The organism is Xenorhabdus sp. NBAII XenSa04, assembly GCF_963866145.1.
GTDB lineage: Bacteria > Pseudomonadota > Gammaproteobacteria > Enterobacterales > Enterobacteriaceae > Xenorhabdus > Xenorhabdus indica.
In genome coordinates this window covers 1-57,671 of record NZ_CAWMEB010000212.1, presented here as the reverse complement: position 1 = coordinate 57,671, position 57,671 = coordinate 1, and the positions used below count along the sequence as shown (strand labels likewise).

The window sequence follows — 57,671 nt, the reverse complement described above, 5'->3', positions numbered from 1 at the left end:
TCGTCAATTGGAGGAATAAGGTATTAAAGGCGGAAAAAGAATTCAACCGGCGCGCCCAAATCGCATTAATGAAGAGATTCGCGCCTCTGAAGTTCGTTTAACTGGGTTAGATGGCGAACAGATTGGTATTGTCAGTCTGAGAGAAGCTCTTGAAAAAGCTGAGGAAGCTGGTGTTGATTTGGTGGAAATCAGCCCCAATGCCGAACCGCCGGTTTGTCGTGTCATGGATTACGGCAAGTTCCTCTATGAGAAGAGTAAGTCAATCAAAGAACAGAAAAAGAAACAAAAGGTTATTCAGGTCAAGGAAATTAAATTCCGTCCTGGTACAGATGAAGGCGACTATCAGGTCAAACTACGCAACCTGGTTCGTTTTCTGGAAGATGGCGATAAAGCCAAAATCACTCTGCGTTTCCGTGGACGTGAAATGGCGCATCAGCAGATTGGTATCGAAATGCTTAACCGTATTCGTGACGATTTGAGTGAACTGGCTGTAGTCGAATCCTTCCCATCGAAGATCGAAGGCCGCCAGATGATCATGGTGCTCGCTCCTAAGAAGAAATAGTCAGGCAGACAAGTAATAGGCTCTAACCATTTGGATGGAGTCTGTTCGCCTTACTAGTTCGTTGTAATTAACAATGCGAAGTGGATATTAAAATGCCAAAGATTAAAACAGTACGCGGCGCAGCTAAACGCTTTAAGAAAACTGCAAGCGGCGGTTTCAAGCGTAAGCACGCTAACCTTCGTCACATTCTGACTAAAAAATCAACTAAACGTAAACGTCATTTACGTCCAAAAGGCATGGTCTCCAAGGGTGATCTGGGCCTGGTTGTTGCTTGTCTGCCATACGCATAAGCAATTTTTTAGATTAGAACTCAGAGACGATAGGAGAAGTATATGGCTCGCGTAAAACGTGGTGTTATTGCCCGTGCACGTCACAAGAAAATTTTGAAACAAGCGAAAGGTTACTACGGTGCTCGTTCGCGCGTTTATCGTGTTGCTTTCCAGGCTGTTATCAAAGCTGGTCAGTATGCTTACCGTGACCGCCGTCAGCGTAAACGTCAATTCCGTCAACTGTGGATTGCTCGTATCAACGCTGCTGCACGTCAGAACGGCATGTCTTACAGCCGTTTCATCAACGGCCTGAAAAAGGCTTCGATTGAAATTGACCGTAAGATTCTGGCTGATATCGCTGTATTCGACAAAGTAGCATTTGCTGCTCTGGTTGAAAAAGCGAAGGGCGCTCTGGCATAAGTCAGGTTAAAAGAGGGAGCAACGCTCCCTCTTTTACTTTTTCAAAAATATGCTTACTATTACAAGTTTGCTAGTCAGACAAAATAGCCAGCTTAAAAAGGGTATAGGAGAGAGAATAAAAATGATGAAATTAGCCTTTTTTCGTTTCTTTTTTTACTTTAACACCTGAAATCAGGGGGCTTTGCGCGTAAGAAAAGAAACGAAAAACAGCGCTTGAGCCTCCAGTGTGGAGGCTTTTTTATTTCTATGACCTCATTAAGAGATATACAAATATTGATGAGGGTATAGTCGATAACAACTAAAAGGCCATCTGGCCGAAGGAAGAGGAAAACGATGTCACATCTTACTGAGCTGGTTGCAAAAGCAAAAGCAGCCGTAGAAGAAGCCCAGGATGTTGCCGCGTTGGATTTGGTGCGAGTTGAATACCTGGGAAAAAAAGGCCATTTAACTCTCCAGATGTCATCGCTGCGTGACTTGCCTGCCGAGGAACGTCCAGCAGCAGGGGCTGTTATTAATCAGGCAAAGCAAGAAGTCCAGGAAGCTTTGAATGTACGTAAGGCCAAATTGGAAGCGAATGTTTTGAATGCCCGTTTGGCAGCAGAGAAAATCGATGTTTCATTGCCTGGCCGTCGTATGGAAAATGGCGGATTACATCCTGTCACTCGCACGATTGAACGAATCGAAACTTTCTTTGGTGAGTTGGGCTTTTCTGTTGAATCAGGCCCGGAAATTGAAGATAGCTATTATAACTTTGATGCCCTGAATATTCCTTCGCATCATCCGGCTCGTGCTGATCATGATACTTTTTGGTTTGATGCAACGCGTTTGCTGCGCACACAAACCTCAGGGGTTCAGATCCGTACAATGAAAGATCGTCAGCCGCCGATCCGTATTATTGCCCCTGGCCGTGTATACCGAAATGATTATGATCAGACACACTCGCCAATGTTTCATCAGATAGAAGGGTTGATTATTGATAAAAATATCAGCTTCACCAATCTGAAAGGTACGCTACATGATTTTTTGAACAATTTCTTTGAAGAAAATATGCAAGTTCGTTTCCGTCCGTCTTATTTTCCATTTACTGAGCCATCCGCAGAAGTTGATGTGATGGGGAAAAATGGCAAATGGTTGGAAATATTAGGTTGTGGCATGGTGCATCCGAACGTATTACGTAATGTAGGTATTGATCCTGAAGTTTATTCTGGCTTTGCCTTTGGTATGGGAATGGAACGTTTGACTATGCTGCGTTACGGCGTTACCGATCTGCGTGCTTTCTTCGAAAATGATTTGCGCTTCCTTAAACAGTTTAAATAAGGCGGGAATATCTCATGAAATTCAGTGAACTCTGGTTACGCGAATGGGCGAACCCTGCCATCAGCAGTGAAGAATTATCTGATCAGATCACCATGGCAGGTTTGGAAGTTGATGGTGTTGAAAAAGTAGCAGGTCAATTCCACGGTGTTTTTGTTGGTGAAGTCGTTGAGTGTGCTCAGCATCCGAATGCGGATAAACTGCGCGTTACAAAAGTCAATGTAGGTGGCGATCGCTTGTTGGATATTGTCTGTGGTGCGCCAAATTGTCGTCAGGGGCTTCGTGTAGCTGTTGCTACTGTTGGTGCTGTACTACCGGGTGATTTCAGAATAAAAGCTGCCAAATTACGTGGTGAGCCATCGGAAGGTATGCTTTGTTCGTTTTCTGAACTGGGAATTGCCAGTGATCAGGACGGTATCATCGAACTGCCTGCGGATGCGCCAATTGGCACCGACTTACGTGATTACATGAAACTGGATGATAATGCGATTGAAATCAGCATTACACCTAACCGTGCTGATTGCTTGAGCATTCAGGGTGTTGCACGTGATGTTGCGGTTATCAATAAACTGTCAATGATTCAGCCAGAGATCGACTCTGTTAAACCGTCTACAGATGCAACATTCCCTATTCGTGTTGATGCACCAGAAGCTTGCCCACGTTATCTGGGACGAGTTATCAAGAATGTTAATGTTAAAGCAGTGACACCGTTATGGATGCGTGAGAAGCTGCGTCGTGGTGGCATTCGTTCTATTGATCCTGCTGTTGATGTGACTAATTATGTATTACTTGAATTGGGTCAACCATTGCACGCATTCGATTTAGAACGTCTAAACGGTTCAATTGTCGTGCGTATGGCAGAGCAGGGTGAAAAATTAACTCTGCTAGATGGTAATCAAGCGGAACTTTCTGCTGATACTCTCGTCATTGCTGATGAAAAGCAGGCACTTGCAATCGCAGGCATTTTTGGCGGCGAATATTCTGGAGTTAATGCTGAAACCCAGAATATTCTGCTGGAAAGTGCTTTCTTTGCACCATTAGCAATTACAGGTCGTGCCCGTCGTTATGGTCTGCATACAGATGCTTCCCATCGTTTTGAACGGGGCGTTGATCCACAGCTTCAATACAAAGCGATGGAATATGCGACTCAGTTATTGATTGCTATATGTGGTGGGGAAGCTGGCGAGATCATCGATGTTACCAGTGAGTCTCATCTGCCGAAGCCAGCAACTATCACTCTGACTCGCAGCAAATTGAATCGTTTGGTTGGCCATTATATCGCTGATGAACAAGTCACCGATATTCTGACACGTTTAGGCTGTCAGGTAACAGAACATAATGATAGTTGGGAAACAGTTGCACCAAGCTGGCGTTTCGATATGCAGGTTGAAGAAGATCTGATTGAAGAAGTTGCTCGTATTTATGGTTATAACAATATCCCTGATGTACCTGTACGTGCTGATTTGGTAATGATTTCACATCGTGAAGCGAACTTATCCCTGAAACGTGTAAAAACCATGTTGGTGGACAAAGGTTATCAGGAAGCCATTACCTATAGTTTTGTTGATCCTAAGATCCAGCAATATTTGCATCCACAGCAAGAAGCATTGCTCCTGCCAAATCCAATTTCGGCTGATATGTCTGCAATGCGTCTATCTTTGTTGACAGGATTATTGACTACTGTTGCGTATAATCAGAACCGTCAACAGAATAGAGTTCGATTATTTGAAACAGGTCTACGTTTTGTGCCTGATGAAAGCGCAGAATATGGAATCCGGCAGGAATTGATGCTTGGCGGTGTAATCGCCGGAAATCGTTTCGATGAACACTGGTCGATTGAAAAACAAGCAGTTGACTTCTTTGATCTGAAAGGTGATTTAGAATCCGTTTTAGAACTGACGGGTAAACTATCCGAGATTTCCTTTAAAGCAGAAGAACATCCTGCTTTGCATCCCGGACAAAGTGCCGGGATTTATCTGGGAAATAATTACATTGGTTATATTGGGGTTGTTCATCCAGAGCTGGAACGTAAACTTGACTTGAATGGCCGCACCGTGGTATTCGAATTGTTGTGGGCCAATCTTGCGGACCGCATAATTCCTGAAATGAAGGAAGTTTCTCGCTTCCCATCCAATCGCCGTGATATCGCGATAGTTGTGCCTGAAAATGTAGCCGCAGAAGATATTCTGGTTGAATGTAAGAAAGTTGGCATAAATCATATAGTTGGCATAAACTTATTTGACGTGTATTGTGGTAAAGGTGTCGCGGAAGGCTGTAAAAGCCTTGCTATTAGCTTAATCTTGCAGGATACCTCGCGTACACTGGAAGAAGAAGAGATTGCTGCGACCGTTAACAAATGCGTTGCTGCATTAGAACAGCGATTCCAAGCATCCTTGAGGGACTGAACTTATGGCGCTTACTAAAGCTGAAATGTCAGAAAATCTGTTTGAAAAACTGGGTATTAGCAAACGTGACGCTAAAGATCTAGTGGAAATGTTCTTTGAAGAAGTGCGTCGTTCTTTGGAGAATGGGGAGCAGGTTAAGTTATCTGGATTTGGCAACTTTGATTTGAGAGATAAAAATCAACGTCCAGGTCGTAACCCGAAGACTGGCGAGGATATTCCAATTACTGCTCGCCGAGTTGTCACTTTTCGCCCGGGGCAGAAGTTGAAAAATCGGGTAGAAAAAGCCTTACCAAAAGAATAATGCATAAAAAGACCGCCTTTAAGCGGTCTTTTTTCTTATTTTCCATTCTGAATAATTTTACTCTTCATGTTACCTACATACTCCTTATCGACACTTTCTGTCTCTGAATTAATCACGCGCCAGAGAAAACGTGATTATCGGATGATGGCCCTTTTATTCGCGTTGTCAATTGGGCTGTTTATTTTATCACTGTGCGCAGGGGAAATATGGTTTTGGCCCAATCAATGGCTGTCTGATCCTGCACGGCTTTTTATTTGGCAATTAAGATTGCCCAGAGCACTGGCGGTGTTTGCCGTTGGTGCAAGTTTGGCAGCGTCTGGTGCAGTTATGCAGGCGTTATTTGAAAATCCATTGGCTGAACCCGGACTATTGGGAATTAGTAATGGTGCGGGAGTAGTGGTTGTTTTTTTGATCCTTGTCTTTCATGGTATTGCTCCATTATGGATATTAAGTACCGGTGCAGTTTTAGGGGCACTACTGATGACCGCGATTTTATTGACTTTCTCTAAAAGGCACCGGGTGACTAATGCACGCTTATTATTAATTGGCGTAGCTTTCGGTGTTGTATTCGGGGCCATGATGACATGGATGGTTTATTTCAGCACCAGTCTGGACTTGCGCCAATTGATGTACTGGATGATGGGGAGTTTTAGCGGTATTGATTGGCGACAAATATGGCTGGTGATCGCACTGCTCCCTATTATTTTCTGGTTAAGTGGAACCGGGAAGATACTTAATTATCTCTCCCTGGGGGAATTGCAGGCGCAACAATTGGGAATATCTCATAATAAATGGCGTAATTTATTTGTATCGGCTGTGGGATTATTGGTTGGTTTAAGTGTTGCTCTTGCTGGAACGATCAGTTTTATCGGTTTGGTGCTTCCCCATATTTTGAGGCTGATTGGCCTTACGGATCATAAAACTTTACTTCCAACCTGTACATTGGCGGGAGGGAGTTGCTTGCTGTTGGCAGATTTAATTTCTCGTTTGTCTTTATCCCATGCTGAAGTACCGATCGGTGTTGTTACAGTAACGTTAGGAGCTCCCGTTTTTATCTGGTTGTTATTAAAAACACCCCAAGCATAGCTACACCTAGTCATACACATTGAGCATTAATAAGTGGCCTAATAGTTTACGGAAAAGCACGAAGAGAATAACAAAGAAATAAAAGAGTAGGGAAGATAGCATGACTCATCAACCATTTTTAGTATTGGATAATATCACGGTTAGTAACAGGCTGGCATCACTATCTGTATCAGTAAAAGCTGGCGAGAAAGTTCACTTAGTTGGGTTGAACGGCTCAGGAAAAAGCACTTTGCTTGCAGCAATTGCCGGAGTTTTACCTTACGGTGGCAATATTTATATCAATGGCAAAGAATTGCGTGATTATCGACAAAGTGAATTAGCGCAATGTCGGGCATGGTTCTCTCAATCCGCTTCAGCCCCGGTTATGCCTGTTTTTCAATATTTGGATATGTACCGCCCTGAGTTAGCACAATTGTCTGAAGGAGAAGAGGTGTTATATGAACTTTGTCGGCAACTGAAATTGACTACATTACTGTCTTCAACAATTGGGCAATTATCGGGAGGAGAATGGCAACGAGTCAGGTTAGCAGGTGCTTTTTTGCAGGTATGGCCTGAATTGAATCCGGCTGGAAAATTATTACTTCTGGATGAACCAACTAATAACCTTGATATCACCCAACAAGCTATTTTAGATAAGTTAATTAACCAATTTTGTATATTAGGTGGTTCTGTTTTATTGAGTAGCCACGATATTAATCATACTTACGAACAAGCTAGTAATGTATGGTTACTTTTACATGGTAAATTATTTATGTCGGGTATCCCACAAGATATTATGAATGAAATAAATTTATCTGAAATTTTTGAAATAAACATTAGACATATCCAAAATAATAGCTATAAATTATGGAGGGTCAATCATGATTAATTTTCATAAATACAATCACTTCAATTGATTATTTTTCTTTAATTTATTGATTGCCCTGATTTTATTCGCTTGTTATTATTTTTTAATGGATATTTTTTATCATAAAATAAATCAGGCTACACAAGGCGATTATGGATAATTCTTTACCATTCTCTCGTCCATCAATTGGAAATGAAGAGATAGAAGCAGTAGAAAAAGTTTTACGTTCAGGTTGGATTACAACAGGGCCACAAAACCAACAGTTAGAACAGGATTTTGTTCGCATGTTTGGTTGCAGGCATGCGATAGCTTTGAATTCTGCTACGGCGGGGATGCATTTAGCCTTGTTGTCGTTAGGTATTGGATCTGGTGATGAAGTAATAACGCCTTCCCAAACCTGGGTTTCTACTATCAATATGATTTGCCTGTTAGGTGCAGAGCCAATTATGGTCGATGTGGATCGTGATACTCTGATGGTTGATGCCAAAACGATTAAACAGGCTATTACGCCGAAAACTAAAGCAATTATTCCTGTCCACTACGCAGGTGCGCCCTGTGATCTTGATGCCCTGCGTACGGTTGCAAAAGAAGCTAATATCCCTTTGATTGAAGATGCCGCTCATGCAGTGGGAACCCGCTATAAGAATGAATGGGTCGGTGAACGAGGAACGGCTATTTTTTCTTTCCACGCCATCAAAAATATGACATGTGCGGAAGGCGGCATGTTGGTTACAGATAGTGATGAACTTGCGCAGCGAGTTCGTTGTTTGAAATTTCATGGGTTGGCTGTTGATGCCTTTGATCGGCAAGTCCAGGGCAGGAAACCTCAGGCAGAAGTTATTGAACCGGGCTTCAAATATAACTTATCAGATATTCATGCGGCAGTGGCGGTTGTCCAGCTCAATAAATTGGCATCCATGAATGCCCGCCGCCGGGAGCTGGTAGTACGATATTCTTCTGCTCTTAAAGATACCCCTTTACAGATGTTGAGTGTGCCTGAATATGAACATCGACACTCTCATCATTTATTCATGGTACGTGTTGATCAAAGTACTTGCGGTATTGACCGCGATACTTTCATGACGCGCTTAAAAGAACGCAATATCGGCACAGGATTACATTTCAGAGCAGCGCATACACAAAAATATTATCGGGAACGTTATCCAGCACTGTCTCTGCCAGAATCTGAGTGGAATTCGGCAACACTTTGTTCGTTACCCCTTTTCCCGGATATGAACAATGATGATGTAGATCGTGTCGTGAATGCAGTGTTGGAAATTCTTGCGGAGTGCAGATAGTGGTGTTTGAAAAAATAAAAAAAGTTTCGGTTGTTATTCCGGTTTATAACGAAGAAGAAAGTTTGCCCCAATTATTGGAAAGAACGATATCTGCATGTCAACAACTTGAGCAAAAATACGAATTAATTTTAGTGGATGATGGTAGCCGCGACAGCTCCGCCGACATTTTAACTCAAGCGGCTAAAGATCCTAAAAATTATGTCATTGCAATTTTGCTGAACCGTAATTATGGGCAGCACTCTGCAATTATGGCAGGATTTCATCAGGCCGATGGTGATCTTATTATCACCCTTGATGCAGATTTACAAAATCCACCGGAAGAGATCCCCCGTTTAGTGAAAACAGCCGAAGAGGGATATGATGTTGTCGGTACACGCCGTGCCAATCGTCAGGATTCTTGGTTCCGTAAGACCGCTTCTAAGCTCATTAATGCAATGATCACAAAAGCAACGGGGCGTTCAATGGGGGATTATGGTTGTATGTTACGGGCATATCGCCGCCATATTGTGCGAGCGATGTTACAGTGTCATGAACGCAGCACATTCATTCCCATTCTGGCTAACACATTCGCCCGCAAAACAATCGAAATTGATGTAGCTCATGCAGAGCGTGAGTTCGGTGATTCTAAGTACAGCTTTATGAAGCTGATAAACCTGATGTACGACCTGTTAACTTGTCTGACAACAGCACCGTTACGGTTATTGAGTGTTGTGGGAAGCATTATTGCTGTGACGGGTTTCCTGTTGGCCGTATTGCTGATCGCTTTGCGCCTTATCTTTGGTTCTATCTGGGCTGCTGAGGGCGTGTTTACTTTATTTGCCATCCTCTTCATGTTTATTGGTGCACAGTTTGTTGCGATGGGGTTACTCGGAGAATATATCGGCCGGATATATAACGATGTTCGTGCACGTCCACGCTATTTTATTCAAAAAGTGGTTGGAGCTAAAAATCCAACAGTAATTAAGGAAGAAAAAAAATGAAAGCCGTTATTTTTGCCTATCATGATATTGGTTGTGTCGGGCTTAATGCATTAGTGAGAGCGGGTTTTGATATCCAGGCTGTTTTTACACATGTCGATGATCCGAATGAAAATAATTTTTTCTCTTCTGTGGCACATATTGGTGCTGATATAGGCTTACCTGTCTTTGCTCCAGAGAATGTGAATCATCCACTCTGGATTGAACGTATTAGTGAAATGCAGCCGGATGTTATTTTCTCATTTTATTATCGCGATCTGCTCAGTCAGGATATTTTATCACTGGCAACAAAAGGAGCATTTAACTTACATGGTTCATTATTACCTAAATATCGTGGTCGTGCTCCTGTTAATTGGGCGATATTAAATGGTGAGACAGAAACAGGTGTAACACTGCATAAAATGGTAGCTAAGGCAGATGCCGGAAATATTGTTGCTCAACAGGCAGTACAAATTGAGAAAACAGACACGTCATTGGATATTCATGGCAAAATTCGTGAAGCCGCAGTTGAGCTATTGAATAATATTCTGCCTCAGATAAAGGCGAATAATTACCCCTCTATTCCGCAGGATGAAAATCAGGCAACTTACTTTGGTCGCAGGACAGCAGAGGATGGGGAAATTTTCTGGCATAAGTCTGCCGAAGAGATTAATAACCTCGTCCGGGCGGTAACAGAACCCTATCCAGGCGCATTTACTTTCCTTGGTGAGCGTAAAATTACTATTTGGCGTTCACTCCCAATTAATAAAGCCCATGATAAACAGGCAGGAACTGTGCTTTCTGCGGATCCACTGATTATTGCGTGCGGAAAAGGGGCATTAGAGATTGTCAGTGGACAGAGTGAGTCCGGTATTTATGTACAGGGTAGCCGACTTGCTTTGGAAATGGGGATTGTGACAGGCATTCGGTTTGGGCCAAAAGACACAACACAAATCAGCCGCCGTAAACGTGTTTTGATCCTGGGGGTTAACGGATTTATCGGCAATCATCTGACAGAACGTCTGTTGAACGATGGTAATTATGATATCTATGGAATGGATATTGGCTCTTCTGCTATTGAGCGTTTTATTGGTAATCCGAATTTTCATTTTATTGAAGGGGATGTCAGCATTCACACCGAATGGATCGAATACCACATTAAAAAATGCGATGTTGTGCTGCCATTAGTGGCGATAGCTACACCTATCGAATATACCCGTAATCCGTTGCGTGTTTTTGAATTAGATTTTGAAGAAAACCTGAAAATTGTTCGCTATTGCGTGAAATACAATAAACGGATTATTTTCCCGTCCACTTCTGAAGTTTATGGCATGTGTGACGACAAGGAATTCGATGAGGATACTTCTCGTTTAATTGTGGGACCCATCAACAAACAGCGTTGGATCTATTCAGTTTCTAAGCAATTGCTTGATCGTGTTATTTGGGCATACGGCGAAAAAGAGGGTTTGAAATTTACTTTGTTCCGACCATTTAACTGGATGGGGCCAAGGTTAGACAATTTGAACTCAGCCCGTATTGGTAGTTCAAGAGCAATTACTCAATTAATTTTAAATCTGGTGGAAGGTTCCCCTATTAAGTTGGTTGACGGGGGAGAGCAAAAGCGCTGTTTCACTGATATTCATGATGGAATTGAAGCGTTATTCAGAATTATCGAGAACCAAAATGGTTTGTGTGACGGCCAGATTATCAATATTGGTAATCCGACGAATGAGGCCAGTATCCGTCAATTAGCTGAAATATTGCTGAATAGCTTTGAAAAACATGAACTACGAGAATATTTTCCTCCGTTTGCTGGATTCAAGAAAATCGAAAGCAGTAGTTATTATGGTCAGGGGTATCAGGATGTTGAACACCGTAAGCCTAGCATTAAAAACGCGGAACATCTGTTGGGATGGAAACCCACGATCAATATGGAACAAACCATTGATGAAACATTGGATTTCTTCTTGCGTGATGCGGTGAAAGAGCTAAAAAGGAAGAAAGAATATGCAGGGAATATATGATGAAAAAAGTTGGCTTAAGAATTGATGTAGATACTTACCAGGGCACCAGGGAAGGTGTGCCGCAATTACTTAAGATTTTACGGCGTCATCATATTCAGGCTAGTTTCTTTTTCAGCGTTGGTCCAGACAATATGGGACGCCATTTGTGGCGCCTGCTAAGGCCTAAATTTCTGTGGAAAATGTTGAGATCAAATGCAGTATCTCTTTATGGTCTGAATATTCTATTAGCTGGCACAGCCTGGCCGGGAAAGAAAATTGCAAAAGATTTAGGTTATTTGATGAAAAAAACCCTGGATGCAGGCCATGAAGTTGGTCTGCATGCGTGGGATCATCAGGGTTGGCAGGCAAAAGCAGGGCATTGGGCAGAATCAGAACTGGCAGAACAGATACAACTTGGCATTGATGCCCTGGAAAAAGCGACAGGACACTCTGTGACATGCTCTGCCGTGGCTGGCTGGCGGGCAGATGAACGTGTACTGGCAGTCAAGCAGCAATTTGGTTTTGACTACAACAGTGATTGTCGGGGAACACATCCATTCAGGCCATTGTTGCCGGACGGTAGCTTAGGTTCTGTTCAAATTCCTGTGACATTGCCGACCTATGATGAAGTTGTCGGAACGCAGGTCAGTGATGCGGATTTTAACCACTTTATTCTTGATGCAATCAAAAATGCTCAAGGTGTTCCTGTTTATACCATTCATACAGAAGTTGAAGGAATGTCCAAAGCACCGCAGTTTAACGCACTGCTGGATATGCTCCACCAGCAAGATATTCAGTTTTGCAAGTTATGTGATTTATTACCAGAAAATAGGGATACACTGCCTGTTGGGAGAATTATCCGTTCAGATTTTTCTGGTCGTGAAGGCTGGTTAGGTTGCCAACAAGAGGTATAAAACAAATATGTCAGATACTTGGATGAAGAGAGCCGGGGGCATTCTTATGGCTCTTTTTTTTATCTTTACTTACCTGATCCCTCTGAATAGCCGTCTTTTGTGGCAACCAGACGAAACACGATATGCTGAAATCAGCCGGGAAATGTTACAACGTGGAGATTGGATAGTTCCTTATTTTTTGGATATCCGTTATTTTGAAAAACCAGTGGCTGGATATTGGATAAATAACATTAGCCAGTGGATCTTTGGAAATAATAATTTTGCGGTGCGTTTTGGTGCTGTATTCAGCATCATAATGAGTGCATTTCTTCTTTATCGGTTAGCTATGATGATGTGGCAATCTCGCCAGACTGCATTTATTGCTAGCCTGATTTATATCTCCATGTTTATCGTTTTTTCTGTTGGTACATATAGTGTTCTTGATCCCATGTTTTCACTGTGGATCACGGCAGGAATAGTAAGCTGTTATTGGGCACTAAAGGCCAGTAGTCGCCGTGAACAGATTTGGGCCTGGTCTGTACTGGGTATAACCTGTGGCATGGCGTTTTTGACAAAAGGTTTTCTGGCATTGGCTCTGCCGGTAATATCCATGATACCGATCACGATATACCAGAAACGTTTTCTGGAAATGGTTCGTTTTGGCCCGCTTGCAATTATTTCTGCTGTTTTAGTCAGTTTGCCGTGGGTGCTCGCAATTGCTTTGCGAGAGCCTGATTATTGGCGTTATTTTTTCTGGGTAGAGCATATACAGCGTTTTGCTTCTGATCATGCGCAGCATTCCGCCCCATTTTGGTATTACCTGCCGATATTGATTTTAGGTGTTATTCCGTGGCTAGGATTATTTCCCGGCGCTTTGCTCAAAAGCTGGCAAGAGAAAAAAAATCATCCTGAGATGTTCTTCCTGTTTTGCTGGTTTTTTGTCCCATTGCTATTTTTTAGCATTTCTAAAGGAAAACTGCCAACTTACATTCTGCCATTTATTGGGCCTTTAGCATTAATGATGGCAAAGTATGCTGTTGATAACATGAAGAATGGCAATATGAAGGCATTAAAACTCAATGGATTGATTAATGTTTTCATTGGATTGATAGCAATACTGGCGCTTGTATTTCTGGAAATTGTTTCTAATCGTCCTCTTTACCAATCCAATGAATGGTTTAAGTGGATGGCAGGGATTTTCACTTTTGGGTTTTGGGGGATAGTGGGTTATTTCTGTTTTATACGCAATGGTAAACATTGGCAGTGGGCTGCCGCTTGTTCAATTGTCCTGAGTTTATCAATAGGTAACGCATTACCAGATAAGACAATTAATTCTAAGTTGCCGCAGAATTTTATCAGGCAAAATGAAAAAGAGCTGACTGAAAGTAAATATATTTTATCTGAATCAGTTGGATTAGGAGCCGCAGTTGCGTGGGAATTGAAACGCAGTGATATTTACTTATTTCAAAACAAGGGTGAATTGGAATATGGATTGGATTATCCAGATAGCCGCAATCGGTATATAACACAAGAACAATTTCCCTCATGGTTGGCCAGTGCGCGGAAAGAGGGACAGGTTGCAGTGGTTTTCTTACTACCTACAGGAGGGATGCTGCCTGAGTTGCCTGAACCTGATTTGATACAGCGTAACTATCGTTTTGTCCTTGTGATTTATAAGAAGCAGCCATGATATGAACAGTAGTATAGGGTTATTGATACTGGTTAGTTTATTAACTTGTGCAGGACAAATTTGCCAGAAACAAGCTGTTACCCATTGGGGAAAAAAAGATGATCCCTATAAACCAGCAATTGTAGTGGCATGGTTGGTTGGTGCCATTCTTCTGTTAGGTATAGGGATGATCTTCTGGCTACGTTTGCTGCAATTTCTACCGCTGAGTATTGCTTATCCTATGCTGAGTATCAATTTTGTACTGGTCACGCTGATAGGACAATTTCTGTATCATGAAAGAGCCGGAATAAAACACTGGATAGGTGTATTTTTGATTATGTTGGGAATTTTATTGATGAGCTTAAATCAATGAAAGGGTATTTTTGGGGAGTGGTAAGTGTCCTGCTGATTACTGCTGCTCAGCTATTATTGAAGTGGGGAATGGCACAATTACCTGAACTTTCTTTGTCTAGACATTGGTTGGATGTCGGTTGGCTTTGGATGCATCATAGACCTTTATTGATGGTGATGATGGGACTAGTGAGTTACGCATTATCCATGTTCAGTTGGATTTTTGTTTTGAAATATCTGCCGTTAAATAAAGCCTATCCGCTTATCAGTCTGAGCTATATTTTTGTTTATCTATTGGCGGTATTATTACCCTGGTTTAATGAAGATATTTCATTACTGAAAACAATAGGGATCTTGTTAATTTCATTGGGAGTTTGGTTTATTAGCAGACCAGAAGGCAGAGAGGCTGATTGATGATTATAAGAATAAGACATTTATGTTTGTTACTGAGCTTATTTCTGATTGGGTGTTCCAATCCTGTTTCGAAATCAAATTTACCTCCATTACGAGCAGCACTTTCTGATCCGATTATTGTTATTGCACAGTTAAAAGAGCAGCTTACCCAATGGCAAGGAACGCCTTATCGTTATGGTGGCATGGATCGGCGAGGTGTTGATTGTTCTGGATTTGTTTATCGTACTTTTCATGATCGTTTTAATATCCTGCTTCCACGGACAACGAGTGAACAGACCCAATTGGGTACACGGATTAATAAAAAAGATTTAATGCCGGGTGATCTGGTATTTTTCAAAACCGGTAGTGGTGATAATGGGTTACACGTTGGTATTTATGATATCAATAATAAATTTATTCACGCATCGACTAGCAAAGGTGTAATACGTTCCTCTCTTGATAATATCTATTGGCGTCGTGTTTTTTGGCAGGCCCGCAGAATATGATCTCAGTCTGAGTCACCAATTGAATCAGCACATTATGATATCCTAAGACACTGTTTTGCTTTGTTCGGAGACAAATAATGTCCAGATTACGCTTACTGCTACCTGATTCCCACGATCCCTGGTTTAATCTCGCTGTTGAAGAGAGTATTTTCCGTCAAATGTCACCAGAGCAACGTGTTTTGTTCTTATGGCGTAATGCAAATTCTGTTGTCATAGGGCGGGCTCAAAATCCGTGGAAAGAGTGTAATACACGGCGTATGGAACAAGATGGTATAAAACTGGCACGACGTAGTAGTGGCGGCGGGGGCCGTTTTTCATGATCTGGGAAATACTTGTTTTACCTTTATGGCGGGTAAACCAGAATATAACAAAACGGTTTCTACTCAAATCATTCTGGATAGATTAAAAAAATTTGGTATTCATGCAATGACTTCTGGCTGTAATGACTTGGTTTTGTCTTTATCGGCTGGGGAACGCAAATAAAAGACCGGTATATTTTGGTGGGTTTAATATTCCTGCATGTGAATATGGACTGCGAACTCCATGGAATCCACTGACCTCAGATATATTTTCATCGGAAATACAAATTAATGGATGGCGTGCTTATAGAGAAGCGATGGCGTTAAAATCTTATTTTAAAGGTTTCTCCATATGGTTTATTGGATCTTATGATAAAAAACATCCATATCAGATCCAGAGTAAAGAAGCGGAAATAATTATTAATGAGTGGTATAAGGAATAGTTTTAGTTATTCGATATTCAAATATAGTGGTTTAAGAAAATATCTTAATTTATAAATATAAGTATAGTTTAATAAATATAAGTAGTTCAAGCTTGCTATTTTCTTCTGTCAATTGACAGAAAGAGTTTGAACTACATTATCGGCTTGAAGGTTATGGAATTATTGCAAACGAACGTACCGGAAATCCCGCAGCCTTTTCTGGTTTAGCGACAATATTAAAAATAACCGCCCCACGAGTTGGCACTTGATCTAAATTGGTCATCACTTCTATTTGGTAAGTATCTTGTGCCAATACATAATTCTCGCTGAGTAACGCACCATTCTTTCTGGAATCTTTGGCCGAATCAGTATCAAAAGTCTCGTGCCCGATGGCTTTTATTTTTCTTTCTTCAAAGAGAAACTTAAGGGCATCTAATCCCCAGCCGGGTGTCTGGTTATTTCCGTTGATATCTTTATTACTCATTTTTTCCTGAGATGGCCAGCGTTTACTCCAGTCTGTTCTTAGTGCGACAAAAGTACCTGTTTCAATAATGCCATGTGTAGCTTCAAACTGGAGAATATCATCTTTAGACAGTGAGAAATTCGGCTCTTGTTTTGCCCGTTCTGACTGATCAATGACAATTAATGGTAACACGAGCTCTTTTAATTCCAATTCGTTAAGGAAACGAGCATCAGGTATAAAATGGCAAGGGGCATCAATGTGAGTGCCATATTGACCAACAAAAGTAAATTGTTGGGCGAAGAATCCATCTGGATAACTAAACAGTGTCTTAATTTGAGCAGGGTCAAACATAAAAAAATGGGGTGAGTCTTGATCAAAACTATGTGTCAAATCGATCCATTTTTTAGATTTTAATAAAGTGAGTGCCTGTAAGATATCATTTGTCATAACAGCCTCATCTTGTTTAATTGTAGGGGGATTTTTGAGAAAGACAGGATACATTTTCAATCGCAGGTGACTACTTAAGCAGTCACCAAGACCTGTCTGTTTGTGAATATTAATAACTTCCAAGAGTGATATCAATATACCCGTCGTCTTTCAGGTTGCATCTTGAAATCCATAGGGTATATAGGTGGGATTGATAAATGAACACTCCTTATTTGAGATAATTTATGAGGTAATAATAACCATTGGAGATTTTTTATTATCGATAAAAGGGATAATGACTGCTATTGTTTGGGGATAAAGTGGTTCCCATTTTGAATAGATTATTGGTAACTTATTTTTTACTAGTGGATGCCTGTCAATTAATGTTGTGAAATTAAAAAAAATTCTCATATCATTCCATTGAATATCTAATTTTTAATTAATAATAAATTTTGATTATTCTTCCGACTGCTTATTGCCTGAAAAATCTATTATCATCATCCATGAGTTAGTTTTTTGTTTTAAAAATGTATATGTTTTATATTGATCGTTTGCAAGTTATGCATAAAATATAATGCCGAATTAGACTACCCGAAAAAGGGATGGTGACTAAATGACACCACCTGAAATGAATATCAATAAACGATACGACTAATTAATATTATATTAATAAAACCTCATGGTGTCGTTGTTATATTTATGTCTTCTCTGTTGTAGATGTTAGCTCTATTTCATAATCACTGATCGGGAATTGCCCATAAGTATCATGTAATAATTGCTTACAGCTTTCCTGTTTAATCAGGTCGCTAAGTTCATCTAATCGTTTTTGCAATAACCTCCTGGTTTCTTTTTCATTATCTAAGACAGTTTGCAAAATTTTGGTTAATTTCTGCTGCAATGAAATAGGGGCATCTGAATCTTCTGATAATAGAGTAACCACTTCTACTGCTTTCAGGTAGGTGATTTCCATATCAACAAGTACATCCCACTTTTCATTTCTGGCTAAATTAAGCATCTGCTCACTTAAATTAAGGATCTGCTGGTAAGCTGACAAAAGATCCAGATCATTTTTCATCAAACAATATCCTGACTGGCGTTGTAATGAGGACCTATTTGCCGCCAAGAATCTGAAATCTCGGTAAGTAAATCAATCACTTCGGTAATAGCCTTCTCATCATTGCGTAAATTGGCATGGAGTAAACGGCGACCCATATAATCATATAAAGCAAAAAGATTCTGGGCAATTTCGCCGCCTTTCTCGAAATCTAATGCATCTTTGAGACCATTATCAATGATATTTATCGCCTTTGAAATAGCTAAACCTTTTTCCGGAATATTCCCCTGCTGCATCAGAATAATTGCACGACGCAGGGCGCTGAGCGCCCCATTGAACAATATCTGAATCAACTGGTAAGGAGAGGCATTCATAATTTCGCTCTCAAGATCTACCTGAGCGTATAACTGGCTTGCCGAACGTTGATACATAATATCCTTTATTATTTTAAAAGCTGGGCCAGGGATAAGCTTGATTGGCTCATTGAACTGACAAGTTTATCCAGTGCTGTAAATTGTTTTTTATAGCGTGCCATCGTAGCATCAATGTTTCTGTTGGTCTGTTCTACTTTCCTTTCCAGTGTTTTCAGACTCTTATTGATACCTTCGGTTACTGTTGCGATAGTTCCTTCATGGCTATCCAACGTTTTTTTCAATAAATTATAGGTCTGGGTTGCAAAACCAGTTTTTTCTCCATCCCCCATAAAGAACGCTTTAACGTTGGCAGGTTTTTCTTTCAGGTTTTTTTCCAGTTTTTCGTTGCTGATTTCCAACGTACCATCCAATTTCTGTTTGATGCCCAATTTATTTAGGGTAGCAATATCAACGACTTTTTGTGCTGCAAATAATTGTTGCCTTAGTTGGCTTTGAATACCTTTTAAAGTACCGTCACCCAGTAAGGGACCATTGTCTTTCGAAGCCGCTTCACCTTTCCCAACTTTTTTAAATTTGGTCAGTGAATCAAAAGTGGTTTGTACTTCATTATAAGCATCAACCCACTTTTTGATTGCCTCTTTCATTGGTTCGATATCACGGGATATAACCAAAGTTTCTGATTTTAGCGTTTTTCCATCAGCTTCTTTTTCTGAGACTTTTTTCAGGTCTAGGGTAATACCTTTCGGAGCATCTTTTATCTCATTAGTTTGGCGTTCAATTTCAATGCCACTAACTGTTAATTTTGCATTGGCCGCTTCTTCTGTTTGTGTCATTGTACCAGTGCCACCACCTTTACCGTCAGATGTATAGTTCAGCAACTTACCCAACTGATCATCACCTTCAACTTTGATAGTCATGACGGATTTTGTGCCAGCCTTTTTTGAAGTCAGGAACAGATAGTTTTCATTATCTTTTGCTTTCATGATGCCGGCACTAACGTTACCCTCTTTTTTATTGATAGCATCACAGATTTCAATCAGAGAAGTTTCATTATCTTTCAGGGAAATGCGCATTGGCTCTTTTTCACCTGGCTGATTGATAATAATGGTACGGGTGCCTTTACCTTGTTCTCCTTGCAGGGCTTCTTCATCAGCAACTTTTGTAGTGCGTAGAGACTGAGCCTTTGCGAGTTGTTTGACTTCAATAACATAGTTACCCGGACTGGCTTTGGAATCCGTACTGGGTGTAAATGATTTATGATCTTCGCTGGTTTTGGTCGTATTGAGCTTATCGAATTTTTTGAGTTCTTCGGATGCACTCTTTAACTTTTCCAGGCTGCCTTTTAAAGTGCCAAAACCGGTTAGCTTAGCTTTATAGCTGCTTTGTTGCTGTGTTAATGGTTGTAAACGTTTTCTTTCATGTGCTTCAAGTTTATCCAGTAAGTTTTGATCCACCATCCCAGATAATCCTACTGAGGAAATGCCAGCCATATTGACTCCTTTTAATAAAAAGCATCGCTGGACTTGTTATCGGATTAATTTGTGAAAAGTTTACTGATAAAATGATTTTTTTGATTGACAGAATAGTTGATGAGAACAGGCGCTGTTTGGGTTATCGGGGGAAAAGGGAGAAAAAAATAAAAAAGTTTTTTCAAGAAATATTAAAGGTTCTTTTTAAGGGGCCGATAAAACTGTTGGCGGTGATGAACACCGTGAGCAAACAAGCTCAAACTAATTATATCGACTTGATTTTAAAAGGAACTCTACTATGGCATCAGGCATTTATACTAACTCCTTATCTCTGCTGGCGCAAAATAACCTGACGAGATCTAAAGGTACTCTGGGTACAGCTATTGAACGTCTGTCTTCTGGTTTACGTATTAACAGCGCGAAGGATGACGCTGCTGGTCAAGCGATTGCTAACCGTTTTACTGCTAACGTTAAAGGTCTGACTCAGGCTGCTCGTAACGCAAACGACGGTATTTCCATTGCCCAAACTACTGAAGGTGCGCTGAACGAAATCAATAATAACCTGCAACGTATCCGTGAGCTGGCTGTTCAAGCGCAAAATGGCAGCAACTCTAAGAGCGATATCACTTCTATCAACCAAGAAATTACTGAGCGTTTTGACGAAATTAACCGTATTTCTGAACAAACTCAATTCAATGGTGTCCGTGTTCTGCGTGAAAACAATTCCATGTCTGTTCAGGTTGGAGCTAATGATGGTGAAGTCATCAAAATCAATTTGAAAAAAATTGACCGTGAGACTCTGAAGCTGGATAAATTTGAGTTGGTTGGTAACAAATATGGTGCAGAAGTGGAGAAAGTTGTTGACAATGTCACTGATCCTAAAAAATCTAAAGATGTCAATATAGATAAAGCTAGTTTAGCTGCTATAGCTGATGTCAAAAATGCGAAAGTTCACTACGCTGAGGGTTCAACTGATAAATTTATTATTCGTGGTGAAGATAAAGATGGTAAGACAGTAATGTTCAATGCGGATGTTGATGTTAAGACAGGTAAAGTTACTAAGAAAGATGCTATTGACATCAAAAAACCTTTAGAAGATTTGGATAATGCTTTATCAACAGTTGACAGTCTGCGTAGCTCTCTGGGTGCAGTTCAAAACCGTCTGGAATCCACTGTTAACAACCTGAACAACACCGTTAACAACCTGGAAGCAGCAAGAAGCCGTATCCAAGACGCTGACTACGCAACTGAAGTTTCTAATATGAGCCGTGGCAACATCCTGCAACAGGCGGGTACTTCTGTTCTGGCTCAGGCGAACCAGATTCCACAAACTGTTATGTCTTTGCTGCGTTAATTTTTATTTTCCAGCTAAGGATTTATGCAGGGCAACCTGCATAGCTCCCGCTTATAAAATAAGGATCGGCTTGCCGATCCTTATTTTTTAGCCTCTGCTTTACAGAAACTGTTTGCTAAAAACGGTTTTAATGTTCGTCAGGGACAGCCTGAAACTTGCGATGCATTCGGGCGGACAACAAAAATTTCGCATAGGTGAAAAAGAAGCGCTTTTACTTCATTGTTCAAACGATTGTACCGATTAGGTGATTGGATAATGGTATCCAGTCTCTTATCCAAAGGTGTCTGTTGTTGTGAGCGATTTGTATACCGCCGAAGGCGTGATGGACAAAAATAGCCTCTGGAAGCGCTATGTACCACTGGTTCGCCATGAAGCACTGAGGCTACAGGTAAGATTGCCTGCCAGTGTAGAGCTTGATGACCTGCTTCAGGCCGGTGGCATAGGGTTGCTGAATGCGGTGGAACGTTATGATTCCTTACAAGGAACGGCGTTTACCACCTATGCGGTGCAGCGCATCAGAGGTGCAATGCTGGATGAGTTGAGGAGCCGTGATTGGGCGCCGCGTAGTGTGCGACGCAATGCACGGGAAGTCACGCAAACCATCCGTAAACTTGAGCAAGAGTTAGGCCGTCCAGCCAGTGAGCAGGAAGTTGCTAAAGAATTAAAGATTAATCTGATAGAATATCGGCAAATACTGTTAGAAACCAATAACAGTCAACTATTTTCTTATGACGAATGGCACGAAATTCATGGTGAAAGCTGTGAACCAGTGATTGAGGAAGAGCATGAGACAAACCCTCTGCAACAATTACTGGAAGGTGACCTCCGTCAACGGGTTATCGATGTCATTGAATCGTTGCCTGAAAGGGAAAAAATGGTTCTGACGCTGTATTATCAGGAAGAACTTAATCTTAAAGAGATTGGCGCGGTGCTTAATGTGGGGGAATCTCGCGTGAGTCAGCTCCACAGCCAGGCAATAAAAAGGCTGCGGGCGCGTTTGAATCCAGAGAAGTAACTTTTTGCTTATTTGTTTTTTGTTAAGACTACACACAGGGCTTTATCTCTTATGTCTGTTACAACACAAAAGAAACGGCCTCTCAGCCGTTATATTAAGGACTATAAACATAGTCAGACTCATTGTTTACATTGTCATAAGACGCTTGACCGTATTTCCCTTGTTTTTAACGGTCAGGTCATCAATAAAGAAGCAATTTCTGAGATGACTGAACTGGTGGATGACAAAACATGGAGTGAGTTACAGGGCAAATTTGTAGCGCTGTGCCGCTTCTGTAGTGAAATTTATTGCAACAGCCAGACTGATTATTTCGACATAATGTCATTTAAACAGTATCTGTTTGAACAAACAGAGATGAGCCATAGCACAGTACGTGAATATGTGGTTCGTTTGCGGAGACTGGATGAATTACTGACATCAAGTAATTATCCTGAAGAAGAGTTTACACCAGAAAAAATTCAGGAAAAATTGAGTGAGAAATTGTCTCAGTCCGCTTTCAGTAACTACAATATCGCGTTGCGTAAATATGAGCAATATCTGAGCTGGCAACAGAACGGGCATTGTTAATTAGACAAAGACACAGCGTTTGTCGGGCTGAACAATTTTAGAAGGGGATGCGATAATAACGCATCCCCCTCTCTTCTTTTTTTAATCCGTTTTTTAACCCGTTCTTTTAACCAATAGTCATTAAGCTGGCGTTACCACCTGCCGCCGCAGTATTAATGCTTAAAGAACGTTCGTGCAATAAACGCTCCAGTAGCAGATTAGTTTCACCACGGGCAAAACCCTGTACAGAAATAATCGGCCCCTTGCGTTGTGCGACAGTTTCACAAATATAGCGAAGTTGATCACAATCACCATGATAAATGACCGCTTCTATTACTGTATCTTCTGTCGTGTCTTCATTCTGCCAGTCATTGACCAGATGAATGGAATGACGAATTTCACCCGGTAATTGTTGCAGCAATTGTTGGTGCAGATCATCTTTTTCCCAAATAGCCTGACAGCCAACAGAAAGCACTGCTGCCAATTGGGTCAGCGCATCCTGTTCATTATCCGCGAGGCAAAGAACTTGACCACGTGGTAACAGAGTATAGGTATTACGTTCTCCCGTCGGTCCCGGTAATACGCGTGTTGTTCCTCCCTGAGCCAGTAAGCTATATTCCTGAATGACCTTGTTCAACGCTGAATGATTATGTGCAATTGCCCACTCAGCCAATTTGTTGAAAGATAAATGCAGGGCAGTACGGGCTTTGGCATCCAGTGAATACTCTTCATCCTGTCGCGCCAGTGTTCGAGTCACAGCATTGACTGGACGTTGGGATAACAGGCGATAAAGATAGAGTGGTCCACCTGCTTTTGGCCCTGTTCCCGATAATCCTTCACCACCAAATGGTTGTACGCCGACAACAGCACCGACCATATTGCGGTTGACATATAAATTCCCGACTTTTGCTTTACTGGTGACTTGAGCGATGGTTTCATCAATGCGCGTGTGAACACCCAATGTTAAGCCGTAGCCGGAGGCATTAATCTGATCCAGCAATTTATCCAATTCATCCCGTTTGAAGCGCACAACGTGCAAAACCGGACCAAAAATCTCTTTTTTCAATTCATCAAAGCTGTCCAGTTCAATAAGTGTTGGTTTGATGAACGTACCTTGTGACCATTCTTGTCTGTCTGCTGTATTTTCATGTACAGCCTGATAAATTGTTCTGCCTTTGGTACGCATGGTTTGAATATGGCGTTCGATATTTGCTTTTGCTTCAGCATCAATCACCGGGCCGATGTCTGTGGCCAGGTGTTCAGGATTACCCATCCGGCATTCAGCCATCGCCCCCTTCAACATAGTGAGCGTTCTGTCGGCGACGTCATCTTGTACACAGAGAATGCGCAGGGCAGAGCAGCGTTGACCAGCACTGTCAAAGGCAGACGCAATAACATCGGTGACAACCTGTTCTGTCAGGGCAGAAGAATCGACAATCATTGCATTCATGCCGCCTGTTTCTGCAATCAACGGCGTTGGACGCCCTTGTGCATCAAGGCGACCGGCTATAATGCGTTGTAACAGGCTGGCAACTTCAGTAGAGCCAGTGAACATCACACCACGTACACGCTCATCACCTACCAGCATTGCGCCGACGGTTTCCCCTGGCCCCGGCAGCAATTGCAGTACGTCGCGGGGAATACCTGCCTGATGCAGCATTTTAACGGCAACCGCGGCAATCAACGGTGTTTGCTCTGCCGGTTTTGCCAATACACTGTTACCAGCGGCTAATGCTGCGGCAATCTGACCGGTGAAAATTGCCAGAGGGAAGTTCCACGGGCTGATACAAATCACAGGTCCCAACGGGCGATGTGTATCATTGGCAAAATCCTGACGAACCTGATCCGCATAATAATAGAGGAAATCTACTGCTTCACGGACTTCTGCGATAGCATTGTTAAAAGTTTTACCCGCTTCACGCACCAGAATGCCGAGCAGGGATTGCAGGTTGTTTTCCATCAACTCCGCAGCACGCACTAAGATAGCCGCTCGCTCTGATGGTGGTGTTGCGAACCAGATTGCTCCTGCATTCGTGGAGACTTCCAGCGCATGGTTGACTTCCTGCTCAGTGGCTTCACGAACATAACCAACGGTATCAGAAGATTTGGCCGGATTATTGACGGGCTTGGCTACAGGTAACTTTCCGGTATGGTCGTAATTACCACCCAATAGTGGTTCGCTGTTCCATGTTTCTATTGAAGAACTCAGCAGGGCACTGGAAAGTGAAGCCAGTCGGTGTTCATTGGAAAGATCAAGCCCCGATGAATTGACGCGGGTTTTACCGTACAAATCAATTGGCAATGGGATTTTCGGATGCGGCAAGCCGATTTGGCCTTCGGATTTAGCCAACTCTTGTACCATTTTCACCGGATCAGCTATCAGTTCATCAATCGGCAGGGAGGTATCTGCTATGCGGTTGACGAACGATGTATTAGCCCCATTTTCCAGCAAGCGGCGCACCAGATAGGCTAATAACGTCTCATGTGTTCCGACTGGCGCATAGATGCGGCATGGTCGATTGAGCTTGCCATCAGCAATTTTGCCAACCACCTGCTCATAAAGCGGTTCACCCATACCATGCAGGCACTGGAATTCATATTGGCCCGGATAGTAATTTTGCCCCGCAAGATGGTAGATAGCAGACAAAGTGTGAGCATTATGAGTAGCAAATTGTGGATAAATAAGATTGGGAACGGAGAGTAATTTGCGGGCGCAGGCAAGGTAAGAAATATCGGTATACACTTTGCGGGTATAGACCGGGTATCCTTCCAGCCCATCGACTTGGGCGCGTTTGATTTCGCTGTCCCAATATGCACCTTTTACTAAACGGATCATTAACCTATGACGGCTACGTTGGGCCAAATCGATAATACTGTCGATCACGAAAGGACAGCGTTTTTGGTAAGCCTGAATTACAAAACCAATTCCGTTCCAGCCTTCCAGTTGTGGTTCAAAACAGAGCTTTTCCAGCAAATCGAGAGAAATTTCCAGACGATCAGCTTCTTCTGCGTCGATATTGATACCAACATCATACTGGCGGGCTTGTAAGGTTAATGCGAGTAAGCGTGGATAGAGTTCACTTACAACACGCTCATACTGGGCACGGTTATAACGGGGATGCAGGGCAGAGAGTTTGATGGAAATTCCCGGCCCTTCATAAATGCCACGCCCGTTTGATGCCTTACCAATCGCATGGATAGCTTGTTGATAAGAAATCATATAAGCCTGTGCATCTTCTTCAGTCAGAGCGGCTTCGCCAAGCATGTCATAAGAGTAGCGGAATCCTTTTTCTTCCAGTTTGCGTGCATTGGCGAGCGCCTGGGCAATAGTTTCCCCTGTCACAAACTGCTCACCCATCAGGCGCATTGCCATATCCACGCCTTTGCGTACTAATGGTTCACCACTTTTGCTGATGATGCGATTTAAGGATTTGGAGAGTTTGGCTTCATTGTGGGTAGAGACCAATTTACCTGTAAACAACAATCCCCATGTAGCAGCATTGACGAACATGGACGGGCTTTGACCAAGATGTGAATACCAATTGCCGTTACTGATTTTGTCACGGATCAGGGCGTCACGGGTTGCTTTATCGGGAATGCGTAAAAGTGCTTCGGCAAGGCACATTAATGCAACACCTTCCTGTGAAGAAAGTGAGAATTCTTGCAATAACCCCTGAACCAAACCGGAACGACCAATACCCTGTTTCTGTTGGCGTAATTTCTCCGCGATAGAATAAGCAAGATTATGGGTTGCCTTAGCTTGCACTTCTGATAATTGAGCCCGTTGCAGCAGCATAGGAACTGCTTGCGTTTCAGGCAGACGATACGCAGCAGTAATTGCGGAACGTTTCACCGATTGGGGTAAAATATGTTCGGCAAAATCCAGAAATGGTTGATAAGGGACCTCAATCTGTGATTCTTCTTCGGAAATCTTTTCTTCTTTGTTATTCTGAGCGGCTGATATTTCTGGGATCTTTTCCTCATTTTCCAGACGTTCAAGATAATTAAAGATGGCTTGCTTAATCAGCCAGTGTGGTGTGCGTTCAATTCGTTGTGCAGCAGCTTTAATACGATCACGCGTTGCTTCATCGAGCTTCACGCCCATAGTGGTACTACCCATTCTCACTCCTTAATAGGTAAGACTAATCAAGTTACAGAACAATATCTTCCATGTTGCAACTTTGTGCAACTCTGTTAAAAGCTGTTGTTTGGAATTTGTGAAATTAATCTGGTTTTGATGGTGTAGTTAGTGCGTTTATGATTATTAATGAATTATCCATATGATATATAAGAGCTTGCTATCATATTTCTGAATCAAATCATAATCGATCGTTTTATAAAAGGTGCAACTTCTGGAACATAAATGTGACTTGGCGAGCGTTTCTTGTAAAAAATGCCGTTAATCAGTTGTTAAAAATGTTTTAGCTAATCTAGGATAGAGAGTGATTTAAAAACAATTACAAATATAAACTATACATATCGGAACAACGCCACCTTCAGTGACATTATCTTCGGTACAACTCTGGTATAACCGGACAAGTGAATACTTGCTTTGAAGGTATATTGTGCTGAAGGGGGGAATTTTAAGTACAGATAACATCATTGACGCAAATCAGACCGTCTGAATAAACAGGATTTGCAAAAAAATACTATGGAGAAGAACCTGCATGACAGTAAATTCACCAATGCTAATTACCTTTATTGTCTATATTGCCGCGATGCTGCTGATAGGCTTTATGGCTTACCGCGCTACTAAGAACTTCGATGATTATATTCTAGGTGGACGGCGATTAGGCAGTGTGGTAACAGCATTATCTGCTGGCGCTTCTGATATGAGTGGCTGGTTATTAATGGGGCTACCGGGTGCGATTTTTTTAGCGGGTATTTCCAAGGCCTGGATTGCGTTAGGCTGTCTGCTTGGTGCATACCTGAACTGGAGATGGGTTGCAGGGAGATTACGTGTACATACTGAAGCGAATAATAACGCTTTAACATTACCGGACTATTTTACCAATCGTTTTGAAGATAAAAGTAAACTTCTGCGCATTATTTCTGCGTTAGTCATTTTAATTTTCTTCACAATTTATTGTGCATCTGCTGTTGTGGCTGGTGGATTATTGTTCGAAAACTCATTTGGTATGAGTTATGAAAAAGCAATTTGGCTTGGTGCATTAGCTACTATCGCTTATACCTTTCTCGGTGGTTTTCTGGCGGTAAGCTGGACCGATACAGTTCAGGCATCTTTAATGATTTTTGCTTTGATTCTGGTGCCTGTTTTGATCCTTTTTAAACTTGGTGGATTTGAATCAGCTATTGATATTATCAAAGCAAAAGATCCTGCTTATCTGGATATGTTTCAGGGTTTACAGACCATCACTATTATCTCCTTATTAGGATGGGGATTCGGTTATTTTGGTCAACCACATATTCTGGCTCGTTTTATGGCGGCTGATTCTCATCAGACTATTCATAAAGCTCGTCGTATCAGTATGACATGGATGTTTCTATGTCTCGCAGGAACGGTTGCTGTTGGCTTCTTCGGTATTGCCTATTTTGAGCAAAATCCAGCGCAAGCGGGAAATGTTATGCAAAATAGTGAGCGGATTTTTATGGAGTTGGGAGTCATTTTATTCAATCCGTGGATTACTGGGGTATTACTGTCTGCTGTTCTGGCTGCGATTATGAGTACCTTGAGTTGTCAATTGCTGGTTTGTTCCAGCGCATTGACAGAAGATCTCTATAAAGCATTTATACGGACGAAAGCAAGTCAGAAGGAATTGGTATGGATTGGTCGTTTGATGGTTCTGGTGGTCGCAGCTATTGCGATAGCGATAGCAACCAATCCGAACAACAAAGTGTTGGCTTTGGTCAGTAATGCCTGGGCTGGCTTTGGTGCTGCATTTGGTCCAGTAGTATTAATTTCAGTGCTCTGGAAACGGATGACACGTGATGGGGCATTGGCTGGTATGGTGGTGGGTGCCATCACGGTACTGGTGTGGATGGAATATCAATGGCTTGGTTTGTATGAAATCATCCCAGGATTTATTTTTGCTTCTCTTGCGATTGTGGTCGTAAGTTTGTTGGGTAAAGCGCCAAACCAGGCCATTCAGCAGCGTTTTATTGAAGCAGAAGCTCAGTATAAGACTAAATAAATTCTATTAAAAAACCTCTGATATTTTGGAGGTTTATTGATTAGTTATCCCCTGTATCTTTCAAATTACAGTTTTGTTGAATGCAACTTGAAAGGTAGAGGGGTTATTATCAATTAATCCCTTCATGTCCAATCAAACAAAGCTGGTCTCCAAAAAATTATTGGAGAACCAGCTTGCCTAAGTTTTAATTAGGATTCTGATGCAGATCCAGACATAGATGCCGGATAAAGATAAGCAGACCATTCACTATACTGACAAACAAATATAGAAGCAGCTTTTGATGATAATGGATTAGCTAATTTAAAAACTTTATCTCTTAATTCAGTAGCAGAATTTAGCGAGTTTCCAATATAAGTTCCGGTAGGTAATGCCATAATTTCGCCGCTGTTGTATCTGACTGTTCCATGAAAATTAATTATTTTCATAGATTCATTAAGAGCGTTATGCTCTTTTGGGCCTGCACCAAAAATTTCAACGCGAATCAGATAATTAGCCATATATCGTCTCTCTTTTATTTAAGAAAATATCAGGTATCCACTTTTTTGACCACAGAACGTTATAATTACATCCAATCTCTTTCCGAGGCTGGTGTGGCGGTGAATTTAACAGGTATTAATGATGTCTTACCATATCAATAATTCACAGTTATTTGAGGAAATAGTCATGTAAGTGGAAATAGCAAAGCATAGGAAAGAAAAATAGTATTTTTTCGGGTTTTAGTATTCTGAAAAATGAATATTTAATTATAAGATTAAGAAATAAAATAACCTTGAGAAATGAGTAAATAAAAGGAGCTGATTTCTGGGGAATATGTAGGTTAGGGTGTGCCATTATTTTAGTTGAATTAATGAAAGCAATCCTGCTGTTTTAATTTTGCATGATGGGAAAAACGGAAATAAGAGAATGAACGTTATTTTTTTAATACGGAAACTGCTTATTGTGTCTGCCAGACATGAAAAAACAGCAAAAATCATCGAGATCACAGAAAATTTCAGCTAACTTGACAATCGCCTGTTCCTTTTTAGATCGGTTTTTTATTCGTCTAAAATTCTAATCTTGGAACAGGCTCTTAGTTCAATTTTTTACCCAGAATGCGGGTTAATTATTTCTTTTCTGCTGCGATACGATCACGAACGTGTTGAGCACGCTCCTGTGAAGGCGGGTGTGAATCAAACATACTGGTTTCACCACTGCCCAGTTTAGCCAGTTTCTCGAAGCTGGTGACTAAACCCTCAGTTTTGATATTGCGTTTTTTCAGCAGATCATAAGAGAAGTCATCAGCTTGACTTTCCTGATGCTGCGAGAACTGCGAGTTGATCAGTTTTTCCCCCAGTGCTGCAAGCTGAGAATCACTCAGTTGTGCAGCTACACCACCGGCTGATGCAGCCGCGGTACGTGCAGCAACTGTAGCATAAGCAACCTGTATTGCTTTACGGGAGTGGCCCAGTGCAACATGACCCATTTCGTGGCCTAGAACGCCTTCGACTTCATTGTCGTTCATCATGTCCATCAGGCCGCTATACACACGCACGCAACCGTTAGCCATTGCCCATGCATTCACATCATCAGTCAGATAAACTTTATAGTTAACTGGTGTACCGTTAACTTCGTTACCTAATGCTTTGGCGATTTTGTTCAGACGCTTAGTGTATTGGCTGGATGCCGGTGCAATTTTATTCTGTGCATCCATATCATTACATGTTTGGTCAGATAACCGTTTGACATCAGAATCACTTAAAGTCGCCGCCTGGAATAGTTGCATTCCGGAGTGAACCAGCATTCCATGATCAATATTCTTACAACCTGTCAGAATTACAGCAGAAACAGCTACTGCAACAAGTGCTTTAATTTTCATAATGTTTTTTCCTTTGCAATACATGCAACTATAGTATTTCAAGAGCATTAAAAGATTATGAATTTTGATAAAAATAACAATAGAAATAAACACTAATAGTTATGATTATGTGAATTTGGTTACAATTTTAAAAAATAATCAAAATATTAAGTAGAGTAATTTAGTTTATTTTTTTTAACAAAATGACTTTTCGTCTATTTAATATGAATTCTCAAAATATAAGAGTGCTTTCTTACTCTTCATATCGCGAGGAGTAAAGGGTTTTGAGAGCTAAATGTCTCGTTATTATGAAAAGGCAGTTATACGCTTTCAGTAATTGAATAAAATAAATACAGCATCTAATTTTGTGAGTAGTGTAAAATACAACCTATTGGTTTTTCGTGTAAATTCGCTCTGTTAATACTGTAGTTGTCTATGTCACAATGGCTCCTTAAACACAGCTTGCTGCTATTGAGGTCATGCTGTGAGAATAAACTGGATACAACTATGGAAGAAAAAATACAACCTACACACCCACCTAAAACTGAGGGTTTGCACCTTCAGCGAAGTCTCACTAACCGACATATACAGCTTATCGCTATTGGAGGAGCTATCGGAACTGGTCTGTTCATGGGATCAGGTAAAACTATCTCTCTGGCGGGGCCATCGATCATTTTTGTCTATATGATCATTGGATTTATGCTGTTTTTTGTGATGCGTGCAATGGGAGAGTTATTACTTTCCAACCTGCATTATAAGTCATTCAGTGATTTTGCCGCAGATCTACTTGGGCCATGGGCCGGTTTTTTTGTGGGCTGGACTTATTGGTTCTGCTGGGTAATTACCGGTATCGCTGATGTTGTCGCTATTACCTCTTATGTCGGATATTGGACACCTGATTTTCCTGAATGGGCCACCTCACTTCTATGTGTTTTGGTATTGCTGACTCTGAATCTCGCGACAGTAAAATTGTTCGGAGAATTGGAGTTTTGGTTTGCGATGATTAAGATTGTTGCCATTGTCGCCCTGATTGTGACAGGGGGAGTACTGATTGGCATCCATTTCCAGTCACCTGCGGGGTATGTTGCCTCCCTTACTAACGTTTGGGCTGACGGAGGTATGTTCCCAATGGGGCTGAGTGGCTTCTTTGCGGGCTTTCAAATCGCTATATTTGCTTTTGTTGGAATTGAATTGGTAGGAACCGCTGCTGCGGAAACCAAAAATCCAATGCAATCCCTGCCAAAAGCAATCAATGCTATTCCGATCCGAATTATCACATTTTACGTGTTAGCCTTGATTGTTATTATGTCGGTTACTCCGTGGCGTGCGATTGTGGCAGATAAAAGCCCATTTGTGGAATTGTTTGTCCTGATTGGATTACCGGCAGCAGCCAGTATTGTCAATTTTGTGGTTCTGACTTCTGCGGCTTCTTCAGCAAACAGTGGGGTTTTCTCCACTAGCCGGATGTTATTTGGTTTGGCAAAAGAAGGGGATGCACCAAAACAGTTCAGCCGTCTTTCCCGACGATCGGTTCCTGCATCGGGTCTGATATTTACGTGTTTATGCCTCTCCTGTGGTGTCATTTTGATCTATTTTATCCCCGATGTAATGCGTGTCTTTACATTGGTAACGACAGTATCTGCCATTCTGTTTATGTTTATCTGGAGCATGATTTTGTGTTCCTACCTAGCTTATCGGAAACGTCGCGCTGAGTTGCATAAGGCATCTGTTTATAAAATGCCATTCGGTATTGTCATGTCATGGATGTGCTTAGCTTTCTTTGCTTTCGTTTTGGTATTGTTGTCGTTGCAGCCTGATACCAGGCAGGCACTGATTGTTACACCAGTCTGGTTTATTATTTTAATGATTGGGTTTCAGGTTGTGAAAAGGCGCAGAGCCCGTCTTTAGTCGTCGAATAATTATTCTGTATAGCTAATGGCCTCGTATCGGGGCCATTTCTTTGTTGCCCCTAATTTGTTCTTTTTACTGTAGTTTTGTAAAAGATAGCTTGTATAGTCAGTTTGCCATTTTTGTCCCTTGATGGAATCTTAGTTGCCATGTACCAGATGCTGATAACTGCCAAATGGATGAACGTAGGACTTTGTTATAGGGATGTCCTGATTTATTCTTTTCTATTTCTTTCTTCTTTTAATGCATCTTCCACAATTTTTTTAGTATAAACATGACCTGACTTTCCTATTTCCAAGAAATCATCATGTAAGATGGTATTTATCCATTTATTATCATTTCTTTTTTCTCTATGTAGACTTATTTCAAGACTTTTTATCAATGCAAAGATAGTTGAGTTTTCTTGCTTCATAGATCACCTCAAAAAGTAATGGTTCAGTAAAATAGCTATATTTAAATTTGTTAAATAATCTCTTTACATCTAATGTATTATCAGTTAATTATAAAAGAGTCAAATTTAAAAGAGGATTATATGGAAATTAAAATTAGATCTGCTGAATCAGAAGATGCTGAGCATTTTCAGCGAATTTTCGGTCACCCTGATGTTTATTCTTGTACATTACAACACCCATGTCCTTCCCGTGAAATGTGGCAAGATCGTCTTAAACAAAATAATACTCAAGGTATACTCGATTTTGTGGCGGAAATAGATGGCAAGGTAGTAGGTACAATAGGGTTATTTACTTATGTTAATCCAAGGCGCAGACATGTTGTAGGTATTGGTATCGGTATTGATGCTGGCTATTCAGGTAAAGGTATTGGCTCAAAGATGATGGAATTTGCCATTGATTATGCCTTCAACTGGCTTGCTTGCATCAGGATTGAATTGGAAGTATTCACTGATAATGAGAAAGCAATAGCACTGTACACTAAATTTGGTTTTGAAATGGAAGGCATCAAACGTAAAGCTGCCTTTAAAAATGGTCAATATTGTGATGTCGTGGCAATGTCTCTAATAAATGATCGCATGTTATAATATTTTATTAGATAGTAAAATACTAACTAAAACTGCTTTTTATTTTTGCCCTTATGCTATAACCAGATTTTTATTTTGATAATCTATCTAATTTTAATCATGTCTGGTCAAATGGATTTTTTTCCAGTTTTCCAGACATGAATTATAAAAATATTAGTAAAATCAGCCGAGTATAACCGTCAATCCCACCGATGTCACCAAGACAAAAAACCTGTGCAAGATCACACTATTTTTAAATCAGAAATACGGTACGGAATGACGGTACTATAGGAATAGGTAACCCTGTTTTTAATGAGAGATCTTTATTTGAAGTGCGTTCTGCCAAATATAAGTATACAAGGAATTTTTCCAGTGCTTCAATCGGTTGAGATAAATTCATATTGTTTTTTATAGTATAGAGTATATTCATTGTAATCTCTTTTATATTTTCCTAGCCATATCGATAATATAATCTAAGTGTTTTTTTATTAATTCAGTTGTTGAAATTCCTGTCAACGCCATTACAGTCAATCTCTCAAAAATAAGGGCGGTTTGTTCTGCTTTTTTTGTTCAAAATCAGTTAATCTAAGAATGATTTTTAAATTGGATTATATATTGATGCTTTTTCTGTGCTTGCATTTCATTACCTTTGAAAACGACATCAATGTCACTTTTGAAGTAATCTATGTTAAATATTTTGCTTTTGCAATAAGAATATTGTCCATAAATAAATATGAGATTATTTTTATATAGTGATTATTGTAAATTTTACTATAACAGTAGGATTAACTAACTATATAATATTTACTACAATCGCTATCACTTTGCAGTAAATATTATAGATGTCCGTTATTACTATTGAATGACAATTAAAATGAGAAAACTATAAGTCAGCATACATATATCATAAATAAATGAGATTTATACTGGGGTATGTTTATGTCATGTGAGTATTGCTCAATATAGTTTGATTTCTTTATCTTTTTCGTGATTTTTATTTACCCGGAGAGTTGCTTTTGATTTTGAGAAACAATATCTGTTAGAAAATCCGCGACTTTCCTTATCCTGGGAGTGTGTGCTAAATCTGCCTGAATAACAAGCCAAAGAGACCGTTCTAACTCCGGGTGCTGTGAAATACAAATAAAATCTGTAGTGTTGGCAATAAAGTGGGGCAGTATTGCCAATCCTAAACCTGCTTTTACTGCCGCAATTTGGCCTGAAAGTGAAGTTGTAGCTATAGAGAGTGGGCGGCCTTTCAAAATTTTCTCCGTCCATTTGGATGATGGGAGTTGCAGGTATTCATCAGTCCAACTGATAAAATGGATGTTGTCATATGTGCCTTCATGTATTTTATCTTGATGATTTATATAATATTTATTACTGGAATATAATCCAAAACCCAATATACCCAATTGACGCACTGTAACATGGCCTTGTTCAGGTCTGACAAGACGAAGGGCTAAATCAGCATCACGACGATGAAGATTTACAGTCTGTACATCAGTAATGATTTCCAGCGTCAGATCTGGGTAGTTTTTTTGTAAGATTGACAGATTAGGAATAATTAAGTCGTTAGCAAGAAGTTCGGTTGTTGCGAGACGGACTTTACCCGCGATTTTTGTACGTATATCAACCTCAGTCAGAAATGAATTTGCAGCGATTTCCATTACTTTGGCTTTTTCCAGTAGTTCCCTTCCATCTTCTGTTAACTGATAACCTGTCTGATGACGGAGGAATAAAGGCATTCCGAACGTTTTTTCAAGCCGTTCAATTTTGCGCGATACCGTTGCGATACCAACACTAAGAAGCATTGATGCATTACTGATAGTTCCAGTTTGTGCGACTGCCAGGAATACTCGAATATCATCCCAACTAAATGATTGCATATTATGATTTCCGTTTTTGGAAAATTATCTTCTACTTATGACTAAATATTTCATTTTTGAACTATGCCACAATAATTTCAATAAAAACAACCCAATTATTTTTCTAAAAATTAAGAGAGCTAAGTCATGAACATACGGATAACACCACAGTTAGCGGTTATTCTGACGTTAATTGCAACATTTTTATGGGGTTCAAACTTTCCGGTAACTAAAATAGTGCTTGTAGATCTCCCTCCGTGGACAGCTTCTGGTGAACGTTTTGTTTTTGCTGTTTTGGGTATTTTCATTTTTATGATGTTTAGAAGAAAAATTAATGGCAGGGCGTTTAAGAAAAACTGGTTGGCTTTTATTTTTCTTGGAGGAATTGGTATCGCGGGATTTAATGGAGCATTGTTTGTTGGTCTCCAACATGGACATCCTGTGACTGCTGCATTAATAATGGCAACGACACCAGTTTCTGCCAATATTTTAGAAGCTATTATTAACCGCCGTTTCCCTGAAATAATACGTGTGGTTGGAATGATTATTAGTTTACTTGGAGTGGTATTGGTAATTACCAATGGTCAGTTGATTTTTGGTGGCGCGGTTCATATAGAAAAAGGGGTATTGATTATTTTTGCAGGGAGTCTCGGTTGGGCAATTTATACCGTTGGAATTCGTGTTTTTGTTACAGAAGCAACTCCACTTGAAACTACCAGTTGGACAATGTTTTTTGGCATGATTATATTGGTAATAGTTGCAATTTCTGTTGAATCTCCTGTGCCTGCATTATTATCAGCATCATTTGAGAGTCATTTGGCGAGTATTTATATGGGTATTGCAGGTTCTTTTTCTGCTTATCTTTTTTGGAATATAGGCATTGCTACTCGTGGGGCAGGTAAGACAGCAATATTTTTTAATTTTGTACCTATTTTTGCATTAACGATACAGATAATTGTAGAGGACAGGTTCAACTTAGTTCAGTTTATTGGTAGTACTCTTACTATTATAGGCGTACTGTTGGGGCAAGGTACTATCAAAATATTCCGAAGAACGCTGCCGTGATATTAGCATTGTGGTAACCAGAGAAAAAATGAATGTGATGAAACTAATTAATGAGCTGTGGCACATTTGGGGCAACATTTGACAGTGTGATTTAGTACTGAGCAGAGCACAAGTATATGACAGTGTGGTTGCCTTATGCTGACGTTAATATGGATATATACAAAACGTCACTCAGTACTGGATCAATCCCTGTCTAACCGATTCTGATTTGAGAAATATCAGACTGGAACTGTGATTGAATCGCCAGAAATAGCTTTATATCTGTGACGTCAATTATTCAATTATGGAACTAATGATGAAAGAACACCCTGATTTATGGATTGAATTGATGGATAGCCTGAGAAATGCCTGGCCACAGATATCTGGTTCCTTGCTGGCTATTATGATCTGTTATGGACGTCTGCTTTATGACGGTGTAGAACGAAAAAAACGCTGGATTGAACCTTTTTTATGTGGGGCGTTGTCATGGGGATTCTCAAGTGCGCTGGAACTGGTTGGTATTCCCAGCAGCATGTCACCTGCGCTTGGTGGCGCTGTGGGGTTTATTGGTGTAGAAAAATTGCGCGAAATTGCGATCCGTATCATTGATAAGCGCTTGGATGAAAAATCACATGATTAAAGAAAAGACTGAGAATTTTACCTCACGATTAACAATCTTTTCTTTATGATGCACAAGCTGCATTTCATTACGTAATTTAGCATATGCCATATCAATCAGCTCCCGAGGTATTCTGATATACCATTATTGCCGGAGGTAAACTTGCGGCTGGTAAGTTTCAGGATGCCGGGTTACGCCTAAATCAGCCCGATACCATTGTTTAAGGATATCATTCCGCAGGACATCCTGTGGTGTGCCGGATGCAACTAACTTTCCTTGATGTAATAGGATAATTTTATCCGCATAGAGTGCAGCCAGATTTAGATCGTGCAATACGCAGCAGACAGCAAGAGGGTGTTGACGGGTCAGGTTATGAACAAGTCGCAATGTATGCTGTTGGTGGTAAAGATCCAATGCTGAGGTTGGCTCATCCAAAAACAGACAGGACTCTGTTGGCTCTGGATGCCAGAGTTGAGCCAGCGTCCTTGCCAATTGAACACGTTGCTGTTCTCCGCCAGAGAGTTGCTGATAATTCCGATGCCTCAGTTCTTCACACTCTGTTAATGCAATTGCTTCATCAATAGCAATTTGTTTATGAGCGTTTTCATGGGGGACTCGTCCCATTGCAATAATTTCTTCCACGCTGAAAGGAAAAGAAAGTGAACTGTATTGCCGCATTACTGCACGGATCCGCGCAAGTTTTTGGGTTGGCCATTGGAGCAGAGGGATTCCTTGTAACAGGCATTCGCCACTGTTTGGTGAAACATAACCGGTTAACAGCCGTAATAGCGTCGATTTACCTGCACCATTGGGACCAATAATTGCAACCACTTCTCCTTGATGGATAGAGAGCGAAACCTCTTTGATGATTTGGTGCTGCCCAATGAAGTAGTTCAGATTTTTGGCTTCAAGTAAACTTTTTGACATTATCGGCTCCATTACAAACGGCCTTTTGAAGGTTTAAGGATTAACCCTAAGAAATAAGGGGCACCAATTAAACCGGTAATAAGACCAACCGGCATTTCGGCGGGAGCAACTAATGTTCTGGCTAATGTATCCGCAGTTAACAAAAGACATGCACCACCCAGTGCTGATATTGGTAATAACCAGGAATGATCGCCACCAAACCGCAATCTGGCAAGGTGGGGGATAACCAAACCAATGAAGCTGATAACACCACTCAATGCGACCGCGCAGCCAATTAGCAATGCACTAAGCAGAAGTAACTGAAATTTCGTTTGTTGGACATTAATGCCTAAATAGTGGGCTTCTTCATCGCCCAATTGCAGTAGATTGAGTTTTCGAGATTGACTGAGTGCTAACAGGCTGACAGGAATAATAATAGAAGCAGCAATAATCAATGTTGGCCATTCAATCTGGCTCAGTGAACCCATCATCCAAATGGTAAATTGACGTAATTGCTGGTCATTACTGATATAGCTCAATACACCGATAAATGACATACACAGTGCATTAATGGCGATACCTGCAAGCAGCAATTTCGATAAATTACCGTGGCTATATTTATTTAATGAAAAGATCAGTAATGAGATTAATAAACTACCACCAAAAGCTGCAATAACATGACCATACAACGCAATATTTTCAGATAACATGTTGTCTGAGAAAGAGAAAGGCAAAAAGGTGGGCACAACAATCATGATTGCCACAGTCAGTGCAGCACCACTGCTGATCCCCAATAATCCGGGATCAGCAAGAGGATTACGAAATAATCCCTGCATTATGGCACCGGAAACAGCCAGCGCACCGCCAATCAGAATCGCCAATAGAATGCGTGGTAGCCGGATATTTAACCAGATTTGCCACCGTGGGTCATCCAAAGAGGATTCCCACAGAGTTTTAAAAGAAAGAGGCAATGCCCCCATATTGGCTGAACTGATTGCCAGAATAAATAGCAATATGCCCAGTAACATCAAACCAAAACTGGGGGATTGGGTACGACTCATTGCACTTTCTCCGCAGCTTCACGGACTTGTTTCATCACTTCCGGGGTATGGATACCGAATCCGAGCAAGCTCATTTCATCCACAACGACCACCTGTTTTTTCTTTCCTGACGGAGTAAAGCTCAAGCCCGGAAGTTGCCACAGTTTATCCACACCACCTAGCGTTTTCAGTCCCTCGGTGCTGACTAACAGCAAATCCGGCTGGCTGGCGATAACACCTTCCTGAGATAAAGGGCGGTATCCTTTGAATCCCTGCATGGCATTTTGGGCACCAATGGCATGAATAATCTTATCCGCAGCGGTTTGTTGGCCGGCGGCCATTGGCATAATCCCACCGTGACTCATAACAAACATCACTTTTGTGGGAATGCTTGACGTGGTGATTGCAGCCAATCGTTGTTGATATTGAGTGATTAGCTTTTCACCACGTTTTTCCTGGTTGACCGCCTTGGCGACGGTCTTGATTTTTTCAGGAACGGCTTCTAACGAGGCTTTGCTGGTCACTTTAATAACTTTCACACCGGAATCTTCGATTTGCTTGAGTGCCAGAGAAGGTTGGGCTAATTCACTAGTGATCACCAGTGATGGGCGCATAGACAAAATCCCTTCTGAATTCAGCATTCGCATATACCCCACATCTGGCAATGAGAGTATTTCCTTAGGGTTTTGACTGGTACTATCCCTGGCAACAACATGCTGTCCTTCGCCAAGTGCAAAAACAATTTCAGACACATCACCGCCAATTGTGACAATACGTTCAGCAGAGTCAGCAGAAAACGCACTGGAGGAGATGGCAAGCATAAATGTTAGAAGCCACTTTTTCATGCTACACAAGTTTCCTTTTCTGGTTGCAGTTTAGGTAGTGCGGCAATTTGTTCGCGCCACTGTGCCTGCTCAGGAGTACCTTCGGTACGCTGACCATACAGTTGGGCGATTTGGTTACCGTCCGCATCGAACAACTCAAGGCTGGTAACGAAACCATCTGTTGTTGGTTTGCGTGTGATCCAGCTTTCAGCAATAGCACTTTCAATCAGGTGCAATGTGAAATTATGATTAAAAATATTAGCCCACTTCTGGGAAGAGTTTTCTTCCTGATACGGCATCAGACGCTCAAGTGTACCCGTAAAGATCTGGATACAACCGCGATTTCCAACGAAGATCATAATTTCATTTTGATCTTTGTGTGCAACTTCAAGGATCTGAGTCAGGGCGGAATTCTCTACACGGTAAGCCAAATCATCTTTGACAGCATTGAAAATCTGCTGGCGATTCAGATTATGACGTTTCATCATGATGAAGAACTGGTGAACGTCGGTCATTGCACGCCACTCTTCATCCAATTGTGTTTTCAGCTCTTCAGTCACTTCTGCATATTCAGGGGCTTCTTCAGGTTTCACTTCCAGCACCGGGTTTTCATCTGTCTGATATTTCTCAATCAGGGCTTCCCATGCAGCCATATCAGTATGTTCTGTTGTATACACTTTGTGCAGAGCATCACCCTGGCGATCAAAGAATTGGATACTGTGACGTATACCATTTTTCGTAGGTTCTACTAGAGAGAAAACACAGCTCCAATGTTCAAAGAACATACGTAAATCCAGTTCACGCGGATTGAGGATCAGACCAACATGCTGGCTGAACTTCGTGTTTTCGTAACGGCCAACCTGTTCGTGGACAGCAAAATCATTACGGGTAATGGCCTTGGTTTCACCGACTGTTGCTAATTCTTGCAGCAGGGTAGGAGCATCAACGTTCAGACGTTTTGCGTCGATACCGACACGACTGTGCAGTAATTCTCCTTCGCTGACATTAAGATAAGCGGCTAAGTCGCGTGCATATTTAGCTTTATTATCCGCTTTTGCCTGTAGGTAACGTTCATAAAGTGACTGATTCACAGATACTAGCTCCTTAAAAAAACTGCGTTAAAGGTTAAAAATTAGGGCTGCTATTCTTTACCATCGGTAGTCTTTACCACCGATAGTCTTTACCACTGGTAGCTGACAAACAGTTTGGCATTGCGGCCACTCTGCGGTGCACCCAGTGATGAATAATATTGCTTGTCGAAAGCGTTGCCGAGTACGACAGAGGCCGTTACACCTTTTAGCTGGTCTTCACCGTGGTAACTGATGTAGAAATCATTGACGCCATAGCCTGCATATTGAGTAACTTTTTTTCCACGTTCATCTTTGTCACCGTTAACGCCTATGAACTGGGTACGTTGAGTAAATTTACCGATCCAACCAATAGAAAAACCGCTACTGGAAAGAGGAATATCTAGTGTGCTGGTGACTGTATCTGGGCTGAGGGCATCAATAGTTTTGCCAGTTTGTTCATTTTTGCCTGTAGTACGGTTGTAAGCCAGATCCCATGAGAACCAATCAGTGTTATATGTCATCGAAACGTCCCAACCCCAGATTTTGGCTTTCGGGATATTGATCGATGTTGTGAACCTCATATCAGGGGTTACATCGGTAGAAATATAATCTTTTGCTTTAGTATCAAAATAGCTGGCTTTAAATTTCAGTCCATCATTGCTGGTAAGTAGATCATCGAAACGGAGCCCGAAGCCATATTCCTGAGTTTCATTGCTTTCAGGGCGTAAGTTAGGATTCGGCTTCCAGTAATTGGTGAAAGTGATAAGGCCTTTTTTTGTTTTTATATCCATAGAGAAATGTTTGGAATCGTTATACATTTCCCCCATTGTCGGCGAGCGGAATGCCTGAGAGTAAGAAGCAAACAGCATCGACCAATCTGTTGGGGTGATACTGATAGCACCTTTTGATGACCATTTGTCGGCATTGATATCTTTATATTTATCATTTGATGCCTTGTAATTGTCGTAACGTGTACCGACGATAAATGAAACTGGCAAGTCACGAATGGTTATTTCATCTTGAATCCAACCGGATGCAAAACGGATGTCTGCATGCGGGAATCCATTTATACCATTGCTGCTTGGTTTTTGTTTCTGTTTATACAGTTCGCTACCATAAGTAAATTGATGTGCAGCGAAGGCGTTGGCACTCAAGTGAGAACGATTTTCCAGTTTTATACCGTAAGTTTCTTGTTTACGGCCTTCAAAACCATTTTTTTTACTTTTAGCATTAATGCTAATGTTGGAATAGTAAATATCTGTTCTGAAATTTAACCAGTTATATTCTGCCGGATTTAACTTATAAGTCAGTTGCGCGTCACGTTGTGTTGTGGTGCGATCAGTCTGTGCTGTTTTATCTGCTGTTTTGACAGATTGTGGGTTCAGTGGTTCATTAGCCTTATTACGGTAATAACGAAGTTCGCCACCGATTGATTGGCTGTCATCAATTTTCCATGTCCCTTTAGTCAGTACATTGCCGATAATCTCATCATTTTGGCCTTTTACCCCGCCGCCATAACGAATATTGCCAACATCACGGGTACTGAAACTCAATAGACCATCAAGATTATCGGTTTTACCAAATGCGGCTCCGCCGAATCCCCAACTGTGATCCCCGGTTCCGGCACGACTAAAAACACGAAAACCGGTATTTTGCCCCGCCTGTAAGAGATCTGCGGCATCAACTGTCTGGTAGGCAATAACCCCGCCTAATGCACCACTACCATAGAGCAGGGCAGATGGGCCACGGACAACTTCGACTTGTTTAATCAGTGAGGGATCAAGGAAGATGCCATTAATATGCCCGGTGTCAGTACCTTGACGAACGCCATCAACCAGCATTAAAACGCCTTTTTGAGAGTAACCACGAAGGTTGATATCTTGCCCGTTAGCGCGCCCGTAATCCGTAGTGTTAATCCCAGGGATCTTGTTCAGCAAGTCATTTGCATTACCTGCAACTTTACTGCTGGCTGAGTTACCTTCAACAACTGTTACCATCATAGGTGCTTCAAAACTGTCGCGTTGATTCCCTGTGGCATAAACCGTCAGTGTATCTTTATGATGTTTATTATTCTCTGCTAAAGCTGTTTTTTCATCTGGGATGGTTGCTGCGTGAGCAGAAGACAACCCTGTCAGAATGACAATACTTAGTGCAGACAATTTCAGGTTTGGTGGTTGAATTCGGGTCATATAGGTTATCTCCATAATTTTGCTGTGTTTTAAAGCATACGAATGGTTTTGAAACATACATATATTGTTTTAAGAACCATTGAGATGCATCACGGTGAATTCTCTGAATTGTTATTACGTCAGAGTAAAGTTATCGGTTTGTGTCGAATCACGATGTAACGCAAGAAGGATCTGTTGTTGCAAAGGATTGATGTAGTAGCACAGGCAATCAGTTAATGTTTTCATAACCCAATATGAACAATAATTATTCTAATATTGAGAATAATTATCGTTTCTGTCTTGGTTAACTTCAAGCTATTTTTTTGTGTGGGTATAACTGACTCAATAGATGGGTTTTGTATGATTTTTCAGATGAGGGGTTGGCTCCTACTCCCACGTGAACAGAAGCCAATAAAAACGATATTCAGAACCGACTTTCAATTGCTTCGGCCAGAATACTAAGGAATTGTTCGGTATCTTGCCAGCTAAGGCATGGGTCAGTAATAGATTGTCCGTAGGCCAGGGGCTCTCCCTGCATGATTTTTTGAGAACCTTCCACTAAGAAACTTTCTGCCATGACACCCGCAATAGCCGTTGAACCAGACTGGATCTGTTGGCTGATATTTCTGGCTATATCCAGTTGTCGGCGGTGAACTTTCTGACAGTTTCCATGACTGCAATCTACGATCAAGCGTTCTGGTAGGTTGAATTCGCGTAATTTCTGACAAACTGCTGTAATATCTTCAGCACTGTAATTCGGTTTTTTCCCACCGCGCATAATGATATGCCCATAAGGATTTCCACTGGTCTGATAGATGGTCATCTGTCCATCTTTATCTGGTGACAAGAACATATGTCCGGCACGTGATGCACGTATCGCATCAATAGCAATATGAATATTACCGTCAGTACCATTTTTAAATCCGACCGGACATGACAGTGCAGAGGCCATTTCCCGGTGGATTTGGCTTTCTGTTGTTCTTGCACCGATTGCTCCCCAGCTAATTAAATCTGCAATATATTGCCCGATGACCATGTCCAGAAATTCTGTGGCGGTGGGCATTCCCAACTCATTAATATCAATTAATAATTTACGGGCGAGTGAAATTCCTTTATTGACATGACAAGAACCATCCAACATAGGGTCTGAAATCAATCCCTTCCAGCCAACAACAGTACGAGGTTTTTCGAAGTAGGTTCGCATTACGATTTCCAGACTGTGCTGATATTTTTTACGCAATACGTGCAAACGTGAGGCATAATCAAGGGCGGCATCAACATCATGTATAGAGCAAGGCCCAATGATAACCAGCAAACGTTGGTCGTTGCCTGTAAGAATAGCTTCAATACGTCTGCGTGATACTGTCACATTTTGCAATGTTTTTTCTGATATGGGATATTGCTCAGAAAGTGTTTTAGGTGTTATTAATCTGTCAATTGGGTGGGTTCTTAATTCATCTGTTTTGTGCATATACTTTCTCAAATTCTACTTCATCTTGGAATACAGTCTGGCGTAATTGAAATTACAATAACTCAACCTCCGGCAAATTCAACAGACAATAATTACAATTAAATAAGAAATCGCAAGCATAAGATTGTAACGGTATTCTGAGAGGTGCTGGTATTTCCGGGATCAGAACATGCGCCGTTTCAATCCCATACTGTCAATAATTTTGGTTGAAATCTCCTCGACAGAATAATTGGTGGTATTTAAGTAATTAATTTTGTTTTTGCGAAATAGGGCTTCAACCTCAGTAATTTCGATCCGGCATTGTCGTAATGAAGCATAACGACTATTTTCTCTCCGTTCTTCCCGGATAGCGGCCAGTCTTTCCGGGCTTATTGTCAATCCGAAGAGTTTCTGCTGGAAAGGTTTTAGATCAGCAGGCAATTGCAGATTATCCATATCATCCGCAGTGAAAGGATAGTTTGCGGCTTGAATGCCGAATTGCATGGCAAGATAGAGGCTGGTGGGGGTTTTCCCACAGCGGGAAACACCCAGAATAATTACCTGAGCCTGATCGAGATTGCGTAATGAAACACCATCGTCATGTGCGAGGGTGTAATCAATGGCTGCGATGCGGGCATCATATTGACTCAGATTTTTTTCAGATAAACCGTGGGTACGGTGTAATTCAGGTTTAGGTTCCAGCCCGATTTCTTGCTGCAATGGTGCAACGAGAGTCTGGACAATATCCAGGCAAAAACCTTTACTGCTGGTGATAATATTTTTAACTTCATTGGAAATGATGGAATAAAAAACGAGTGGCCTGATTTGTGTTGCCTGATAGAGGGTATTTATCTGGTTCCTAATTTCTTCTGCTCTCATTTTGTTGGTGACAAAGGGTAAGGTATAAGACGTGATATTAATCGGGAATTGAGACAATACAGCATGACCCAAAACTTCTGCCGTAATTGCTGTACCATCGGAAATGAAAAATACACTGCGTTCCAGAATTTCATTGTCCTGAGTCTGAGGGAGTAGGATCTCTATCATTGTGCTTTTCTTTTATTGTTGAGTTTATAGGGAGTTAGCAAAATATTAGCTGAATCGTTTTTATTACAAATTACAGCCATAGATAACGTTCCAGATTATACGTGTAAAAAAATAATATTGCTGGGTTGATCGATTCACCTTTCTATATGTAGCGAGACATTGTGCTAGGCTATTTCCTGCTGTAAAAACAGCTTTAATTTTCCGAGTTGTACCTCCGAATGTAAAAAGGATAGTTTCAATGTCCAATAATGGCCTTACCCCATGTAATGTGCTTTGGTATAACCAATTAGGCATGAATGATGTTAGTCGGGTCGGTGGTAAAAACGCCTCTCTTGGCGAAATGATCACTAATCTGGCTGACCTTGGTGTATCTGTCCCCAATGGTTTCGCTACAACTGCACAGGCATTTAATGATTTTCTGGAACAAAGCGGTGTTAACCAGCGTATTTATCAATTACTGGATGAAGTTAATGTTGATGATGTTAATCAATTAGCTAAGGCTGGCGTACAGATCCGCCAGTGGGTGATTGATACACCATTTACGGCACAACTGGAAAAAGATATCCGCGATGCTTATTTGCAATTGTCTGAAGGTGAGCCGGATGCTTCTTTCGCTGTCCGCTCCTCTGCGACGGCTGAAGATATGCCGGATGCTTCTTTTGCCGGACAGCAAGAGACTTTTTTAAATGTGCAGGGCATTGATGCTGTGATGATTGCTATTAAACATGTCTTTGCATCTCTCTTCAACGATCGTGCTATCTCCTACCGTGTCCATCAGGGCTATGACCACCGTGGTGTTGCATTATCAGCCGGAGTACAGCGTATGGTGCGTTCAGATCTGGCATCATCGGGTGTGATGTTTACGATTGATACGGAGTCTGGTTTTGATCAAGTCGTGTTTATTACATCTGCCTATGGTTTGGGTGAAATGGTTGTACAGGGAGCAGTAAATCCTGATGAGTTTTATGTCCATAAACCTACATTAAAAAATAATCGCCCTGCGATTGTCCGTCGTAATTTGGGCTCCAAAAAAATACGTATGGTCTATGCAGACAGTAAGGAGCATGGTCAGCAGGTACGTACAGAAGATGTCTCTGAGGCGTTACGCAATCGTTTCTCTCTTACTGACAGTGAAGTTGAAGCACTGGCAGGACAAGCATTACTGATTGAAAAACATTATGGCCGTCCAATGGATATTGAGTGGGCGAAAGACGGGCACAATGGCAAGCTATATATTGTACAAGCACGCCCTGAGACAGTCCGCTCAAATCAGCAGGTGATGGAGCGTTATCAACTGAATGAACAGGGTCGTGTGCTGGTGGAAGGCCGTGCGATCGGGCACAAAATCGGTGTTGGTACGGTTAAAGTTATCCACAATCTCAGCGAAATGGATCGTATCCAAGTAGGGGATGTGTTGGTAACAGACATGACCGATCCAGATTGGGAACCTATCATGAAAAAAGCGGCGGCGATTGTTACCAATCGTGGCGGCCGTACTTGTCATGCTGCTATTATTGCTCGTGAATTGGGTATTCCTGCGGTAGTAGGTTGTGGTGACGCGACAGAACGCTTAAAAGAGGGTGAGCAAGTGACTGTTTCTTGCTCTGAAGGGGATACTGGTTTCGTTTATCAGAATCAACTGGATTTCAGCATCCAAAGTTCTCAGGTTGATGAACTGCCAAAGTTGGATGTTAAGATCATGATGAATGTGGGCAATCCGGATCGGGCGTTTGACTTTGCCTGCCTGCCGAATGAAGGTGTAGGTCTGGCACGTTTAGAATTCATTATAAACCGCATGATTGGTGTTCATCCCCGTGCCCTGATTGAGTTTTCTGAACAATCCCCCGAACTACAGGAACAGATTAAATCATTAATGGTAGGTTATGATGATCCTGTTGAGTTTTATGTCGGACGTCTGACGGAAGGTATTGCGACGTTGGCGGCCGCATTTTGGCCTAAGCGCGTTATTGTACGTTTATCTGACTTCAAATCTAATGAATATGCGAACTTAGTTGGCGGTGATTTATACGAACCACACGAAGAAAACCCGATGCTTGGTTTCCGTGGTGCTGGTCGCTATGTTTCTGACAGTTTCCGTCAATGCTTTGCTTTGGAATGTGAGGCGGTCAAACGAGTGCGTAATGTTATGGGGTTAACTAACGTCGAAGTGATGATCCCATTTGTACGTACAGTAGCACAGGCCGAAGCGGTAATTTCAGAATTGGCATTACAGGGGTTGAAACGTGGTGAGAATGGGTTGAAAGTCATCATGATGTGTGAAATTCCATCAAATGCATTATTAGCGGAACAATTCCTTGAGTATTTTGATGGTTTTTCTATCGGTTCAAATGATATGACTCAATTAGCATTAGGATTGGATCGTGATTCGGGGGTTGTATCTGAATTATTTGATGAGCGTAATGATGCAGTGAAACAATTACTTTCTATGGCAATTCGGGCAGCTAAGCGACAAGGAAAATATGTCGGTATTTGTGGTCAGGGGCCTTCTGATCACGAAGATTTCGCTGAGTGGCTAATGAAAGAAGGGATTGACAGTTTATCATTGAATCCTGATACCGTTGTTAGAACCTGGATTTCTCTAGCGGGAAATAATTAGTAACAACTTATTCAGACATGAACTAAAAAGCCTGTTAAAAATATTTTCAGGCTTTTTGTTTTTTATAACATAATCTTTTTTAACATTGGCGATATATTATATAGAACCAATGAAAATTTTTCCTAAACCCAAAAAAAAAGCCTATCATGGGCTGACAGGCAAAGACTACACACAGCAATATATATTACTTCACTTATCCCAGTTTGTGGCGTTTACAAACTAAGACAGCAATTCATGGGAAACATTGTTTCGATGAAAAGAATACTAATTTAATAAGTGAGTTTATTCATTAAGAATTCTCTTAATAAATCAGAATTAAAAAAACAAAATTAAAAAATAACTTTTTTGTAACAAATTTTTGAAGGATTTATTTACTGGTGGGATGAATTTTTATTTTCTATAGAACCGAGATTATCTATTTACATTAATTGATAATTGCGCGGAAAAATCATATTCCGCGCTATCATTTATTATTGTATATGGTCTTTTTTGAAATATTGTTCTATATGTTCTATTTTATTTTCAGGTTCAGGAACTTCATCCATCCAGGCCAGCAACAAGCTATAAGAAACAGCTAATACCACCGGGCCGATAAATAATCCAATCACACCCAGTGAAAGTATACCTCCGATAACACCAGTGAGAATTAAAACCATAGGTAAATCGGCACCAAGTCGAATAAGGAAAGGACGAAGAACCCCATCCATTGTGACCAGAATTAAACTCCAGACAACTAAAATAGTTCCCCAGGTTGTTTCTCCTGTCCAATAAAGCCAAACAATGGATGGGATAAGGACGAGTAAAGGGCCTAATTGAGCAACACAGAGTACAAACATTATGACTGTTAGGATCATGGCATAAGGAATACCTGCGATTGCTAACCCAATTCCACCAGCGATAGCTTGTACGAGTGCTGTAACGACCACACCTAAAGCAACAGCACGAATGGAACGAGCAGCCAGTAGCACGACAGCATCACCACGTTTACCTGCCAGCCGGATAGCGAAATGGCGAATGCCTAGCATAACGTGTTCACCTTTCCAATAAAGCAGGACACTGAACAGTACCATCAGTGCTAGGTGGAACAGAAAACGGCCTGCATTGGCGGCTTGAGCAAAAAACCATGTTGCTGCTTTACCAATGTAAGGCGGAATTTTGGCCAGAAGCATGTTACTGCCTTCAGCAAGAGTGTCTTGCCATTTAATATATAAGTCATTGCCAATGACTGGGATTTTATTGAGCCATTCCAATTGAGGCAGGTGTATATTGGCTGGAGATTTTGCCCATGTAATTAGTGGTGCGCTGTTTTCCAGCAAGCTGCCAACCAGTAAGGCAATAGGAATAACAAATAATAAAATCAATATTAATGTCATGACGGAAACCGCGATCCAGCGCTTTCCCCATAAATGTTGTTGTATTTTTTCCATTAGTGGCCAAGTTGCGATAACCACCATTCCTGACCAGATGAATCCTAAAATAAATGGACTCAAAACCCAAAAGCTGGTCGTAATGAGTAGTAAAATGAAGAACAGTACAAATAGCAGTTTGGGTAAATCGTGACGTGGTTGCGATTTTTCCATGAAATGATTTCTCTCGGCAATTGATAATATTGTCAGAATCAACAATGGTAAATAAATATAACGTTATTTCACAGATTGCTCAAAATTGTTAAATATTGTGATATCGTTGAAAAACTATCTATTCAGATCCCAGTCTGAATTGATTGTTAAGGTAGTATATAAATAAAGCAATGTGGACACTTATTAGAAAAAGGGGCAATGAGCCAATGATCCCACGTATACCACAAGCCCCCCAAGTCAGTGAACTGGTAAAGGAATATTTGACTGTATTGAAGGATACTGGTTTTACAGGTGATACTGCCAGCAATTACGCAGATAGACTGACTATGGCGACAGATAATAGTATTTATCAGTTGTTACCACAAGCGGTTATCTTTCCGCGTTCCAGTGCCGATGTTGCATTGTTGGCAAGGATTGCAGGAGAAGAACGCTTCCATTCTCTGACATTCACCCCCCGAGGTGGGGGAACTGGTACGAATGGCCAGGCCCTCAACAATGGTATTGTTGTAGATATGTCCCGGTATATGAAAAGGATTCTGGAAATTAATCCAGAACAAGGCTGGGTTAAAGTTGAAGCAGGTGTTATTAAGGATCAACTCAACCAATACCTAAAACCTTTCGGTTATTTTTTCTCTCCTGAATTATCAACCAGTAACCGCGCCACATTAGGCGGCATGATCAATACCGACGCATCCGGTCAGGGATCGTTAGTATATGGTAAAACGTCAGATCATGTACTTGGTGTCCGTGCTGTTTTACTGGGGGGAGAAATGCTTGATACCCGCCCTATGAGTACAACACTGGCAGAATCGATTGCGGAAGAGAAATCGGTTATCGGCCATGTCTATAAAACGGTACTTGAACGCTGTCGTGAGCAACGGGAATTAATTGTTGAAAAGTTCCCAAAACTCAATCGATTTTTGACAGGTTATGATTTGCGTCATGTTTATAGTGATGATATGCAGTCATTTGACTTGACACGCATATTAACGGGATCTGAAGGTACTCTGGCCTTTATTACCGAAGCAACATTGGATATTACACCATTGCCGAAAGTCAGGCGGCTCGTGAATGTAAAATATGATTCTTTCGATTCAGCCCTGCGCAATGCTCCGTTTATGGTTGAAGCCAAAGCGCTTTCTGTTGAAACAGTGGACTCAAAAGTTCTCAACCTCGCACGTGAAGATATTATTTGGCATTCAGTGAAAGAATTGATTGCTGATGTTCCAGACAGAGATATGCAAGGCTTAAATATTGTTGAATTCAGCGGAGATGAGGAACAGCAAATTGATCAGCAGGTTAACGCTCTCTGCTTGCGCCTTGATGAATTAATGGCAAACAATCAGGCAGGTGTTATCGGTTATCAGACTTGCCACCATTTGGATGATATTGAACGCATTTATGCCATGCGGAAAAAATCTGTTGGATTGTTAGGTAACAGTAAAGGTGCAGCTAAACCTATTCCGTTTGTTGAAGATACTTGTGTACCACCTGAACATCTTGCTGATTATATTGTCGAATTTCGTCAGCTTCTTGATAGCCATCAGCTTGATTATGGCATGTTTGGTCATGTGGATGCGGGCGTTTTACATGTTCGGCCGGCATTAGATATGTGCGATCCTCAGCAGGAAATTCTTATGAAGCAGATTTCCGATGAGATAGTTCGCTTGACGGCTAAATATGGCGGGTTGTTATGGGGAGAGCATGGCAAAGGTTTTCGGGCAGAGTATAGTCAGGCTTTTTTTGGTGAAGCCTTGTACGATGAATTACGTCGGGTTAAAGCGGCATTTGATCCACACAACAGGTTGAATCCGGGAAAAATCTGCCCGCCAATGGGAATAGATGCCCCGATGATGCAGGTCGATGCCACTAAGCGTGGCACTTATGACAGAATTATTCCGGTTAATGTCAGAAACACATTCCGTGGAGCAATGGAATGTAATGGTAATGGCCTGTGCTTCAACTTTGACGTAAAAAGCCCAATGTGCCCTTCAATGAAAATCAGCCAGCATCGCATTCACTCACCTAAAGGTAGAGCAACCCTTGTCAGGGAGTGGTTGCGGCTTCTGACGGAGCAAGGCGTTGAACCTAAGTTATTAGAACAAGGATTTGATCAGGCCCGATCCGGTTCACATGGAGTAAGCTTACGTGGATTGATTGAGAAAACGCGTCATAGCTGGAAAGCATGGTGGGGAGAGTATGATTTTTCCCATGAAGTCAAAGAGGCGATGTCGGGGTGTCTGGCATGTAAAGCCTGTTCGACACAATGTCCGATTAAGATTGATGTACCATCATTTCGTTCCCGGTTTTTGGCTCTGTATCACAGCCGTTATTTACGTCCGTTGCGTGATCATATTGTTGCCAATGTAGAAAGCAGTACCCCGTTAATGGCAAAGGCTCCTAGGGTCTTTAACTTCTTCTTGCGGCAGCCATGGGTACAAAAACTCAGTCAACATACTATTGGTATGGTTGATTTGCCACAGCTTTCCTATCCAACATTACAGCAGCAACTCGCCAGTCATTATGCAACCCGGACAACATTAGAACAGCTCGAAATGTTATCTACAACCCAACGTAAGCAGCATGTACTTATCGTCCAGGATCCTTTCACCAGTTATCACGATGCAAAAGTTGTCACTGATTTTGTACGACTGATCGAGAAGTTGGGATATCAGCCAGTGTTGTTACCATTTTCTCCGAATGGAAAAGCACAACATGTTAAAGGATTTTTAAATAAATTTGCCAAAACTGCCGGGAAAACGGCTGATTTTCTGAAACGGGTCGCACAACTGGATATTCCTATGGTTGGTGTTGATCCTGCGTTGGTTCTGTGTTACCGGGATGAATACAAAGATATTCTGGGTGAACGGCGGGGGAATTTTAACGTTCAATTGGTTCATGAATGGCTGGTGAACGTGTTGCCGGAAATTGCCTTAAAAGGAAAACGTGACAAGGTAACATCCAGTCATGATTGGTATTTATTGGGGCATTGTACAGAAGTGACAGCGTTACCTAATAGTGGTAAACAATGGATTGATATTTTCCACCATTTTGGCTGTAAATTAAACAACATCAATGTGGGATGTTGTGGTATGGCAGGCACATATGGTCATGAGAAAAAGAACCTTGATAATTCGATTGGCATTTACAGACTTTCATGGGCGCCTGTACTGAATAATTTAGCTTTGGAACATTGCCTCAGTACTGGATATTCATGTCGTAGTCAGGTGAAACGCGTAGAAGGAAAAGGACTTAAACACCCATTACAAGCTTTATTGGAGATAATGCAGTGATTTGGAAACGTCATCCAGATGTAAACATGTTAAATCAATTGGGTATTGATTGTATTTTGGATCATCTTGGAATAGAAATTACTCAGCTTGGAGATGATTTTATTGAAGGAACAATGCCTGTTGACCAACGAACTAAACAACCATTTGGCATCTTGCATGGTGGAGCATCAGTGGTGTTAGCTGAGACACTTGGCTCCCTTGCAGGTTATCTTTGCTCTGAAGGTGAACAAAAGGTTGTGGGGATAGAAATTAATGCTAACCATATAAAAGCGGTGCGTAAGGGCATAGTTAAAGGGATCTGCAAACCAATCCATCTTGGGCGTACTCATCAGGTCTGGCAAATTGATATCTATAATGGACAACAGCAATTATGTTGTACATCCCGCCTGACTACGGCTATTTTATCTTAATATTCAATATATTATAACGTAAGTTGATTAATTTAAGTTCCTGTTGATATTTGTTGGCAGGAACTTTTGGGGTTTATCTGAATATTTGGTTGATTTCAGCCAATTCATTCTGAATATAGCTGAAAATAAAACATAGCTTGTTTTACGGCAGGTTTTGACTATTGATATGTTAGTCTGGTGTAATTACGTTGCCATCAGTTGTAAGATGCGTTGTAGTCTGAATACTGTTCAAATTTAGCTTTGGCTTTGATTGTGGCAAAGGGAATAGAATAGTCTCCCAGGATAGGCTATTAATTAACCACTGGCATTCAAATAACATTGAGGAAGTGTGTATGAAGCGATTTTTGACTTTTATCAGTACTTTCTTGATCGGCATGTTGTCGTTCTGTGGGGCAGCTAATCTAGCTTATGCAGTGGAATATCCATTGCCACCGGCTAACAGTCGCCTGATTGGTGAGAACTCCATCTATGTCGTACCTGATGATGGTCTCCCGTTGGAAGCCATTGCCGCCAAATACCAAATAGGTTTGCTGGCTATGCTGGAAGCCAATCCTGGTGTTGATCCTTATCTCCCCAAACCTGGTACAAAACTCATTATTCCGTCACAGATGTTACTTCCCAATGTCCCTCGTCAGGGGATTGTCATTAATCTTGCTGAACTGAGACTTTATTATTTTCCAAAAGGAAAGGATCATGTCATTGTTTACCCAATTGGAATTGGGCAGCTTGGGCGCAATACACCAACAATGACGACATCGGTTAGCCAGTTAATTAAACATCCGACATGGACACCTACTGCTAATATCCGTAAAGATTATGCAAGTCGCGGTATTATCTTGCCGGCGGTAATACCTGCAGGCCCGGACAACCCGATGGGTGATTTTGCTCTGCGTTTGGCAGCAGGGCGTGGAGAATATCTGATACATGGTACTAATGCGAATTTTGGTATTGGTATGCGAGTCAGTTCGGGGTGTATCCGTTTGCGTCCTGATGATATTGAGGCACTATTTTATAATGTTCCGAAGGGAACCCGTGTTCAGATTATTAATGAACCAATCAAATATGCGGTAGAACCAGATGGCAAACGCTATGTTGAGGTTCATCAACCACTTTCAAAGACAGATGCTGATGATCCTCAAACAATACCGATTAAGCGTACAGAAGGGTTATTAAAGTTTATTGAAAACAGTAATACGAATGCTGTCTTGGTGGATCAGGCGATAATTCGTCGTTCTGGACTGCCTGTGGTAGTCAACAAGGGAACTATTTCATCCGGTAAGGAGGAAAGAGAACTCCCAAGTTTGATGGAAGAACGTGAAGAAGCTACTCTCAATATTCAGCCCGTTAAATTACCACCGTTGAGCCAGCCTGCTCCAATTTATCAAACTAAATCCTAACCGAAACAGTGAATAGGGAACATAAAAAATGGCGTACTTACCAAGTACGCCATTCTTGAATATGCTACAAGTTTATTTTTTATAGGAACGAACTTGATTATCAAGACGTTGATTCGCACGAGAGGCTTCGTCTCTCGCTGTTTGTACATCAGAACGCATTGAGCTAACTTCATTGCTCAGTTGGTCAACTTTTGAACCCAGAGTTTGAACCTGAGAGGAAAGCTGATCAACTTTAGGTGGGTTTGTACAACCCGCTAACATAATAGAAGCAAGAATTACTGTGCCAAGTACAACTTTAGTACGATTCATCACAATACCCTCTAGATTAAGTTAATCTCCAAGTAGCTATCTAATTATTACACAAACTTTTTTGGAAAGAGAATAAATTTTTGTCTAAAGAAACCAATTATACTGTTTTTTATTCTAAAAAAAGTTAATAATTTTTAGATAATCGCAATAAAACAGTAGTGCGATGAATAATTAAATCAGAAAAATCTTAAACATTACGTGATGTATCTTCCAGTTTTTACTGCTTGGCTGTAATAAATAAAAAAGATCCATTTTGCCTATTTTGTCAAAAAATTAGCGACCAATATCTGCAAATCTAGTAAATGAGATCAGTATTAGTATAAATGGTTTTAAAATAAACGGAGTATTTTTTATGCTCAATGTTTTGAATTATTTCAGTGTGAACGTTTGTTTATTATTGAGGTGTGGCTAAAAGGCAGGAGTTATTTTTGCTTGACAAGCTGCTCATTAATTGGGCAGCTTGTCTTGTTTTCAAAAATAATTACAGTACATGAACAGAAGAAGTATTTGTTGTACCGCTTGGTACTAATGCACCGGATACCAACACAACTATATCTCCTTTGCTTGCCATACCGCTGGCTAATGCCGCTTCTTTACCAATACGGTAGAAATCATCAGTAGAAGCAATTTCTTTGACAACTTGCGTAGAAACACCTTTAACTAGTAACAACTGACGAGCAGTAATTTCATTGGTAGTCAGTGCAAGAATAGGAGCATGAGGGAAGTATTTACGAATAGATCTTGCAGACTTACCACCATAAGTCGCCACAACAATCAGAGGTGATTCCAATTTTTCGGCAATTTCTACCGCTCCACGGCAAACCGCTTCGGTAACACGCAACTTCTGAGTTTTGGTATTTTCGATTCGGCTCCCCATGACACGATCTGTACGTTCACAGATGGTTGCCATAATGGAGACGGCTTCAACAGGGTATTTCCCTTTAGCACTTTCGCCGGAAAGCATCACTGCGTCAGTACCATCCAAGATTGCATTGGCAACGTCGCCTGCTTCAGCACGGGTAGGGCGTGGATTTTTGATCATGGAATCCAGCATTTGAGTCGCAGTGATGACAACTTTGCGTGCAGAATTACATTTTTCTATCATCATTTTCTGCGCAAAAATCACTTCTTCTACAGGGATCTCAACACCCAAATCACCACGGGCAACCATGATGCCGTCTGAAGCTTCCAGAATTTCATCAAAATTATTCAGACCTTCCTGATTTTCAATTTTGGAAATGATTTGGATGTGTTCGCCACCGTGGGCTTTTAAATGTTCGCGGATTTCCAGAACATCAGAACGCTTACGAATGAAAGATGCTGCGATAAAATCAACACCTTGCTCACAACCAAAGATAAGGTCTTGCTTGTCTTTTCCTGCCAGTGCAGGCAGGTTGATAGAAACATTTGGCAGATTGACGCCTTTGTTTTCACCTAAGTCACCGTTATTCAACACTTCACAAATGACCTCAGTTTCGGTGATACTTTTTACTGCCATAGCAATCAGGCCATCGTCAACCAATACTGTATTACCCACAGATAAATCCGCTGGTAAACCTGGATAGGTTACGGCAACACATTCTTTATTACCGATGACGGATTGATCTGTTGTGAAAGTGAAAGTCTGACCAGACGTTAGAGAAACATCATTACCACCTTCCAACTTCATGGTTCGGATTTCAGGGCCTTTGGTGTCCAGTAAGATAGCTGCTTTTTTGCCGGTTTTTGCAGTAACTGCACGAAGATTTTTAATACGTTGACCATGTTCTTCGTAGTCACCGTGAGAAAAATTCAGGCGCATAACATTCATGCCTGAGTTAAGCAGTTCGGTTAGTTTTTCCTCGGATTCAGTTTTTGGTCCGATAGTACAAACAATTTTGGTTTTTTTCATGACAATCTATCTACTGGTTTTTATGAATTAAAAAGAGTGAATCACCAACCATTGACATTATAAGCCAGTGTCATTTGGCATTGTTAGTTGCGCAACATAACAGAAAACGGGTGGCAGAAAATGTCAAATGGTTGCTTTTCATGAAGCCAGGCATGTATGGACATGTGGACTTGGAACGATTAATCATTTGTAACTTTTCTGAGTTCGGTAAATCAATTGGCTGAAACCATTCAACATATGACAATGCGTATTATAGAGACTAATTTCTGTGAAATGAATTAAAAAAAGAGTTCTCGAAAAGATTTATGTTAAAGGAACAAAAAATACTCACATACAAGTTAGGAAAATCAGTAAGTTGTTGTGCAATAGTATCGAATTGGATAGTTGTATTTCGGTTGGGGATGAGAATAAGTATGGGCCAATCAGTACCAAATGTGACAACTAATAAACAGAATAACCAGATTACAAATGAAGAGGGTTAAAAGTGAAAAAAGAATAGAGGATAACCATAAAGATATGGTGCGTCCGAGTGGACTC

General features: G+C 41.2%; 49 protein-coding genes, 1 pseudogene and 1 other annotated feature (1 of these 51 running past the window's edge). Of the genes and pseudogenes, 31 read left to right on the top strand and 19 right to left on the bottom strand.

All coding sequences use genetic code 11. From position 1 onward, the window contains the following. From thrS to AAC147_RS08620, 19 genes and pseudogenes are all read left to right on the top strand, one after another. Positions 1–19 carry the 3' end of a threonine--tRNA ligase gene (gene thrS / locus AAC147_RS08710; RefSeq protein WP_047680206.1) on the top strand. It extends 1,910 nt beyond the left edge of the window, so only the last 19 of its 1,929 coding nucleotides appear in the window; its start codon lies beyond the left edge, outside the window; its stop codon occupies positions 17–19. Between the two features lie 3 nt (positions 20–22). After that, positions 23–562, top strand: a complete 540-nt coding sequence (gene infC, locus AAC147_RS08705) for a translation initiation factor IF-3 (RefSeq protein ID WP_072032493.1) — start codon at positions 23–25, stop codon at positions 560–562. A 92-nt stretch (positions 563–654) separates the two neighbouring features. Continuing rightward, positions 655–852 (top strand): 50S ribosomal protein L35, encoded by a 198-nt coding sequence (gene rpmI, locus AAC147_RS08700; protein WP_006118955.1) that lies wholly within the window; start codon positions 655–657, stop codon positions 850–852. 42 nt (positions 853–894) lie between these two features. Further along, on the top strand, positions 895–1,251 hold the full coding sequence (rplT, locus tag AAC147_RS08695; protein ID WP_010847342.1) for a 50S ribosomal protein L20: 357 nt from the start codon (positions 895–897) through the stop codon (positions 1,249–1,251). Between the two features lie 118 nt (positions 1,252–1,369). Next, positions 1,370–1,494, top strand: a sequence feature (Phe leader region). A 90-nt stretch (positions 1,495–1,584) separates the two neighbouring features. Continuing rightward, positions 1,585–2,568, top strand: coding sequence for a phenylalanine--tRNA ligase subunit alpha (gene pheS / locus AAC147_RS08690; protein ID WP_047680198.1), 984 nt, complete (start codon positions 1,585–1,587; stop codon positions 2,566–2,568). A gap of 14 nt (positions 2,569–2,582) precedes the next feature. Further along, positions 2,583–4,970, top strand: a complete 2,388-nt coding sequence (gene pheT / locus AAC147_RS08685; protein WP_047680196.1) for a phenylalanine--tRNA ligase subunit beta — start codon at positions 2,583–2,585, stop codon at positions 4,968–4,970. 4 nt (positions 4,971–4,974) lie between these two features. Then, entirely contained in the window at positions 4,975–5,271 is a 297-nt protein-coding gene (gene ihfA, locus AAC147_RS08680) for an integration host factor subunit alpha (RefSeq protein ID WP_038233943.1), read from the top strand. 66 nt (positions 5,272–5,337) lie between these two features. Further along, positions 5,338–6,357: a vitamin B12 ABC transporter permease BtuC gene (btuC, locus tag AAC147_RS08675; RefSeq protein WP_052189439.1), complete on the top strand. Its 1,020-nt coding sequence runs from the start codon at positions 5,338–5,340 to the stop codon at positions 6,355–6,357. Positions 6,358–6,457: 100 nt separating this feature from the next. Next, positions 6,458–7,225 carry a vitamin B12 ABC transporter ATP-binding protein BtuD gene (gene btuD / locus AAC147_RS08670; RefSeq protein WP_047680194.1) on the top strand — a complete coding sequence of 256 codons (768 nt, stop codon included), beginning with the start codon at positions 6,458–6,460 and terminating at the stop codon, positions 7,223–7,225. Positions 7,226–7,356: 131 nt separating this feature from the next. Beyond that, entirely contained in the window at positions 7,357–8,502 is a 1,146-nt protein-coding gene (gene arnB, locus AAC147_RS08665) for a UDP-4-amino-4-deoxy-L-arabinose aminotransferase (protein WP_047680191.1), read from the top strand. Further along, positions 8,499–9,482: an undecaprenyl-phosphate 4-deoxy-4-formamido-L-arabinose transferase gene (arnC, locus tag AAC147_RS08660; RefSeq protein WP_187649338.1), complete on the top strand. Its 984-nt coding sequence runs from the start codon at positions 8,499–8,501 to the stop codon at positions 9,480–9,482. Before arnB ends, arnC begins: the two co-directional genes overlap by 4 nt. Continuing rightward, on the top strand, positions 9,479–11,482 hold the full coding sequence (gene arnA, locus AAC147_RS08655) for a bifunctional UDP-4-amino-4-deoxy-L-arabinose formyltransferase/UDP-glucuronic acid oxidase ArnA (RefSeq protein WP_047680187.1): 2,004 nt from the start codon (positions 9,479–9,481) through the stop codon (positions 11,480–11,482). The genes arnC and arnA overlap by 4 nt, the downstream gene beginning before the upstream one ends. Then, the gene (gene arnD / locus AAC147_RS08650) at positions 11,482–12,375 is read left to right on the top strand and encodes a 4-deoxy-4-formamido-L-arabinose-phosphoundecaprenol deformylase (RefSeq protein WP_047680185.1); all 894 of its coding nucleotides are present in this window, start codon (positions 11,482–11,484) and stop codon (positions 12,373–12,375) included. Before arnA ends, arnD begins: the two co-directional genes overlap by 1 nt. Before the next feature lie 22 nt (positions 12,376–12,397). Continuing rightward, positions 12,398–14,044: a lipid IV(A) 4-amino-4-deoxy-L-arabinosyltransferase gene (arnT, locus tag AAC147_RS08645; RefSeq protein WP_369793137.1), complete on the top strand. Its 1,647-nt coding sequence runs from the start codon at positions 12,398–12,400 to the stop codon at positions 14,042–14,044. Between the two features lies 1 nt (position 14,045). Beyond that, positions 14,046–14,396, top strand: coding sequence for a 4-amino-4-deoxy-L-arabinose-phosphoundecaprenol flippase subunit ArnE (arnE, locus tag AAC147_RS08640; protein ID WP_047680183.1), 351 nt, complete (start codon positions 14,046–14,048; stop codon positions 14,394–14,396). Beyond that, on the top strand, positions 14,393–14,788 hold the full coding sequence (arnF, locus tag AAC147_RS08635; protein WP_047680182.1) for a 4-amino-4-deoxy-L-arabinose-phosphoundecaprenol flippase subunit ArnF: 396 nt from the start codon (positions 14,393–14,395) through the stop codon (positions 14,786–14,788). The genes arnE and arnF overlap by 4 nt, the downstream gene beginning before the upstream one ends. Then, complete coding sequence (locus AAC147_RS08630) at positions 14,788–15,273, top strand: C40 family peptidase (protein ID WP_047680180.1); 486 nt, start codon at positions 14,788–14,790, stop codon at positions 15,271–15,273. The genes arnF and AAC147_RS08630 overlap by 1 nt, the downstream gene beginning before the upstream one ends. 77 nt (positions 15,274–15,350) lie before the next feature. Then, positions 15,351–15,753: pseudogene (locus tag AAC147_RS08625) on the top strand (lipoyl protein ligase domain-containing protein); the annotation flags it as partial. Beyond that, positions 15,716–16,015: a hypothetical protein gene (locus AAC147_RS08620; protein ID WP_187649340.1), complete on the top strand. Its 300-nt coding sequence runs from the start codon at positions 15,716–15,718 to the stop codon at positions 16,013–16,015. The pseudogene AAC147_RS08625 and the gene AAC147_RS08620, both read left to right, overlap by 38 nt. A 151-nt stretch (positions 16,016–16,166) precedes the next feature. On the opposite strand, the gene AAC147_RS08615 is transcribed toward AAC147_RS08620, so the two are convergent. The 4 genes from AAC147_RS08615 to fliD form a co-directional block, all read right to left on the bottom strand. Next, positions 16,167–16,904, bottom strand: a complete 738-nt coding sequence (locus tag AAC147_RS08615) for a cyclase family protein (RefSeq protein ID WP_047680271.1) — start codon at positions 16,902–16,904, stop codon at positions 16,167–16,169. Between the two features lie 676 nt (positions 16,905–17,580). Beyond that, a complete protein-coding gene (gene fliT, locus AAC147_RS08610; RefSeq protein WP_047680178.1) occupies positions 17,581–17,958 on the bottom strand; it encodes a flagella biosynthesis regulatory protein FliT in 378 nt (125 codons plus the stop codon). Beyond that, positions 17,958–18,368 carry a flagellar export chaperone FliS gene (gene fliS / locus AAC147_RS08605; protein WP_047680176.1) on the bottom strand — a complete coding sequence of 137 codons (411 nt, stop codon included), beginning with the start codon at positions 18,366–18,368 and terminating at the stop codon, positions 17,958–17,960. The genes fliT and fliS overlap by 1 nt, the downstream gene beginning before the upstream one ends. An 11-nt stretch (positions 18,369–18,379) precedes the next feature. Beyond that, complete coding sequence (fliD, locus tag AAC147_RS08600) at positions 18,380–19,801, bottom strand: flagellar filament capping protein FliD (RefSeq protein ID WP_047680175.1); 1,422 nt, start codon at positions 19,799–19,801, stop codon at positions 18,380–18,382. 277 nt (positions 19,802–20,078) lie between these two features. Between fliD and AAC147_RS08595 the strand changes: the two genes are divergently transcribed. From AAC147_RS08595 to fliZ, 3 genes are all read left to right on the top strand, one after another. Continuing rightward, a complete protein-coding gene (locus tag AAC147_RS08595; RefSeq protein ID WP_047680174.1) occupies positions 20,079–21,134 on the top strand; it encodes a flagellin N-terminal helical domain-containing protein in 1,056 nt (351 codons plus the stop codon). Positions 21,135–21,426: 292 nt separating this feature from the next. Further along, positions 21,427–22,149 (top strand): RNA polymerase sigma factor FliA, encoded by a 723-nt coding sequence (locus tag AAC147_RS08590; protein ID WP_047680173.1) that lies wholly within the window; start codon positions 21,427–21,429, stop codon positions 22,147–22,149. A gap of 51 nt (positions 22,150–22,200) precedes the next feature. After that, a complete protein-coding gene (gene fliZ / locus AAC147_RS08585) occupies positions 22,201–22,716 on the top strand; it encodes a flagella biosynthesis regulatory protein FliZ (protein ID WP_038259499.1) in 516 nt (171 codons plus the stop codon). Between the two features lie 106 nt (positions 22,717–22,822). On the opposite strand, the gene putA is transcribed toward fliZ, so the two are convergent. Then, a complete protein-coding gene (putA, locus tag AAC147_RS08580) occupies positions 22,823–26,815 on the bottom strand; it encodes a trifunctional transcriptional regulator/proline dehydrogenase/L-glutamate gamma-semialdehyde dehydrogenase (protein ID WP_047680171.1) in 3,993 nt (1,330 codons plus the stop codon). Between the two features lie 547 nt (positions 26,816–27,362). On the opposite strand from putA, the gene putP reads away from it, so the two are divergent. After that, positions 27,363–28,847, top strand: a complete 1,485-nt coding sequence (gene putP / locus AAC147_RS08575) for a sodium/proline symporter PutP (RefSeq protein WP_047680169.1) — start codon at positions 27,363–27,365, stop codon at positions 28,845–28,847. Positions 28,848–29,035: 188 nt separating this feature from the next. Here the strand turns inward: putP and ghoS are convergent, their stop codons facing one another. Continuing rightward, a complete protein-coding gene (gene ghoS, locus AAC147_RS08570; protein ID WP_047680167.1) occupies positions 29,036–29,344 on the bottom strand; it encodes a type V toxin-antitoxin system endoribonuclease antitoxin GhoS in 309 nt (102 codons plus the stop codon). A 605-nt stretch (positions 29,345–29,949) separates the two neighbouring features. Then, positions 29,950–30,702 carry a M48 family metallopeptidase gene (locus AAC147_RS08565; RefSeq protein WP_047680163.1) on the bottom strand — a complete coding sequence of 251 codons (753 nt, stop codon included), beginning with the start codon at positions 30,700–30,702 and terminating at the stop codon, positions 29,950–29,952. 486 nt (positions 30,703–31,188) lie between these two features. On the opposite strand from AAC147_RS08565, the gene cycA reads away from it, so the two are divergent. Next, on the top strand, positions 31,189–32,589 hold the full coding sequence (gene cycA, locus AAC147_RS08560) for a D-serine/D-alanine/glycine transporter (RefSeq protein ID WP_047680161.1): 1,401 nt from the start codon (positions 31,189–31,191) through the stop codon (positions 32,587–32,589). A gap of 214 nt (positions 32,590–32,803) precedes the next feature. On the opposite strand, the gene AAC147_RS08555 is transcribed toward cycA, so the two are convergent. Continuing rightward, positions 32,804–33,001 (bottom strand): hypothetical protein, encoded by a 198-nt coding sequence (locus AAC147_RS08555; RefSeq protein ID WP_047680159.1) that lies wholly within the window; start codon positions 32,999–33,001, stop codon positions 32,804–32,806. Between the two features lie 120 nt (positions 33,002–33,121). On the opposite strand from AAC147_RS08555, the gene AAC147_RS08550 reads away from it, so the two are divergent. Further along, a complete protein-coding gene (locus AAC147_RS08550) occupies positions 33,122–33,625 on the top strand; it encodes a GNAT family N-acetyltransferase (protein ID WP_047680157.1) in 504 nt (167 codons plus the stop codon). A gap of 977 nt (positions 33,626–34,602) precedes the next feature. Here AAC147_RS08550 and AAC147_RS08545 read toward each other — a convergent pair. After that, a complete protein-coding gene (locus AAC147_RS08545) occupies positions 34,603–35,490 on the bottom strand; it encodes a LysR family transcriptional regulator (protein ID WP_052189438.1) in 888 nt (295 codons plus the stop codon). A 126-nt stretch (positions 35,491–35,616) separates the two neighbouring features. Between AAC147_RS08545 and AAC147_RS08540 the strand changes: the two genes are divergently transcribed. Beyond that, positions 35,617–36,534 carry a DMT family transporter gene (locus tag AAC147_RS08540; protein WP_231571359.1) on the top strand — a complete coding sequence of 306 codons (918 nt, stop codon included), beginning with the start codon at positions 35,617–35,619 and terminating at the stop codon, positions 36,532–36,534. 295 nt (positions 36,535–36,829) lie between these two features. Beyond that, the gene (locus AAC147_RS08535; RefSeq protein ID WP_047680155.1) at positions 36,830–37,153 is read left to right on the top strand and encodes a phage holin, lambda family; all 324 of its coding nucleotides are present in this window, start codon (positions 36,830–36,832) and stop codon (positions 37,151–37,153) included. 123 nt (positions 37,154–37,276) lie between these two features. Here the strand turns inward: AAC147_RS08535 and AAC147_RS08530 are convergent, their stop codons facing one another. The 7 genes from AAC147_RS08530 to ppsR form a co-directional block, all read right to left on the bottom strand. Then, on the bottom strand, positions 37,277–38,062 hold the full coding sequence (locus AAC147_RS08530) for a heme ABC transporter ATP-binding protein (RefSeq protein ID WP_369793136.1): 786 nt from the start codon (positions 38,060–38,062) through the stop codon (positions 37,277–37,279). 8 nt (positions 38,063–38,070) lie between these two features. After that, on the bottom strand, positions 38,071–39,099 hold the full coding sequence (locus tag AAC147_RS08525; RefSeq protein WP_047680150.1) for a FecCD family ABC transporter permease: 1,029 nt from the start codon (positions 39,097–39,099) through the stop codon (positions 38,071–38,073). Beyond that, positions 39,096–39,923 carry a heme/hemin ABC transporter substrate-binding protein gene (locus tag AAC147_RS08520; RefSeq protein ID WP_047680148.1) on the bottom strand — a complete coding sequence of 276 codons (828 nt, stop codon included), beginning with the start codon at positions 39,921–39,923 and terminating at the stop codon, positions 39,096–39,098. Before AAC147_RS08520 ends, AAC147_RS08525 begins: the two co-directional genes overlap by 4 nt. After that, complete coding sequence (locus AAC147_RS08515) at positions 39,920–40,993, bottom strand: hemin-degrading factor (protein ID WP_047680145.1); 1,074 nt, start codon at positions 40,991–40,993, stop codon at positions 39,920–39,922. The genes AAC147_RS08520 and AAC147_RS08515 overlap by 4 nt, the downstream gene beginning before the upstream one ends. 89 nt (positions 40,994–41,082) lie before the next feature. Then, complete coding sequence (locus AAC147_RS08510) at positions 41,083–43,161, bottom strand: TonB-dependent hemoglobin/transferrin/lactoferrin family receptor (protein ID WP_047680143.1); 2,079 nt, start codon at positions 43,159–43,161, stop codon at positions 41,083–41,085. A 403-nt stretch (positions 43,162–43,564) separates the two neighbouring features. Beyond that, the gene (locus tag AAC147_RS08505) at positions 43,565–44,611 is read right to left on the bottom strand and encodes a 3-deoxy-7-phosphoheptulonate synthase (protein WP_047680141.1); all 1,047 of its coding nucleotides are present in this window, start codon (positions 44,609–44,611) and stop codon (positions 43,565–43,567) included. A gap of 162 nt (positions 44,612–44,773) precedes the next feature. Then, complete coding sequence (ppsR, locus tag AAC147_RS08500) at positions 44,774–45,637, bottom strand: posphoenolpyruvate synthetase regulatory kinase/phosphorylase PpsR (RefSeq protein ID WP_047680139.1); 864 nt, start codon at positions 45,635–45,637, stop codon at positions 44,774–44,776. 238 nt (positions 45,638–45,875) lie between these two features. Here ppsR and ppsA point away from each other — a divergent pair, with 238 nt between their 5' ends. Next, the gene (gene ppsA / locus AAC147_RS08495) at positions 45,876–48,254 is read left to right on the top strand and encodes a phosphoenolpyruvate synthase (RefSeq protein WP_047680137.1); all 2,379 of its coding nucleotides are present in this window, start codon (positions 45,876–45,878) and stop codon (positions 48,252–48,254) included. 470 nt (positions 48,255–48,724) lie between these two features. Here ppsA and ydiK read toward each other — a convergent pair whose 3' ends face one another. After that, positions 48,725–49,834, bottom strand: a complete 1,110-nt coding sequence (gene ydiK / locus AAC147_RS08490; RefSeq protein ID WP_047680135.1) for an AI-2E family transporter YdiK — start codon at positions 49,832–49,834, stop codon at positions 48,725–48,727. 206 nt (positions 49,835–50,040) lie between these two features. Here ydiK and ydiJ point away from each other — a divergent pair, with 206 nt between their 5' ends. From ydiJ to AAC147_RS08475, 3 genes are all read left to right on the top strand, one after another. Further along, positions 50,041–53,127 carry a D-2-hydroxyglutarate dehydrogenase YdiJ gene (gene ydiJ, locus AAC147_RS08485; protein WP_047680131.1) on the top strand — a complete coding sequence of 1,029 codons (3,087 nt, stop codon included), beginning with the start codon at positions 50,041–50,043 and terminating at the stop codon, positions 53,125–53,127. Then, on the top strand, positions 53,124–53,537 hold the full coding sequence (locus AAC147_RS08480; RefSeq protein WP_047680128.1) for a hotdog fold thioesterase: 414 nt from the start codon (positions 53,124–53,126) through the stop codon (positions 53,535–53,537). Before ydiJ ends, AAC147_RS08480 begins: the two co-directional genes overlap by 4 nt. Positions 53,538–53,869: 332 nt before the next feature. Continuing rightward, complete coding sequence (locus tag AAC147_RS08475; RefSeq protein ID WP_047680126.1) at positions 53,870–54,934, top strand: L,D-transpeptidase family protein; 1,065 nt, start codon at positions 53,870–53,872, stop codon at positions 54,932–54,934. 72 nt (positions 54,935–55,006) lie between these two features. On the opposite strand, the gene AAC147_RS08470 is transcribed toward AAC147_RS08475, so the two are convergent. Further along, positions 55,007–55,243, bottom strand: a complete 237-nt coding sequence (locus tag AAC147_RS08470; protein WP_047680124.1) for a major outer membrane lipoprotein — start codon at positions 55,241–55,243, stop codon at positions 55,007–55,009. Positions 55,244–55,724: 481 nt separating this feature from the next. After that, positions 55,725–57,134: a pyruvate kinase PykF gene (gene pykF, locus AAC147_RS08465; protein ID WP_047680122.1), complete on the bottom strand. Its 1,410-nt coding sequence runs from the start codon at positions 57,132–57,134 to the stop codon at positions 55,725–55,727. Positions 57,135–57,671: the final 537 nt, after the last annotated feature.

Coding starts and splice junctions, on each gene's coding strand:
- arnF (WP_047680182.1), top strand. CDS start 14,393: ATGAAAGGGTATTTTTGGGGAGTGGTAAGTGTCCTGCTGATTACTGCT.
- AAC147_RS08550 (WP_047680157.1), top strand. CDS start 33,122: ATGGAAATTAAAATTAGATCTGCTGAATCAGAAGATGCTGAGCATTTT.
- AAC147_RS08520 (WP_047680148.1), bottom strand. CDS start 39,923: ATGAAAAAGTGGCTTCTAACATTTATGCTTGCCATCTCCTCCAGTGCG.
- AAC147_RS08535 (WP_047680155.1), top strand. CDS start 36,830: ATGAAAGAACACCCTGATTTATGGATTGAATTGATGGATAGCCTGAGA.
- AAC147_RS08620 (WP_187649340.1), top strand. CDS start 15,716: ATGACTTGGTTTTGTCTTTATCGGCTGGGGAACGCAAATAAAAGACCG.
- ihfA (WP_038233943.1), top strand. CDS start 4,975: ATGGCGCTTACTAAAGCTGAAATGTCAGAAAATCTGTTTGAAAAACTG.
- AAC147_RS08475 (WP_047680126.1), top strand. CDS start 53,870: ATGAAGCGATTTTTGACTTTTATCAGTACTTTCTTGATCGGCATGTTG.
- arnA (WP_047680187.1), top strand. CDS start 9,479: ATGAAAGCCGTTATTTTTGCCTATCATGATATTGGTTGTGTCGGGCTT.
- AAC147_RS08555 (WP_047680159.1), bottom strand. CDS start 33,001: ATGAAGCAAGAAAACTCAACTATCTTTGCATTGATAAAAAGTCTTGAA.
- rpmI (WP_006118955.1), top strand. CDS start 655: ATGCCAAAGATTAAAACAGTACGCGGCGCAGCTAAACGCTTTAAGAAA.
- AAC147_RS08595 (WP_047680174.1), top strand. CDS start 20,079: ATGGCATCAGGCATTTATACTAACTCCTTATCTCTGCTGGCGCAAAAT.
- putP (WP_047680169.1), top strand. CDS start 27,363: ATGACAGTAAATTCACCAATGCTAATTACCTTTATTGTCTATATTGCC.
- ydiK (WP_047680135.1), bottom strand. CDS start 49,834: ATGGAAAAATCGCAACCACGTCACGATTTACCCAAACTGCTATTTGTA.
- AAC147_RS08510 (WP_047680143.1), bottom strand. CDS start 43,161: ATGACCCGAATTCAACCACCAAACCTGAAATTGTCTGCACTAAGTATT.
- AAC147_RS08525 (WP_047680150.1), bottom strand. CDS start 39,099: ATGAGTCGTACCCAATCCCCCAGTTTTGGTTTGATGTTACTGGGCATA.
- pheT (WP_047680196.1), top strand. CDS start 2,583: ATGAAATTCAGTGAACTCTGGTTACGCGAATGGGCGAACCCTGCCATC.
- arnB (WP_047680191.1), top strand. CDS start 7,357: ATGGATAATTCTTTACCATTCTCTCGTCCATCAATTGGAAATGAAGAG.
- AAC147_RS08565 (WP_047680163.1), bottom strand. CDS start 30,702: ATGAAAATTAAAGCACTTGTTGCAGTAGCTGTTTCTGCTGTAATTCTG.
- ghoS (WP_047680167.1), bottom strand. CDS start 29,344: ATGGCTAATTATCTGATTCGCGTTGAAATTTTTGGTGCAGGCCCAAAA.
- fliS (WP_047680176.1), bottom strand. CDS start 18,368: ATGTATCAACGTTCGGCAAGCCAGTTATACGCTCAGGTAGATCTTGAG.
- AAC147_RS08470 (WP_047680124.1), bottom strand. CDS start 55,243: ATGAATCGTACTAAAGTTGTACTTGGCACAGTAATTCTTGCTTCTATT.
- arnD (WP_047680185.1), top strand. CDS start 11,482: ATGAAAAAAGTTGGCTTAAGAATTGATGTAGATACTTACCAGGGCACC.
- btuD (WP_047680194.1), top strand. CDS start 6,458: ATGACTCATCAACCATTTTTAGTATTGGATAATATCACGGTTAGTAAC.
- pykF (WP_047680122.1), bottom strand. CDS start 57,134: ATGAAAAAAACCAAAATTGTTTGTACTATCGGACCAAAAACTGAATCC.
- cycA (WP_047680161.1), top strand. CDS start 31,189: ATGGAAGAAAAAATACAACCTACACACCCACCTAAAACTGAGGGTTTG.
- rplT (WP_010847342.1), top strand. CDS start 895: ATGGCTCGCGTAAAACGTGGTGTTATTGCCCGTGCACGTCACAAGAAA.
- AAC147_RS08545 (WP_052189438.1), bottom strand. CDS start 35,490: ATGCAATCATTTAGTTGGGATGATATTCGAGTATTCCTGGCAGTCGCA.
- AAC147_RS08505 (WP_047680141.1), bottom strand. CDS start 44,611: ATGCACAAAACAGATGAATTAAGAACCCACCCAATTGACAGATTAATA.
- arnT (WP_369793137.1), top strand. CDS start 12,398: ATGAAGAGAGCCGGGGGCATTCTTATGGCTCTTTTTTTTATCTTTACT.
- fliT (WP_047680178.1), bottom strand. CDS start 17,958: ATGAAAAATGATCTGGATCTTTTGTCAGCTTACCAGCAGATCCTTAAT.
- fliD (WP_047680175.1), bottom strand. CDS start 19,801: ATGGCTGGCATTTCCTCAGTAGGATTATCTGGGATGGTGGATCAAAAC.
- AAC147_RS08630 (WP_047680180.1), top strand. CDS start 14,788: ATGATTATAAGAATAAGACATTTATGTTTGTTACTGAGCTTATTTCTG.
- btuC (WP_052189439.1), top strand. CDS start 5,338: ATGTTACCTACATACTCCTTATCGACACTTTCTGTCTCTGAATTAATC.
- ydiJ (WP_047680131.1), top strand. CDS start 50,041: ATGATCCCACGTATACCACAAGCCCCCCAAGTCAGTGAACTGGTAAAG.
- fliZ (WP_038259499.1), top strand. CDS start 22,201: ATGTCTGTTACAACACAAAAGAAACGGCCTCTCAGCCGTTATATTAAG.
- AAC147_RS08540 (WP_231571359.1), top strand. CDS start 35,617: ATGAACATACGGATAACACCACAGTTAGCGGTTATTCTGACGTTAATT.
- ppsR (WP_047680139.1), bottom strand. CDS start 45,637: ATGATAGAGATCCTACTCCCTCAGACTCAGGACAATGAAATTCTGGAA.
- ppsA (WP_047680137.1), top strand. CDS start 45,876: ATGTCCAATAATGGCCTTACCCCATGTAATGTGCTTTGGTATAACCAA.
- arnE (WP_047680183.1), top strand. CDS start 14,046: ATGAACAGTAGTATAGGGTTATTGATACTGGTTAGTTTATTAACTTGT.
- AAC147_RS08615 (WP_047680271.1), bottom strand. CDS start 16,904: ATGACAAATGATATCTTACAGGCACTCACTTTATTAAAATCTAAAAAA.
- putA (WP_047680171.1), bottom strand. CDS start 26,815: ATGGGTAGTACCACTATGGGCGTGAAGCTCGATGAAGCAACGCGTGAT.
- pheS (WP_047680198.1), top strand. CDS start 1,585: ATGTCACATCTTACTGAGCTGGTTGCAAAAGCAAAAGCAGCCGTAGAA.